Origin of the sequence: Micromonospora chersina (genome assembly GCF_900091475.1) — a bacterium.
GTDB lineage: Bacteria > Actinomycetota > Actinomycetes > Mycobacteriales > Micromonosporaceae > Micromonospora > Micromonospora chersina.
The window spans coordinates 954660-1011404 of sequence record NZ_FMIB01000002.1; the positions used below are offsets into that span (position 1 = coordinate 954660).

52 protein-coding genes and 2 pseudogenes (2 of these 54 running past the window's edge) are annotated in these 56745 nt (G+C 70.0%); 26 read left to right on the forward strand and 28 right to left on the reverse strand.

Translation table 11 applies throughout. The features are described from left to right. On the forward strand, positions 1-1098 hold the 3' portion of the coding sequence (locus GA0070603_RS04375) for an ROK family transcriptional regulator (RefSeq protein WP_091307502.1). It extends 42 nt beyond the left edge of the window; the window shows 1098 of its 1140 coding nt (coding positions 43-1140); its start codon lies off the left edge, out of view; its stop codon occupies positions 1096-1098. A gap of 67 nt (positions 1099-1165) precedes the next feature. Here GA0070603_RS04375 and GA0070603_RS04380 read toward each other — a convergent pair whose 3' ends face one another. After that, on the reverse strand, positions 1166-2602 hold the full coding sequence (locus tag GA0070603_RS04380; protein ID WP_167544483.1) for a pyridoxal phosphate-dependent decarboxylase family protein: 1437 nt from the start codon (positions 2600-2602) through the stop codon (positions 1166-1168). Positions 2603-2825: 223 nt separating this feature from the next. Beyond that, on the reverse strand, positions 2826-3905 hold the full coding sequence (locus GA0070603_RS04385) for an ArsR/SmtB family transcription factor (protein WP_091321524.1): 1080 nt from the start codon (positions 3903-3905) through the stop codon (positions 2826-2828). Positions 3906-4035: 130 nt separating this feature from the next. On the opposite strand from GA0070603_RS04385, the pseudogene GA0070603_RS31875 reads away from it, so the two are divergent. Beyond that, positions 4036-5109 (forward strand): annotated as a pseudogene (locus GA0070603_RS31875) (MFS transporter); the annotation flags it as partial. Between the two features lie 364 nt (positions 5110-5473). Here GA0070603_RS31875 and GA0070603_RS04395 read toward each other — a convergent pair. Together GA0070603_RS04395 and GA0070603_RS04400 are read right to left on the reverse strand one after the other, a co-directional pair. Continuing rightward, positions 5474-6463, reverse strand: a complete 990-nt coding sequence (locus GA0070603_RS04395; protein WP_091307511.1) for a 3-keto-alpha-glucoside-1,2-lyase-like domain-containing protein — start codon at positions 6461-6463, stop codon at positions 5474-5476. Between the two features lie 27 nt (positions 6464-6490). Continuing rightward, entirely contained in the window at positions 6491-6898 is a 408-nt protein-coding gene (locus GA0070603_RS04400; RefSeq protein ID WP_208862800.1) for a winged helix-turn-helix transcriptional regulator, read from the reverse strand. A 28-nt stretch (positions 6899-6926) separates the two neighbouring features. On the opposite strand from GA0070603_RS04400, the gene GA0070603_RS04405 reads away from it, so the two are divergent. Then, on the forward strand, positions 6927-7538 hold the full coding sequence (locus tag GA0070603_RS04405) for a hypothetical protein (RefSeq protein WP_208862801.1): 612 nt from the start codon (positions 6927-6929) through the stop codon (positions 7536-7538). Positions 7539-7621: 83 nt separating this feature from the next. Here GA0070603_RS04405 and GA0070603_RS04410 read toward each other — a convergent pair whose 3' ends face one another. The 7 genes from GA0070603_RS04410 to GA0070603_RS04440 form a co-directional block, all read right to left on the reverse strand. Next, on the reverse strand, positions 7622-9502 hold the full coding sequence (locus GA0070603_RS04410; protein ID WP_091307516.1) for an L-lactate permease: 1881 nt from the start codon (positions 9500-9502) through the stop codon (positions 7622-7624). A 59-nt stretch (positions 9503-9561) separates the two neighbouring features. Next, a complete protein-coding gene (locus GA0070603_RS04415; protein WP_091307519.1) occupies positions 9562-10983 on the reverse strand; it encodes a (Fe-S)-binding protein in 1422 nt (473 codons plus the stop codon). Then, the gene (locus GA0070603_RS04420; RefSeq protein ID WP_091307521.1) at positions 10983-12230 is read right to left on the reverse strand and encodes an FAD-binding oxidoreductase; all 1248 of its coding nucleotides are present in this window, start codon (positions 12228-12230) and stop codon (positions 10983-10985) included. Before GA0070603_RS04420 ends, GA0070603_RS04415 begins: the two co-directional genes overlap by 1 nt. Next, the gene (locus tag GA0070603_RS04425) at positions 12230-13702 is read right to left on the reverse strand and encodes an FAD-linked oxidase C-terminal domain-containing protein (protein WP_091321528.1); all 1473 of its coding nucleotides are present in this window, start codon (positions 13700-13702) and stop codon (positions 12230-12232) included. The genes GA0070603_RS04420 and GA0070603_RS04425 overlap by 1 nt, the downstream gene beginning before the upstream one ends. A gap of 25 nt (positions 13703-13727) precedes the next feature. Then, positions 13728-15311, reverse strand: a complete 1584-nt coding sequence (gene aceB, locus GA0070603_RS04430) for a malate synthase A (protein ID WP_091307524.1) — start codon at positions 15309-15311, stop codon at positions 13728-13730. A 167-nt stretch (positions 15312-15478) separates the two neighbouring features. Next, positions 15479-16102, reverse strand: coding sequence for a dihydrofolate reductase family protein (locus GA0070603_RS04435; RefSeq protein WP_091307527.1), 624 nt, complete (start codon positions 16100-16102; stop codon positions 15479-15481). Beyond that, positions 16099-17013: an alpha/beta hydrolase gene (locus GA0070603_RS04440; protein WP_244282390.1), complete on the reverse strand. Its 915-nt coding sequence runs from the start codon at positions 17011-17013 to the stop codon at positions 16099-16101. Before GA0070603_RS04440 ends, GA0070603_RS04435 begins: the two co-directional genes overlap by 4 nt. 85 nt (positions 17014-17098) lie before the next feature. Between GA0070603_RS04440 and GA0070603_RS04445 the strand changes: the two genes are divergently transcribed. Next, entirely contained in the window at positions 17099-17854 is a 756-nt protein-coding gene (locus GA0070603_RS04445) for a PIG-L deacetylase family protein (RefSeq protein ID WP_091321532.1), read from the forward strand. Between the two features lie 140 nt (positions 17855-17994). On the opposite strand, the gene GA0070603_RS04450 is transcribed toward GA0070603_RS04445, so the two are convergent. From GA0070603_RS04450 to GA0070603_RS04460, 3 genes are all read right to left on the reverse strand, one after another. Then, positions 17995-19200 carry a PH domain-containing protein gene (locus GA0070603_RS04450; RefSeq protein WP_091307529.1) on the reverse strand — a complete coding sequence of 402 codons (1206 nt, stop codon included), beginning with the start codon at positions 19198-19200 and terminating at the stop codon, positions 17995-17997. Positions 19201-19207: 7 nt separating this feature from the next. Beyond that, positions 19208-19534, reverse strand: a complete 327-nt coding sequence (locus GA0070603_RS04455) for a PadR family transcriptional regulator (protein WP_091321534.1) — start codon at positions 19532-19534, stop codon at positions 19208-19210. A 156-nt stretch (positions 19535-19690) separates the two neighbouring features. After that, positions 19691-20338 (reverse strand): maleylpyruvate isomerase family mycothiol-dependent enzyme, encoded by a 648-nt coding sequence (locus GA0070603_RS04460; protein WP_091321536.1) that lies wholly within the window; start codon positions 20336-20338, stop codon positions 19691-19693. Positions 20339-20419: 81 nt separating this feature from the next. On the opposite strand from GA0070603_RS04460, the gene GA0070603_RS04465 reads away from it, so the two are divergent. After that, positions 20420-20869, forward strand: a complete 450-nt coding sequence (locus tag GA0070603_RS04465; protein WP_091307531.1) for a MarR family winged helix-turn-helix transcriptional regulator — start codon at positions 20420-20422, stop codon at positions 20867-20869. A 28-nt stretch (positions 20870-20897) separates the two neighbouring features. Here the strand turns inward: GA0070603_RS04465 and nhaA are convergent, their stop codons facing one another. From nhaA to msrA, 4 genes are all read right to left on the reverse strand, one after another. After that, on the reverse strand, positions 20898-22847 hold the full coding sequence (nhaA, locus tag GA0070603_RS04470; RefSeq protein WP_091321538.1) for a Na+/H+ antiporter NhaA: 1950 nt from the start codon (positions 22845-22847) through the stop codon (positions 20898-20900). 265 nt (positions 22848-23112) lie between these two features. After that, a complete protein-coding gene (locus GA0070603_RS04475; RefSeq protein ID WP_091307533.1) occupies positions 23113-23541 on the reverse strand; it encodes an OsmC family protein in 429 nt (142 codons plus the stop codon). Positions 23542-24086: 545 nt separating this feature from the next. Next, a complete protein-coding gene (locus GA0070603_RS04480; protein ID WP_091307536.1) occupies positions 24087-24743 on the reverse strand; it encodes a TetR/AcrR family transcriptional regulator in 657 nt (218 codons plus the stop codon). A gap of 192 nt (positions 24744-24935) precedes the next feature. Further along, positions 24936-25442 (reverse strand): peptide-methionine (S)-S-oxide reductase MsrA, encoded by a 507-nt coding sequence (gene msrA / locus GA0070603_RS04485; RefSeq protein WP_091307539.1) that lies wholly within the window; start codon positions 25440-25442, stop codon positions 24936-24938. A gap of 497 nt (positions 25443-25939) precedes the next feature. Here msrA and GA0070603_RS04490 point away from each other — a divergent pair, with 497 nt between their 5' ends. From GA0070603_RS04490 to GA0070603_RS04505, 4 genes are all read left to right on the forward strand, one after another. Next, entirely contained in the window at positions 25940-27277 is a 1338-nt protein-coding gene (locus GA0070603_RS04490) for a GNAT family N-acetyltransferase (protein ID WP_167544484.1), read from the forward strand. 178 nt (positions 27278-27455) lie between these two features. Next, positions 27456-28400 (forward strand): NADP-dependent oxidoreductase, encoded by a 945-nt coding sequence (locus GA0070603_RS04495; protein ID WP_091307543.1) that lies wholly within the window; start codon positions 27456-27458, stop codon positions 28398-28400. Positions 28401-28572: 172 nt separating this feature from the next. Beyond that, positions 28573-29754 (forward strand): MFS transporter, encoded by a 1182-nt coding sequence (locus GA0070603_RS04500; RefSeq protein ID WP_208862803.1) that lies wholly within the window; start codon positions 28573-28575, stop codon positions 29752-29754. A gap of 22 nt (positions 29755-29776) precedes the next feature. After that, a complete protein-coding gene (locus GA0070603_RS04505) occupies positions 29777-30145 on the forward strand; it encodes a GNAT family N-acetyltransferase (protein WP_091307548.1) in 369 nt (122 codons plus the stop codon). Between the two features lie 38 nt (positions 30146-30183). Here GA0070603_RS04505 and GA0070603_RS04510 read toward each other — a convergent pair whose 3' ends face one another. After that, positions 30184-30651: a YkgB family protein gene (locus tag GA0070603_RS04510; protein ID WP_091307550.1), complete on the reverse strand. Its 468-nt coding sequence runs from the start codon at positions 30649-30651 to the stop codon at positions 30184-30186. A 241-nt stretch (positions 30652-30892) separates the two neighbouring features. Here GA0070603_RS04510 and GA0070603_RS04515 point away from each other — a divergent pair, with 241 nt between their 5' ends. The 3 genes from GA0070603_RS04515 to GA0070603_RS04525 all read left to right on the forward strand — a co-directional run bounded on the left by GA0070603_RS04515 (position 30893) and on the right by GA0070603_RS04525 (position 34404). Further along, positions 30893-31843: an NADP-dependent oxidoreductase gene (locus GA0070603_RS04515; RefSeq protein WP_208862804.1), complete on the forward strand. Its 951-nt coding sequence runs from the start codon at positions 30893-30895 to the stop codon at positions 31841-31843. Between the two features lie 141 nt (positions 31844-31984). Beyond that, positions 31985-33412 (forward strand): cytochrome ubiquinol oxidase subunit I, encoded by a 1428-nt coding sequence (locus GA0070603_RS04520; protein WP_091307552.1) that lies wholly within the window; start codon positions 31985-31987, stop codon positions 33410-33412. Beyond that, positions 33409-34404: a cytochrome d ubiquinol oxidase subunit II gene (locus GA0070603_RS04525; protein WP_091307554.1), complete on the forward strand. Its 996-nt coding sequence runs from the start codon at positions 33409-33411 to the stop codon at positions 34402-34404. The genes GA0070603_RS04520 and GA0070603_RS04525 overlap by 4 nt, the downstream gene beginning before the upstream one ends. 33 nt (positions 34405-34437) lie before the next feature. Here the strand turns inward: GA0070603_RS04525 and GA0070603_RS04530 are convergent, their stop codons facing one another. Further along, positions 34438-35118, reverse strand: coding sequence for a DUF4396 domain-containing protein (locus tag GA0070603_RS04530; protein ID WP_091307556.1), 681 nt, complete (start codon positions 35116-35118; stop codon positions 34438-34440). A 108-nt stretch (positions 35119-35226) separates the two neighbouring features. After that, a complete protein-coding gene (locus GA0070603_RS04535) occupies positions 35227-35655 on the reverse strand; it encodes a carboxymuconolactone decarboxylase family protein (RefSeq protein ID WP_091321541.1) in 429 nt (142 codons plus the stop codon). A gap of 602 nt (positions 35656-36257) precedes the next feature. On the opposite strand from GA0070603_RS04535, the gene GA0070603_RS04540 reads away from it, so the two are divergent. Both GA0070603_RS04540 and GA0070603_RS04545 read left to right on the forward strand, forming a co-directional pair. Beyond that, on the forward strand, positions 36258-37649 hold the full coding sequence (locus GA0070603_RS04540; protein ID WP_091307558.1) for a glycoside hydrolase family 6 protein: 1392 nt from the start codon (positions 36258-36260) through the stop codon (positions 37647-37649). A 261-nt stretch (positions 37650-37910) separates the two neighbouring features. Next, the gene (locus tag GA0070603_RS04545) at positions 37911-38324 is read left to right on the forward strand and encodes a DUF6069 family protein (RefSeq protein WP_091307560.1); all 414 of its coding nucleotides are present in this window, start codon (positions 37911-37913) and stop codon (positions 38322-38324) included. Between the two features lie 620 nt (positions 38325-38944). Here GA0070603_RS04545 and GA0070603_RS31390 read toward each other — a convergent pair. Beyond that, the gene (locus tag GA0070603_RS31390) at positions 38945-39103 is read right to left on the reverse strand and encodes a hypothetical protein (protein WP_167544485.1); all 159 of its coding nucleotides are present in this window, start codon (positions 39101-39103) and stop codon (positions 38945-38947) included. A gap of 392 nt (positions 39104-39495) precedes the next feature. Here GA0070603_RS31390 and GA0070603_RS04550 point away from each other — a divergent pair. The 3 genes and pseudogenes from GA0070603_RS04550 (at position 39496) to GA0070603_RS04560 (ending at position 42305) form a co-directional block, all read left to right on the forward strand. Beyond that, a pseudogene (locus GA0070603_RS04550) lies at positions 39496-40331 on the forward strand (fructosamine kinase family protein). 305 nt (positions 40332-40636) lie between these two features. Then, positions 40637-41320, forward strand: a complete 684-nt coding sequence (locus tag GA0070603_RS04555) for a DUF1963 domain-containing protein (RefSeq protein ID WP_167544486.1) — start codon at positions 40637-40639, stop codon at positions 41318-41320. 385 nt (positions 41321-41705) lie between these two features. After that, positions 41706-42305, forward strand: a complete 600-nt coding sequence (locus tag GA0070603_RS04560) for a hypothetical protein (protein WP_139131798.1) — start codon at positions 41706-41708, stop codon at positions 42303-42305. Between the two features lie 257 nt (positions 42306-42562). On the opposite strand, the gene GA0070603_RS04565 is transcribed toward GA0070603_RS04560, so the two are convergent. The 5 genes from GA0070603_RS04565 to GA0070603_RS04585 form a co-directional block, all read right to left on the reverse strand. Continuing rightward, complete coding sequence (locus GA0070603_RS04565; protein WP_244282394.1) at positions 42563-43231, reverse strand: HAD family hydrolase; 669 nt, start codon at positions 43229-43231, stop codon at positions 42563-42565. A gap of 328 nt (positions 43232-43559) precedes the next feature. Beyond that, positions 43560-44123 (reverse strand): dihydrofolate reductase family protein, encoded by a 564-nt coding sequence (locus GA0070603_RS04570; RefSeq protein WP_091307569.1) that lies wholly within the window; start codon positions 44121-44123, stop codon positions 43560-43562. 440 nt (positions 44124-44563) lie between these two features. Further along, positions 44564-44935, reverse strand: coding sequence for a hypothetical protein (locus GA0070603_RS04575; protein ID WP_091307571.1), 372 nt, complete (start codon positions 44933-44935; stop codon positions 44564-44566). Between the two features lie 209 nt (positions 44936-45144). Next, on the reverse strand, positions 45145-45363 hold the full coding sequence (locus GA0070603_RS04580; RefSeq protein WP_139131799.1) for a hypothetical protein: 219 nt from the start codon (positions 45361-45363) through the stop codon (positions 45145-45147). A gap of 248 nt (positions 45364-45611) precedes the next feature. After that, a complete protein-coding gene (locus GA0070603_RS04585) occupies positions 45612-46772 on the reverse strand; it encodes an alkaline phosphatase PhoX (protein WP_091307578.1) in 1161 nt (386 codons plus the stop codon). Between the two features lie 270 nt (positions 46773-47042). On the opposite strand from GA0070603_RS04585, the gene GA0070603_RS04590 reads away from it, so the two are divergent. The 7 genes from GA0070603_RS04590 to GA0070603_RS32550 all read left to right on the forward strand — a co-directional run bounded on the left by GA0070603_RS04590 (position 47043) and on the right by GA0070603_RS32550 (position 53758). Further along, positions 47043-47639, forward strand: a complete 597-nt coding sequence (locus GA0070603_RS04590; RefSeq protein WP_091307582.1) for a Clp protease N-terminal domain-containing protein — start codon at positions 47043-47045, stop codon at positions 47637-47639. A gap of 203 nt (positions 47640-47842) precedes the next feature. Continuing rightward, a complete protein-coding gene (locus GA0070603_RS04595; RefSeq protein WP_091307586.1) occupies positions 47843-48232 on the forward strand; it encodes a hypothetical protein in 390 nt (129 codons plus the stop codon). A 125-nt stretch (positions 48233-48357) separates the two neighbouring features. Further along, positions 48358-48690 (forward strand): hypothetical protein, encoded by a 333-nt coding sequence (locus GA0070603_RS04600; protein WP_244282396.1) that lies wholly within the window; start codon positions 48358-48360, stop codon positions 48688-48690. 1 nt (position 48691) lies between these two features. Beyond that, on the forward strand, positions 48692-51124 hold the full coding sequence (locus GA0070603_RS04605; protein WP_139131800.1) for a DUF4132 domain-containing protein: 2433 nt from the start codon (positions 48692-48694) through the stop codon (positions 51122-51124). After that, complete coding sequence (locus GA0070603_RS04610) at positions 51121-52125, forward strand: hypothetical protein (RefSeq protein WP_091307597.1); 1005 nt, start codon at positions 51121-51123, stop codon at positions 52123-52125. Before GA0070603_RS04605 ends, GA0070603_RS04610 begins: the two co-directional genes overlap by 4 nt. Positions 52126-52502: 377 nt before the next feature. Further along, the gene (locus GA0070603_RS04615; RefSeq protein WP_091321543.1) at positions 52503-53231 is read left to right on the forward strand and encodes an ALF repeat-containing protein; all 729 of its coding nucleotides are present in this window, start codon (positions 52503-52505) and stop codon (positions 53229-53231) included. 317 nt (positions 53232-53548) lie between these two features. Next, the gene (locus tag GA0070603_RS32550; protein WP_425270498.1) at positions 53549-53758 is read left to right on the forward strand and encodes a dihydrofolate reductase family protein; all 210 of its coding nucleotides are present in this window, start codon (positions 53549-53551) and stop codon (positions 53756-53758) included. A gap of 62 nt (positions 53759-53820) precedes the next feature. Here GA0070603_RS32550 and GA0070603_RS04625 read toward each other — a convergent pair whose 3' ends face one another. Beyond that, positions 53821-54333 (reverse strand): hypothetical protein, encoded by a 513-nt coding sequence (locus GA0070603_RS04625; RefSeq protein WP_244282398.1) that lies wholly within the window; start codon positions 54331-54333, stop codon positions 53821-53823. A gap of 658 nt (positions 54334-54991) precedes the next feature. Between GA0070603_RS04625 and GA0070603_RS04630 the strand changes: the two genes are divergently transcribed. Then, positions 54992-56023 carry a glycoside hydrolase family 3 N-terminal domain-containing protein gene (locus GA0070603_RS04630; protein WP_208862805.1) on the forward strand — a complete coding sequence of 344 codons (1032 nt, stop codon included), beginning with the start codon at positions 54992-54994 and terminating at the stop codon, positions 56021-56023. Positions 56024-56344: 321 nt separating this feature from the next. Next, a protein-coding gene (locus tag GA0070603_RS04635) for an SCO6745 family protein (RefSeq protein ID WP_091307603.1) crosses the window boundary here: on the forward strand, positions 56345-56745 show its 5' end (the start). 424 nt of this gene lie beyond the right edge of the window; the window shows 401 of its 825 coding nt (coding positions 1-401); it begins with the start codon at positions 56345-56347; its stop codon lies off the right edge, out of view.

Genomic DNA, 56745 nt, shown 5'->3' on the forward strand with positions numbered 1-56745 from the left:
ACCGACGAGCACGTCCTGCGGGCACTGATGCGGCACCGCCGCCTCACGCGAGCCGAACTCGCCGTCGAGATCGGCATCTCCAAGCCCACCGCCGGCGAGAGCGTGCGCCGGCTGACCGAACTCGGGCTGGTGGCCGACACCGGGGAACGCACGCCGGGCGGGCGCGGCCGTGGCCGGGTCGGTTCGTACTATGCGCTCGCGCCGACGGTGGGGGTGGCGCTGGCGGTCACCATCGCCCCGGAAGGCGTGGCGGCGGAGTGCGTGGACGTCTACGCCGACACCGTGGCCCGGGCGGCCCGCCCGATCGACCGGCCCGCCCAACCCCGCCAGGTCTCGTCGGCGTTGCGGGCCGCGGCGGCGGAGGCGGGCGCCGCCGCCGGGCAGCCGGCCCGGTTGGCCGTCGTCGGAGCGGTGGACCCGGTGGACCGTGCCACCGGCCGGCTGGTGCACCTGCCCGACGCGCCCTTCCTGGTCGGCGAGCTGGACCCGGTCGCTGTCCTCGCGCCCCACGTCGAGGGACCGGTCGTGGTCGACAACGACGTGAACTGGGCGGCCCTGGCGGAGCGTGACAGTGTCGGCGCGGAGCAGCTGCGCGACTTCGCCTACCTCTATCTGGGCGACGGCCTCGGATGCGCGATCGTCAACGACGGCCAGGTCCGGCGCGGGCGCACCGGCCTGACCGGTGAGATCGCCCATGTGGTGACCGCCGGGCCGGGCGGCCGGGCGGTCCGGTTCATCGAGCTGTTCGAAGAGCTGGGGCTGCGCCTCAACGGATCCACGGCAATCGACACCGGGCGGCTCCTCGCCAGCTCGGCAGCCACGCAGGAGACCATCGGCACGGCCGTCAGCGGCGTCGTCGCCGCCGTGATCGCGCTCGCCGACCCGCAGGAGGTCGTCGTCGGCGGATCGTGGGGCCCGGCACTGATCGACAGCATCCGTGCGGCGACCGCACTGATGCCGCGACAGGTGTCCGTCCGGCCCGCCGAGTTGACCAGCGAGCCGGTCCTGGCCGGCGTGCGAGCCGAGGCTCTGCGACGCCTGCGGGCATCGGTCACCGCCAGCAGCCGATGGGAACGGACAGCTGATCGACCAACCTGAGTTGCACCGCCCCGTCACCGGCATCGCCAGGTATGCCGTCACGCCGGGTGGGACCCCAGGCTGATCCTCAGGGCGTCTCCTCGATCACCTGCTTGGCGGCGCGGCGTACGTCGTCGAGCAGGACCTCCATGTCCCGGCGGGTGGTGCGGTAGTTGAGCACGCAGCCGCGCAGCGCGAAGCGGCCGTTGATGGTCGCGTTCGACAGGTACGAGCTGCCACCCTGCTGCAACGCCACCATGATCCGTTCGTTGAGACGGTCGAGTTCCTCCTCGTCGGCCTGCCCTCGCGAGCCGGCGCGTGCACTCGGCGGCAGGTAGCGGAAGCAGAAGATGGAGAGCTCGACCGGGGCGAGCAGTTCGAAGTCGGCGCTGGCCTCGACGAGTTCGGCGAGGTGACGGGCGCAGTCGAGGTTGCCCTCGATCGCGTCGCCGACAGCTCGCGAACCGGCGTGCGCCAGCGCCATCCAGACCTTGAGTGCCCGGAATCGCCGGGACAGGTCCGGGCCGTAGTCCCAGAAGGCGAACGCCTCGGCCGGCTCGGTCTGCATCACCCGGGTGTAGTCGGCGTCCAGGCTGAAGGCGGGCCGCGCCGCCTCCGGGTCGCGGTAGATCAGGCAGCCGCAGTCCGCCGGCAGGTAGAGCCACTTGTGCGGGTCGAGGGCGATCGAGTCGGCCTCCGACAGGCCGTCGAAGAGCGGACGGGCCGAGGGAGCCAGCCGCGCGAAGCCGCCGTAGCACGCGTCGACGTGCATCCACAGCCCGTACCTCCGCGCGACCGCCGCGATCTCCGCGAGCGGGTCCACCGCGCCCGTGACGACCGTGCCGGCGTTCGCCACCACGCAGAAGGGTTCCGCTCCGGCGGCCCGGTCCTCCTCGATGGCGCCGACCAGGGCGTCGACGTCCATCCGGAACCGGGCGTCCACCGGGATCTCACGGACGCTCGCCCGCCCGATGCCCAGCAGTGCGGCGGCCTTGTGGATCGAGTGGTGAGTCTCGGTGGAGGCGTAGACGCGCAGTGGCGCGGGGTGGGCGGCCGCGCCGTGGGTGGCGACGGCGTCGCCGCAGTGGCGGTGTCGCGCGGCGGCGAGGGCGGTGAGGTTGGCCATCGAGCCGCCACTGGTGAACAGGCCCCCGGCGCCCGGGTCGCAGCCGAGAGCCTCCTTGATCCAGTCGATGGTCACGTGCTCCAGCTCGGTGGGAGCCGGGGCGGACCGCCAGGCCGTGAGGTTCGGGTTCAGCGCCGACGCGAGGAAGTCGGCGACCGCGGCGACGGCGGTGCCCGGCGCGGAGACGTACCCGAAGAAGCGGGGGTGCCCGTTGTGCCGGCTGCCGGGCACGACCACGTCGCGAAATACCGTGAGCAGGTCGGTGAAGTCACGGCCCTCGACGGGCAGCGGCTCCGCGAGCGCCTTCTTCAGCGCGGCGGCGGAGGTTCGCGGGGCGATGGGCAGGTCCCGGATCGAGTCGTGGTGGGCGACGACCCACTCGACGGCACGCCCACTCATGTCCCGAATCTGCTCGGCGGAGGGGTCCAGGGCGGAGCCGACGCCGCGCCGATCGGGTGAGGTGGATGCCATGACCCGGAGAATAGTGTCGGGCTCTCACCCGCGCTGCCCCTGCCCAGCTCCGTCCAGGGTGGCGGCACGGCCGAGCGCGGCTGGGTCCTGCCGGTGCGCCCGTTGTCGACCGACACGCTCGTCTTCCCGCCCACGTACGCGCTCTGGCTGCTCAGCGCCCGAGGACGTCCACCAGTTGCTGCCCCAGGCCGGCGCAGGCCTCCATGTCCAGGCGGTACGTCACGTAGCGGCCGCGGCGCGCCGAGATCAACAGCCCGGCCGCCTTGAGCACCGCGAGGTGCCTGGACACCTCCGGCGCCGTCACCCGCCAGAAGTCGGCCAGCTCGCCGGTCGTGTGCGGACCTCGGGCGAGCGTGCGGCAGAAACGGAGCCGCAGCGGGTGGGCAAGCGCGGTCAGCCGAGCATCCAGCTCGTCCACCCGCAACACCGGGCGCGGGTCCCAGCCCGGTGCCGGGTACTGCAGCACGGGCAGCCAGCCGGGCGCGTACACGACGGTCAGGTGCGGTGCGCCGTACGCGCTCGGGATGAGCGTCATCCCGCCGCCGCGACCGTCTGCAATCTGGTCCTGCAGCTTGTCGATCGTCAGAATGCCGCGCTCCGTGTCGACCCCGATCGCGTGCGAGATCCGGCCGAGGGCGCCGATACCCTCGCGGGCCAGGTCGACGCGTCGACGGTCGGCTTCCTCGGCGAGCGCTGGGCGGATGCGTCTCCAGACCGTGCCGAAGAAGGCGGACTCGCAGGCCAGCAGAAAGCGTCGTACCCGCTCGCGTTCGGCGGCCGGATCGGCGAGCACCCGCTCGGCCCACGCCGCCTGCCGCGGCCCTCGGGCGCGGGCCGCAGCGAGGGCCCGCTGCCGCACGATCGGGTCACGCAGCGGCGACCACGTTCGCGGCGCCGGTGAGACGGCCCGATGGGCGGCGAGCGCGGCGGCGACCCAGCGCTCGTCGTCCAGGCGGTCGACGTCGTCCAGTTCCTCGCGCAGGCTCGGCCGTGGATCAGGCGGGAACAGGAAGTCGGCCCGGCCGGACTGCCAGAGCAGACCGAATTCCTCGATGTCCGGGGCCAGCTCGGCGGGAAGCGCAGCTGCCATCCTCGCCACCGCCGCGGCGGTGTTCGGATGATGCTGCGGCTCCGCGAGCACGTGCAGCACGGCGCCGAGTTCCGCGAGCGGCGACGGCGTTATCCGGATCCGATCGGCTGGTACGCCGGCGATGTCGACCGAGGTGACCACGGTACTGATCATGACAGGTGTCCGTGCCCGGCCCGACCGGTTGACGTCGTTCGTCAATCGACGAGGCATGGATTGACGACGCCGGCCAACCCGGGTCCCCTCGCAGCCGTACGGCCGGACGATCGGCACCGTGACGACCACCCGTACGACGCTTCGTGAGCTGGCCCGCATCCCGGGCGGCGGCCGCTACGCGCTCAGCGCCACAGTCGAGGCAGCGACCTCCGGGATGCTGCGCCCGTTCATCGTCATCTACGCCGTGCAGATCGGGCTCAGCGCGTGGCAGGCCGGTATGACGCTGACCGTCGGCATGCTGGCCGGCCTCGGCGCCGTCCCGCTCGCCGGGTGGTGGATCGACCGCGGGGCGCGACGGGCCCCCGCCGTCGCCGCGCTACTGGCGCGAGCGGTGGGGTCGCTGCTGCTTGCCGTGGTGCCCGGCATCGCCGGATTCGCGATCGGTGCGGTGCTCATCGGCGTCGGTACGCAGATCGCTCCGCCCACCAGTTCCGCGCTGGTCGCCGCGCTGGCGGGCCGGGCCCAGCGGGCGGCGGCGCTGGCCGCGGGCCGCTCGCTGCGCAACGCCGGCCTGGGCGCCGGCGCCCTGCTCGGCACGGTTCTGGTCGCGGGTGGGCCGGAGGTGCTCCGCTGGCTCGCGCTGGCGACGGCGCTCGGGTGCGCGGTCGGCGCGGCGGTTGTCGCGCGGGTGCCGCTGCCCCGTCAGGATGTTCCAGCCCCCGCCCGGTTAGCGGCAACGAAGCAGGCGCCCGGTGCCGGCCTACGCCCCGTGACGATCCTGGCCCTGGCCGGCATCCCGTACGCGTTCTACGCCGACATCCTCGAGATCGCCCTGCCGCTGCTGCTGGTGCACGGCCTGCACGCTTCTCTGGCGTGGCCCTCGGGGATCTTCCTCGCCAACACCGTCATGGTGATCGCGCTGCAACTGGTCGTGGTGGTGCGCCTCGCGAAGTGGCCGCACCGCACCGTGCTCTTCTGGTCCGGCCTGTTGCTCGGCGCCTCCTACCTCGGCTTCTGGCTCGGCGGAGCGACCGGCGGCGGCCCCGGCACAGCGCTCGTCGCGCTGGTCATCGTGCCCTACACGCTGGGTGAGATTCTGTACACCGGCAGCAGCGTGCCGCTGGTGATCGAATCGGCGCCGCCGCACCTGATGGGGCGCGCGCTCGCCCGCTGGCAGCTCAGCTACGGCCTGGCCCGGGCCGTCGATCCCGTCATCATCACCGGCCTGCTCAGCGTGGGCGCCGCGGCGCTGTGGCTGCCGCTGGCCGCCGCGACCGCGCTGGGCGCGGCCACAGTGCGCCTGGGCACTCGACGGCGTCGTCCGCACCGATCGCCTGGGCGGTCCATGACGCATGCCGTGGCAGATGGTGGGAGCCCGGGCCGTCGATGGTCCCCTGAACAAATGTCTCCGGATGTCACCGGGAGGCCCTGCATCAACCGTTATTGCCGCGACCACCTCCGTTGGGCCAGGGCACAAGCGGTCGGGCCGTCCGGGACGCGGGCGGCCGGGCCGGCGAACCGGTACCCGACCGTCCGCGTTCTGATCGCCGGCGAACCTACAGGTCCAGGGGCTCGATCCAGATGTTGCGGTACTGGACCGGGTTGCTGTGATCCTGCAGGCGGATGGCACCCGCCGCCGGGCCTTCGGGCCGGCTGCTGCCGGTCGGCCCGAGGATCTCGACGTCGTCCTGCACCTTCAGGCCGTTCCAGACCACCGTGACGCGCGGGTTCTCGACCTTCTTGCCGGCCGCGTCGTAGCGGGCCTGCCGGTAGACGATGTCGTACGTCTGCCAGGTCTCGGGCGGCAGCGCCGCGTTCACGTCGGGTGCCTTCTGGTTGTAGATGGCCGCGGCGTCGTTCTTCTGGGGCGGGTCGATGCCGAACGAGTCCAGTATCTGGATCTCGTAGCGGTCCTGCAGGAACACGCCGCTGTTGGCGCGCGCCTGGCCGGTCACGTCCGGCGGGTACAGCGGCAGGTTGAACTCGAGGTGCAGGCGGAAGTCCCCGAAGGCCTGCACCGTGCGCAGGTCACCGTTGCGCACCGTCATGGCGCCGTCGGCGACGGTCCAGGTCGGTTCGCGTCCGTCGGTGTGTTGCCATTCGGTGAGCTCGCGTCCGTTGAACAGCGTGATGCGCTTGCCGTGCGGCCGCACCGCGAGCACGTCGAGGTTCACGTGTCCGGAGTCCGCGGCCTCCTTGCGGTACTCGACCACGTTGCGCCCCTTGTTCAGCGGCACGGTGGTGGTCACCGTGCCCCATTCCTCCCAGGTCACGGTCGAGGGGAAGACCGTCTGCTCGACGCGTTCGCCGTTGACGTACAAACTCAGCTGTTTCTGCCCGGAGTAGGGATTCGGGCCGTTGCTGTAGCGCATCGCCAGGTCGTAGCTGCCGCTCTCGCCGACGTCGACGGAGATCCGGGTCGACGAGCCGTTCTCGGTGAACCCGGCGGCGAAGCCCGCGCCGGAGTAGGCGGCGTGGTCGGTGGCCATACCGACCGCGACCGTTCGGCCCTCTTCGGCCTCGAAGAATGTCTGCGGTTGCACCACGCGGCCCGGGATCTCGTTGCCTCGGGCCTACGCGACCGCGTGCGTGCAGCGCATCGACTCGTCGGGTGTGGCCTGGCCGTGGGTGCGCTGAAGATGCGCCTCGCCCCAGACCCGGACGCCTTCCACGACGGGCAGGACGGTGGTGCCGTAGGAGGTGAGCCGGTAGATGACCGGCGCCGGGACGGGTCCGGTCACGACGCGCTCGACGAGCCCGTCGGCCTCGAGCTCGCGTAGCTGCTCGGCCAGCACCTTGGGCGTGATCGGCGCGCCCAGACGGCGGAGGCCGGCGAAGTGGGACTCGCCGTGGGCCAGCCAGTACAGAAGGGTCAGCTTCCACTTTCCACCGACCGCGGCGAACGCCGCGGCCATCGGGCAGCCGGGCAGAGGATTGGGACGCGACGGTGAGGGGTTACCTGCAGGTGCCTTCTTGTTCACGGGCGCGCTCCGCTCAGATAGTCGGATCATGAACCTTCACACCACGATCACCATGCCGTACAAGCAGATCCTGGTTCCGTGCCTGTCGCTTCTCATGCTGACCGTGACAGCGGCGTCGGGCGACGCGGCGGCGGCTCCCCTCAGGGCTTCGGCGGCTGTCGAGGACGGCCACCGTGACTTCGACTGGGAGATCGGCGCCTGGCACACCACGGTGCGGGTGCTCGCCGATCCGCTCTCGGAATCCGAGGATCAGTGGCTCCACTTCGAGGGTACGAGCGTCGTGCGCCCACTGCTGGACCGGCATGCGAATGTCGTCGAACTCAAGGTCTCGGGGCCCAACGGCCGGGTCGAGGGCCTCAATCTGCGGCTCTATGAGCCCCAGGCGGGGCGCTGGAGTCTGACCTTCGTGAACATCCGCGATGGACTGCTCACCCCGTCCGTGTACGGCGGGTTCCACGACGGTGTCGGCGAGTTCCACGGCGACGACCAGATCGGGGGGCGTGCGATCAAGGTGCGCTTCCTCATCTTCCGGCAGGGCCCGGACAAGGCGAGATTCGAGCAGGCCTTCTCGGACGACGGCGGGGAGACGTGGGAAACGAACTGGATCGCCGTGGACACCCGAATTGAGAATGCCAGCTGAGCTCTTTCCACCTCGGCCCCCGTGGGTACGAGACGGGCCCGGACGCCACGTGATCTGTGGCGCCCGGGCGGCCGGACCTGCGATCAGGGCACCATCCAGCTCAGGACCGGGGAAGCCTGGAGGGCGACCAGCACGCACATGAACAGCAGCAGCACGAGGCTCCAGCCGAACACCTTCCGGAAGATCTCCCCCTCCCGCCCGGCCATGCCGACCGCGCCGGCGGCGATCGCCAGGTTCTGCGGGCTGATCATCTTGCCCAGCACCCCGCCGGACGAGTTGGCCGCGGCCAGCAGCAGCGGGTCCAGTCCGGCCCGGGCCGCCGTCTGCACCTGCAACGCGCCGAACAGCGCGTTGGCGGAGGTGTCCGAGCCGGTCACCGCGACGCCGATCCAGCCGAGGATCGCCGACAGGAAGACGAACGCCCCGCCGGCCGCGGCGAGGAACGCGCCGAGGGTGTTGGTCTGGCCGGACTGGTTCATCACGTACGCCAGGGCGAGCACCGCCATCACGGTGACGATCGCGTAGCGCAGCTCGGCGTAGGTGCGGCCGTAGGCGCGCAGCGCCCGGCCTGCGGAGACCCGCAGCACCAGCGCGGTCAGGAGGCCGGCGAGGATCATCAGGGTGCCCGCGGCGGGCAGCCAGTTGAGGGTGAACGTCATCGAGGACAGCGGCTTGCCGTTGCCGCCCAGGAGGTCCAGCCCCGGCCAGGCGAACTTCACCGTCCACGGCTCCTCCGCCAGAGCCGTCTTCACCGCGCCGAGGTTGGCGATGGAGAAGATCGCAATGATGATCAGGTAGGGCGCGTACGCCCGGGCGATCTCGGCCGGGGTGTCCGCGATCCGCCGGCCGCCCGCCGTGGCGGCGCGCACCTGGTCGGTGGGTCGCGGCTCCAGGTCGTCGTCGCCGCGGTGCCGCCCGGGAGCAGTCTCGTCGATGCGCGGATCACCCGGCGGGGTCTGTCCGCCGGAGCCGCCCAGTGCGGGGGCGGCGGTGCTGGTCGTGTCGGAGCGGGTGCCCGCGGCGGCGCGGACCGCGCCGGGGCCGGCCAGCTCCGCGGCGACTGCCCCGCGGGCGGCCGGCACCGCGGCGGTCTCCGGCTCGCGGCCGAGGTCGGCGGGGGTGACCGGGCGCCAGACGCGGACCAGCAGCACCACGGCGGCGGCCGAGACCAGCGCGGCGACGATGTCGGTGAGCGGCACGGAGATGTAGTTCGCCGCGACGAACTGCGCGAGGCCGAAGCTCACACCGGCGACCAGCGCGGCCGGCCAGGTCTGGCGGATGCCGCGCCGTCCGTCGACCAGGGCCACCAGCATCAGGGGTACGACCACCGCGAGGATCGGGGTCTGCCGGCCGACCATCGCGCCGAGGGTGTCGACGGTGAGCCGGGGGTCGGGGTTGGCGCCACTGCTGACGCTGGCCAGCGTGACGATCGGGGTGGCGAGCGCACCGAAGGCCACCGGCGCGGTGTTGGCCAGCAGCGACACGGAGGCGGCGTGGATCGGGCGGAACCCGAGCGCCATCAGCATCACCACGGTGATCGCCACCGGCGTGCCGAAGCCCGCGAGGGCCTCCAGCAGCGCACCGAAGCAGAACGCGATGATGATCGCCTGGATACGCATGTCCGGGCTGACCCGTTCGAAGGAGCGGCGCAGCACATCGAAGTGTCCGCTCTCGACGGTGAGGTTGTAGACCCAGATCGCGTTGATGACGATCCAGAGGATGGGGAAGAAGCCGAAGGCGGCGCCCTCGGTGGCCGAGAGCACGGCCTGCCCGATCGGCATGGCGTAGACGGCGATGGCCACGATCAGGGCGACCGCGAGGGAGATCACGCCGGCCAACCAGGCCTTGACCTTCATGACGCCGAGCAGGACGAAGAGGGTGAGCAGGGGTAGGACCGCGAAGATGGCCGAGAGCGCGACGGAGTCACCGACGGGATCGGTGACGACTGTGAACTGGTCGAACATGGGTCACCTCGACGCTGTGGGGGGGGGACGGGGGTCAGCGGTGACGGTGGATCCCGCCGTCAGGACGGGGTTCGGTGGTGCAGCAGCTCCTCGGCCCCTCGTCCGCGGATCGAGGCGTCGAGGACCTGGGCGGTGTGTGCCAGCGCGATGTCGCCGCCGGCGCGGGTCACCGAGGCGGCGACCTGCATCAGGCAACCGGGGTTGGCGGTGACGAGCAGCCCCGCCCCGGTGGCCAGTACGGTGCGGGCCTTGCGGTCGCCGAGTTCCGCGGCCGGCCCGGGGTGGAGGAGGTTCCAGATGCCCGCCGACCCGCAGCAGATCTCCGGATCGGCGATCTCGCGCAGCACCAGCCCGGGGATGTCGCGCAGCAGCCGGCGGGGCTGCGCGCGGACGCCCTGGGCGTGGGCCAGGTGGCAGGCGTCGTGGTAGGCGACCGTCACCGGTAGCGGGTGCCGGGTGGCGACCGGGCCGAGCTCGACCAGCACCTCGGAGAGGTCGCGGACCCTGCCGGCGAAGTCGGCGGCGAGCGCGGCGTACCGGGGGTCGTCGCGGAGCAGGTCGCCGTACTCCTTGAGGGTGGAGCCGCAGCCGGCGGCGTTGACCACGAAATAGTCGATGCCGGCGGCGGCGAACGTGTCCACCATCCGGCGGGCGAAGCGGCGCGCCTCCTCCTCCCGTCCGTTGTGCACGCTCAGCGCCCCGCAGCAGCCCTGCCGGTCGGGCAGGATCACCACCTCGCAGCCCTCGGCGGCGAGCACCCGGGCGGTGGCGGCGTTCACCTCGGGAAAGAAGGCGTCCTGCACGCAGCCGGTCAGCATGCCGACCACGGCCCGCCGGGTGCCGACGGCGGCCACCCGCTGCGGCGGGCGGGCGGCCCGGCCGAGCCGGGGTGCGAGGGACTCCACCGTCGCCAGGGTGGGTGCGAGCCGGCGCAGCAGCCCGCTGCGGCGGACCAGCCGGGGCAGGCCGGTGGCCTGGTACGCCCGCAGTGGCCCGCGCAGCAGCCGCAGACGCCTCCGGTACGGGAAGAGCGCGAAGATCGCCGCCCGCAGCGCCCGTTCCCGGGGACTGCGGCGGTGCCGGCGTTCGACCTGCTGCCGGGTGGCCTCGATGAGGCGGTCGTACTGGACGCCGGAGGGGCAGGCGGTCACGCAGGACATGCAGCCGAGGCAGCGGTCGTAGTGGGTGACCATGGAGTCGGTGAGCGGCTCGCCCTCGAGGCCCTGCTTCATGAGGTAGATCCGCCCGCGCGGCGAGTCCATCTCCTCGCCCCAGAGCACATAGGTCGGGCAGGTGGGCAGGCAGAAGCCGCAGTGCACGCAGTCCGCGACCAGCTCGGCGGACGGCGGGTGGTGCTCGTCGAAGGCACCGAGGCCGGGTGGCTGGGCGGCAGCGCCGAGCACGTCCCGGGGACCGCTGGCGGGCCGGCTGCCGCCGGGTGAGGTGACCGGGGTCGGGCCGGGCTGCTGGGGGATGCTCATCAGATCCCTCCCACGAATCGGCCGGGCGCCAGTCGGGAGTCCGGATCGAAGCGCTGCTTGACCCGGCGCATCAGTTCCAGGCCGTGGACCGGTCCCCACAGGTCGACCCGGTCCCGCACGGGCGCGGGTGCGGTGAGCACGACCGTGTGCCCGCCCACGGCGGCGGTGGTCGCCCGGAGCGCGTCCACCAGGCCGGCGACCCGCTCCGGGTGGGATGCGCCGGGCAGGCCGGCGTACAGGACACCGACGCCGGCCGATCCGCGCAGCGACAGCGGCAGGTCGTGCCTGTCGGCCGCCGCGCGGGCATCGCTGAGCAGCCGGGGTACGCCGGACAGCGCGGCGGTCAGCTTCAGTCCGACGTCCCCGTCCCGCCACGGGTAGCGTGCCCAGCCCTCGGGCGGCTGGTCGGCGTCGGTGGCGTCGGCGCCGAGCAGTCGGCGGGCCGCGGCGGTCCGGGCGGCCACCCCGGCCGGGGTGCCCTCCAGCAGCACGGTGACCGTCGCTCGTCCGCCGGCCGGCGCGTCCACCTCCAGCGCGGTGGGGACGAGCTGAGCCGCCCGTACCGTGGCGGCCAGGCGTCCGGCCTCGGCCGGGTCGTCCACGGCGCGGGAGACGTAGGCGACGGTGGCGGGCAGCGGGTGCAGCCGGAACGCGCACTCGGTGATCAGCCCCAGCGTGCCGTACGCGCCGGTGACCAGCTTGCCCAGGTCGTAGCCGGCGACGTTCTTGACCACCTTGCCGCCGGCGTGCGCCACCACCCCGTCCGCACGCACCAGGGTGACCCCGATGAGCAGGTCGCGGACCGTTCCGTAGAGCATCCGGCGCGGGCCGCTGGTGTTGGCGGCGACTGCGCCGCCGACGGTGCCGCCGGGCAGCGGTGCGTCGAGGGCGAGCTGCTGCCCGGCGCCGGCCAGGGTGCCCGGCAGCTCGTCGAGGCGGGTGCCGGCCCGGACCACGGTGATCAGGTCGCCGGCGGCGTGCTCGGCCACTCCGGTCAGGGCGGTGGTGTCGAGGATCAGGTCGAGTCGACGGGGTGGGCTCCCCCAGTCCTGCTTCGTGCCGCCGCCGCGGAACGTGACGGCCAGGTCGAGCGCGGCCGCCGCGCGCAGCAGGGAGGCGGCCTGGCCGGTGTCGCGGGGCGCCGCGACGTAGCGGGCCGGCACCCCGGCGATGCTGTCGTGCTCGCCGGCGGTGCGGACGGCCTCGGCGGCGGTACGGAGCTGGTCGAGGGTCCGATCGGCGGGCATCAGAACACCTCCGCCAGGCCGGCCTCCTGCGCCGGGTGGACCCCCTTGTGTCGGCCCGGCACCTCGCCGCAGAGGCGGGGTGTCGGGAAGACCTTGCCCGGGTTGGCCAGCCCGTCCGGGTCGAACGCGCAGCGCAGCAGCTGCATCGTGTCCAGGTCGTCGTCGGTGAACATGCGGGGCATGTACCTGGCCTTGTCCATACCCACGCCGTGCTCCCCGGTGATCGAGCCGCCGTGGGTGATGCAGAGGTCGAGGATCGCGCCGGAGACCTCCTCGGCGCGGACGGTCTCGCCGTCGACGGCGGCGTCGAAGAGGACCAGCGGGTGCAGGTTGCCGTCGCCGGCGTGGAAGACGTTCGCCACCCGGATGCCGCGCTCGGCGGAGAGCTCGCCGATGCGGCGCAGCACCTCCGGCAGGGCGGTCCGCGGGATCACCCCGTCCTGAACGATGTAGTCGGGGCTGATCCGCCCGACGGCGGCGAACGCGGACTTGCGGCCCTTCCAGAACAGCGCCCGCTCGGCGTCGTCGGCGGCGATCCGGATCTCGAACGCCCGGTTCTCCCGGCACAGGCTCTCCACCTGCGCGAACTGGGCGGCGACCTCCGGTTCCGGCCCGTCCAGCTCGACGATGAGCACCGCCCCGGCGCCGGGCGGGTAACCACAGTGGACCGCCGCCTCGGCCGCCTCGATGGCCAGGGCGTCCATCATCTCCACCGCCGCCGGCACCACTCCGGCCGCGATGATCGCCGAGGTGGCCGCGCCGGCCTGGTCGGTCGTCTGGAACGCGGCGAGCAGGGTGCGCACCGACTCGGGCAGCCGGGTCAGCCGGACGGTCACCTCGGTGGCGATGCCGAGGGTGCCCTCGGAGCCGACGAACGCGCCGAGCAGGTCGTAGCCGGGGGCGTCGGGGGCGCGGCCGCCGAGGCGTACCCGGTCGCCGTCCGGGGTGACCAGCTCGACGCCGAGGACGTGGTTGGTGGTGAAGCCGTACTTGAGGCAGTGGGCGCCGCCCGAGTTCTCCGCGACGTTGCCCCCGATGGAGCAGATCTGCTGGCTGGACGGGTCCGGCGCGTAGTAGTGGCCGTGTGGGGTGGCGGCGCGGGTGATCGCCAGGTTGATGACGCCTGGCTGCACGACCGCCCGCTCGTCGTCGGGGGCGATCTCCAGGATGTCCCGCATCCGGGAGGTGACCACGAGGACGCCGTCGGCGCGGGGCAGGGCGCCGCCGGAGAGCCCGGTGCCGGAGCCGCGGGCCACGAACGGCGTACCGGCGGCGACGCAGGCCCGCACGACGGCGGCGCACTGTTCCGCGTCGGCCGGGAGCGCCACCAGCGCGGGGATCACCTTGTACTGGGCCAGCCCGTCGCACTCGTAGGTGCGTAGCTGCTGCCGGTCGCTGATCACCCGGTCGGCGCCGATGGCGGCCCGCAGGGCGGCGGCGAGAGCGTCGAGGTCCGTCGTGGTCCTGCTCATCGCCGCCTCCACCGTCGGTCGTCGGTCAGGGCATCCGTTCGTACGCGGGGACGGTCAGGAAGTCGGCGAACTCGTCGGCGACGGCGACCTCCATGAACAGCGCTCGCGCGTCGGCGTAGTCACCGGGAGCGCCGGGCAGTTTTGCGATCTCCTCGTCGGCGATCCGTTCGACCAGTTCCCGGGTGACGCGCTCGCCGGTGTCGTCGAGGGTGACGTCGTTGTGCAGCCACTGCCACACCTGGCTGCGGGAGATCTCCGCGGTGGCCGCGTCCTCCATGAGGTTGTGGATGGCCACCGCGCCGGAGCCGCGCAGCCAGGTGGCCAGGTACTGCACGCCGACGCTTACCGCGTTGCGTAGCCCGTCCTCGGTGTGCTGCCCCGGGGTGGAGCGGACGTCGAGCAGTTCGGCGGCGCTCACCCGGACCTCGTCGCGGGTGCGGTCGAGCTGGTTGGGCCGGTCACCGAGAACCCGGTCGAAGACCTCCCGGCAGACCGGCACCAGGTCGGGGTGGGCGACCCAGGAGCCGTCGAAGCCGTCGCCCGCCTCCCGCGTCTTGTCGTCGCGGACCTTCGCCAGCGCCGTCTCGTTGACCTGCGGGTCGCGGCGGCTGGGAATGAACGCGGCCATCCCGCCGATGGCGTGTGCCCCCCGTCGGTGGCAGGTCCGCACCAGCAGTTCGGTGTACGCGCGCATGAACGGCACCGTCATGGTCACCGAGTTCCGGTCGGGCAGCAGGAAGTCGGCGCCCCGGGTGCGGAACTTCTTGATCACGCTGAACATGTAGTCCCACCGGCCGGCGTTCAGCCCGGCGGAGTGCTCGCGCAGCTCGTAGAGGATCTCGTCCATCTCGAACGCGGCCGGGAACGTCTCGATCAGCACGGTGGCGCGGATGGTGCCGCGCGGGATGCCGAGGCGCTCCTGGGCGAGCAGGAAGACGTCGTTCCACAGTCGCGCCTCGAGGTGGCTCTCCATCTTCGGCAGGTAGAAGTAGGGTCCGGCGCCGCGGTCGAGCTGCCGGCGGGCGCAGTGGAGGAAGTAGAGGCCGAAGTCGACAAGGCTGCCGGAGGTGCGCTCGCCGTCGACCAGGATGTGCTTCTCGGTGAGGTGCCAGCCGCGCGGCCGGACCACGATGGTGGCCAGCTCACCGTCGTGCAGGGCGTACTGCTTGCCGTCCGGCGAGGTGAAGTCGAGCTTGCGGTCGATGGCGTCGCGCAGGTTGAGCTGTCCTGCGATGACGTTCTCCCAGAGCGGGGTGTTGGCGTCCTCGTGGTCGGCCAGCCACACCTTCGCCCCGGAGTTGAGCGCGTTGATGGTCATCTTGGCGTCCGTCGGGCCGGTGATCTCCACCCGGCGGTCGACCAGGCCCGGCGCGGGCTCGGCGACCCGCCAGTCGGACTCGCGGATCTCCCGGGTCTCGGGGAGGAAGTCGAACAGCGCGCCTGCGGCGAGCTCGGCCTCGCGCCGCTTGCGCCGGTCGAGCAGGTCACGACGGCGGGAGTCGAAGGCGCGGTGCAGGTCGGCGAGGAAGTTCAACGCCTCGGGGGTGAGGATCTCGTCGTAGCGGGGGTGCATCGGCCCGGTGACCTCGATGCCGGCTGGGTTGGCCATCGACTCGCTCCTCACCGTGAGATGTGTCGCGATCTATCCGGCGGCGCTCCTGCCGACTGTAGTTCTCCCTGCTCATGGCCGCGAGTTGAGCGGCGGCACAGTGGCCGGGAACGGTCGGTCCACTGCGGCGAGCGGCGCCTGACGAACGGCGAGCGGTCGGGTCCGGCTCACCGCACCACGGCGTACCGCACATGAACGGCATACGGTGAGTGGTGGACCGAAACGATTTTGAGGTCGACGTCGCGGTCGAAGCCCTCGAAGAGCCGCTTCCCTCGGCCGAGGACGACCGGGGCGGTGGTGATGCCGAGCTCGTCGACCACTCCCGCCATGAGCGCCTGCCGGATGATGTCGGCGCCCCCGCCGATGGCGACGCCGCCGTCCCCGGCCGCCCGCCGGGCCGCCGCCAGCGCTTCCTCGAACCCGTCGACCATGAGGAAACCGGTGCTCGGGTCGGGCTGGTCCGCGGTCCGGTGGGTGAGCACGACCATGGTGCCGCCGAACGGGTTCCGGCCGCCCCAGGCGCCGGCGCTGTCGTACATGCCGCGGCCGCACAGGCCGGCGCTCGTTCCGTCCAGCAGCGCGTCGAAGTACGCACGGTCGGCGTCGGTCATGCCGGCGCCGGGTTCGCGTTCCGTCTCGTAGGTCCACGGGCCGCCCATCACCCAGTAGTGGAGCCGCTCGCCGCCGATGCCGAGCCCCTGGCCCTCGTGATCGTCGGGACCGGTGACGTAGCCGTCCAGTGACACGGTGGTGCCGGCCTTCACGGGGCCGTGCCGTTCGGTGGTGCTCATGGTTCCTCCTCTGACCAGCGGTGCAGCACGGCGGCCAACTGGGCCAGGGCGACATGGGCGGCGTCGAACAGGGCCAGCTTCCGCGGGAAGTTGTGGATGAGTCCCTGGTACCGGACCGCGGTGACGGGAACGCCGGCCGCCAGCAGCCCGGCGGCGTACCGCTCCCCCTCGGCGGACAACAGGTCGAGCTCGGCGGTGATGACCACGGCCGGCGGCAGGCCGGTGAGGTCGGCCCGCAGCGGGTCCAGGTCCGGCTGCGTACGGTCCACGCCGGCTGGGGCGAACGCGTCCCAGAAGAACGCCATCTCCTCCCGGTCCAGGCCGTACTCGTCCAGCGCCGGGTAGTCGGCCATGGGGTCGATGACGGGGCAGACGAGGAGCTGGCCGGCGAGCTGGATCCCGGCGTCCCGGGCACGCCGGGCGGTCACCGCCGCCAGGTGCCCTCCGGAGGAGTCACCGGCCACGGCAGTCCGGCGTGGGTCGAGGCCGTGCCGGGGCGCTTCCGGCCCGCGCAGCCAGGTCAGCGCGCGCACCATGTCGTCCACCGGCGCCGGGTACGGATGCTCCGGGGCGAGCCGGTAGTCCACGGAGAGCACGGCCCAGCCGGACGCGGCCGCCAGGTGCCGGCACAGCCCGTCGTGGGTGTCCACGCCGCCCATCACCCAGCCTCCGCCGTGCGCGTAGAGGACCACCGGCAGCGCGTCGTCATCCCCGTCGCGGTAGAGGCGGGCGGGCACGCCGCCCGCGTCGACGATCGCCACGGACCGGATCGCCGGGCCACCGCCCACCTCGGCGGGCGTCGCCTGGATCATGCTGAGCCGTGCCGCCGTCAGGTTCGCCCGGGTGAGCGGGACACGCTGCTGGACTTGCATCGCCGCCCGCGCCTGCGGGTGGAGCCGGCTGGGGTCCACCCGGTCAGTATCACCGGCCCGGCGGAGGTCGGTGTTGCCGACACGGCGGTACCGGGCGGAAGAGGTGGCCGTTACGTTCGGGATCGTGGACGAGCTGCTGCCGGCACTGCCGGAGGACTGGGACCGCTGTCTCGCGGTGGTCGCACACCCCGACGACATCGAGTACGGCGCGGCCTCGGCCATCGCCCGCTGGACCGCGCAGGGCAAGCAGGTCACCTATCTCCTGGCCACCCGGGGCGAGGCGGGAATCGACGCGATGCACCCGGACCAGGCGGGGCCGTTGCGCGAGGAGGAGGAGCGCGCCGGGGCCCGCGAGGTCGGCGTACACGTCGTGGAGTTCCTCGACCACCGCGACGGCGTCGTCGAGTACGGTCCGGGCCTGCGCCGCGACATCGTGCGGGCGATCCGCCGGCACCGGCCCGAGGTGATCGTCTCGGGCGCCTTCACCGTCCGCATGGTGGGCGGTATGACGAACCAGGCCGACCACCGGGCGGTGGGACTGGCCACGCTGGACGCCGCCCGCGACGCCGGCAACCGCTGGATCTTCCCGGAACTGGTGGACGAGGGGCTGCCGCCCTGGGGCGGCGTGCGCTACGTCTGCTTCGGCGGCGCCGAACGCCCCACGCACGGCGTGGACGTCACCGGCGAGCCGTTGCGGCGCGGCATCGCCTCGCTGGCCGCGCACGCCGAATACACCCAGGGCCTGGGAGTGGCCGGACCGGAACCCGGGCCGTTCCTGACCTGGGCGGCCCGCCAGGGCGGGCCGGCGCTGGGCGTGGAGGCGGCGGTCCTGTTCGACGTGCATGCCCTCGCCTTCGAGGGCCCGCCACCCCGGCTCTGAGCCCAGCCGGACCTCCGGCGAGCGAATCTGGGGCACGTGTGGGCCACGCGTCGGTGACGAGTTCCTTCAGCCGGTCGACGCCTGCCTGCCGCAGGCGCGGCATGACCAGGGGCGTCCGCACCGCCGGCCGATGCGGCGGCTCACTCAGGAAGATCCGGCGAGGGATCGGGTAGCCGCGGCGACCGTGGCGGGAACAGACGGCGGGTGCGCCGGACGGGCCGGTCGTGGTCGGGAACGGCTTCGTCGAGTCCGGCGGTCAGGTCGGCGAGCTCTTGGCCGTTGGTCCACGGAGGTGGCTCATCAGGATTCGACGGCGGCGGTTCGGCCTGCGACACCTGCTCGCTGGCCGGCTCGTACACGGTGATCGGCTCGTCGGGTGGACGAGACGGCTCAGGTACCGGCTCCGGAACGAAATCGGGATCGAGGCGCTTGATCGCGCTGGTCAGGCGCGCGAGTTCGTTGGACAGCGACGTGATGACAGCGATCGGGTCGATCTCGCTGCTCGGCCAATCCCCGCCCAGGCGCGCCTCCACCGCCTCCGGCTCGTACATCTCCTCGATGATGCGCAGGTAGAGCTCATTCGGATTGGGTAGTTCGACGATCTGGCGGAGCGCGTTGCGGCGGCCCGCCGACTCCAACTCGAAGGTGCCGTAGTTCAGGAGCCGGCCTGCCGGTGTCTGGTTGTATCTCATGTCGACGACCCGCAGCAGCGGCATCATCCCGACCCTGCGGAAGAACAGGCCCTCGGTGACCATCAGACGCTTGTTGGTCACGACGAACCGACCCACGTACCAAGCCAGGACGCGGTGCGCCGTCAGCAGGACGGCGAGCGCCACGACCGCGACAATCGCCCATGTCTGGTACTGAGGCTTGATGCGTTCCGTGACCGCCCACACGCCGAGGACGGCGTAGCTGACGACGATCGCGATTCTCTTGACCGGGTGGATCCAGTGGCGTCGCCATTCGCCCCGGAACCGTTCGGTGGGGAACAGGTATCGGGCCACCGCGCGTGTCGGCTCGTCCTCCAGGGGCAGGATCCGCCGGCTGCCGAGCAGGTCCGCCGGGTCATTCGCGCGCTCCGGCTCGCCGACGACCAGATGACGCAGCCGGGTCAGCAGCGCGGTGCCGAGGAAACCAAGGCCGGTGCCGAGCTTCAACAACTTGCCCGGCCGGTCGTTGATGACGGCGGCGAGTTCCTCGGCGCGGATCTCCGCTCGCTGGAGGTTCTGATACCGAAGGCGCGCCGACCACGTGGCCAGGAGGCGGCCCAGCCACGGTGACACGTCGGTCATCTCGTTGACCACGAGCCCCAACACGATCGCGAGGACGATCTCCAGCGAGCCCATCGACGAATCAGCCAGCCGGCCGCGGCGAGACGGTCCGGCCGAAGCCGGGTGCCGGCTTGGGGCGGAATCGGGGTGCCCGGACCGGCAGGATCGCCTGAGCACGGGCGGCCTCGGCGCCGGTCGGCGTCAGCCGGTAGAAGCGGCGCCGCGGTCGCGTCGGCTGTTCGGCCGTTCGCGGCTCCCACGTTGCGGTAACCCACCCGGCGTCCTCGAGCCGGTCGAGCACCCCGTAGACGGTGGGGCCGGACCGGCGCACCGACCGCATGATCTGCCAGCCGTGAAGCTCCTGATCGCTCTCCCACGCCCCGAGCATCAGCGCGAGCACGTCGAGCATCGCGTTGCTCATCCGCGGAGGGGCCACGCCGCAATCCTACAAAGGACAGCCCGCGCCGTACGGTGTCAGCTTGCCGACTGAGGGCTTGGTTGCCCGATCCCGCCGCGTCCGTCCGCGAGGTGGCGTCGGGAGCATCACGGGGGCGGCGAGGGATCGTTACGTCAGGCCGGGTCGCGGTGTCAGTCGTGCTTCGAGCTCGGCGACTCCCGGACCGGACAGCTGCGGTACGGCGGCAGGCCGGCCGGCGAGCACAAGAAGAAGCGCCGCCATCGGTCCCTCGACCAGCACGCCGTGCCCGGCAGACCAGCGGTGGTCGGTGGCGGCGAGCTTGAGCCCATTCAACCTCCGCTGCGCGTGAAACGGCCATCCCATGGACCAGACCCGGGTCGCGGCGGTGGCCGCCGCCACCGTTGGCATGGGCCGGGGACGGGCCAGCGGTATGGCGATGTCCTGCCCGTGCACGAGGATGTCGAGCAGTGGTTCGAGGTGGGACACGCCGGGTGCCTTCTTCCGTGACCGCACCATGCCACGAAGCAGAACCGCGAACTGATCGACGGGCAACTCGGCTTGCCGTCTGGCGCTGTCCCGGACCATACGGTGGAAGCTGCCGCCCGCCCGCAGCATCCACACGATCGCGGAAAGCGTGCCCGCGTGGGCGAGCGTGAGGTGCGCCGCGACGTCGCGCACCCGCCAGCCGGCGCACAGTGACGGGGTCTCCCACTCCTCCGCGGACAGGGTGTCGAGGAGGTCCGCGAGGCTGAGCCGCTCGTCGTCGATCGTCTGCCAGACTTCGTCGCGGTCCATCTCCACCCCCTGGCAGCCAGCCCACTTGGTACGATGCTCTTACCAATATGGTAAGTCAGACTGTCTAAGTCAAGGGGTCGCATGAGCACGGACCTGCCCGCGGACGAATTGAACCTCGGCCTGCTCTGCTACATCGCCTACCGGGCCATGGAAACCCGCGTGTTCACGGCGCTGGCCGAGGCAGGCTTCGCTGACGTGACGACCGCGCAAGGCCGGGTGTTCGCCCGGATCGGCCCGGAGGGCACCCGGGTGACCGAGCTGGCCGAGCAGGCCCAGATCACCAAGCAGACCGCCGGTTTCCTCGTCGACCAGCTGGAACGGGCGGGCTACGTCCGTCGGGTGCCGGACCCCACCGACGCACGGGCCCGACTGGTGCAGATCGCACCGCGTGGGCTGGCCGCGGTGGCGATCGCGAGGACCGTGGAGGCGGAGGTCGAGGCGGAGTGGACACGACACCTGGGTAAGCAGGGCGCGAACCAGCTGCGGCGAGCACTTACCCGCCTGCGTGAGATCACCGACCCCTACCGTTGACCTCGCCCCCACCGGCCGCTCACGGTGCTCACCTCACGGCCCGCCCGGAAGAAGGTACGACCACCCGTGTGCCGGGGCCGGAGAAGTCGGCGAGCTGGTCTTGGTGACGGGTCGCTGGCGCCTCCCGGCCGAGGTGGGCGCGCGTTCGGGCCATATGTACGGCGGCGGTCAAGGTCGTGATGTCGTAGGCGCCGTAGTGGCGGCGGCCGTTGATGAAGAACGTCGGGGTGCCGGACACTCCGCTGCTGTCGGCCGAGTCGATGTCGCTTTCGACGCGACCGGCGTGGGCGTGACTTGTCAGGTCGTCGTGGAAGCGTTCCTGATCCAGACCGAGGTCACCGGCGTACGTGATCAGATCACTGAGGTGCAGCTTGTCCTGGTGGTCGAGCAGCAGGTCGTGCATCTGCCAGAACTTGCCCTGAGCCGCCGCTGCTTCGGCCGCCTCGGCTGCCAGCCGGGCTTGCGGATGCACGTCTGGCAGAGGCAGGTGACGCCACACGAAACGCAGGTCGGCGTCGCCCAGCAGCTGCCGGACGGCTGGCTCGGCCTTCCCGCAGTACGGACACTGGAAGTCGCCGTACTGCACCAGCGTCACCGACGCACCTGCTGGGCCGCGGACGTGGTCCCGCTTCTCGTCGACGTCCGGGATGAGGTCGGTCAGCTCCGTCATGTCGCCGAAGAGCGCCCGGGCGCGCCTGGCTCTGGGCAACGTGTTCGTGACACGGAACGCGGTCCAGGTCAGCACTGCGGACACGATCGCGGCGCCGAGCACCCCGACCTTGGCCTCGGCCAGTTGGTCGCCGGTGAAGGCCAGGTTCGCGATCAGCAGCGACACCGTGAAGCTGACACCGGCGATCGTGCCGCTGCCGAGCACGCCCGCCCAGCCCACAGCCGGACGGATGCGACCGTGTGAGATCCAGGTGAGCCCGGCCGAGGTGCCGATCACGGCGAGCGGCTTGCCGACGACGTACCCGAGCAGCACGCCCCAGGTGACCGGCGACGCGAACGCCTGGGCCAGGAAGGGACCGTCGATGCTGATGCCAGCGTTGGCCAGGCCGAACAGCGGCACGATGACGTAGCTGGACCAAGGGTGGTAGATGCGCTGAAGGCGGTCGTTGGGCGACAGCGTATTGGCGAGGCCGATCGAAGCCGTACGCGCGAGCTTGGGCGTCGGCTGCTCACGGAACGACCGGAACAGCCCGCTGACGTGCTCGAGCTCAGCCCGGCCGGGAGAATAGGCGAAGGCGGTCAGCCCGATGGCCAGCCCGGCCACCACGGGGTCGACTCCGCTGACCAACAGTGCGCCCCACATGACGATGGCGACCGGCACGTACGCCGAGCCACGCCGGACGCCGGCTGCGCGGATGGCCAGCATGACCGCGAACGCCGCCACGGCCACCACGATGGGCACCATCGTGATGTCCTCGCTGTAGACCAGGGCGATGACGACGAGTGCGATCACGTCGTCGACCACGAACACGGTGAGCAGGAAGATCCGGACCCGGTCGGGCACGCCCCGGCCGAGCAGTGCCAGGAGGCCCAACGCGAGGGCGGTGTCGGTCGACATGGCAACGCCCCAGCCGTGTGCGCCCGGTCCGCCGTGGTTGATCAGCAGGAAGATCAGGACCGGGATCAGCATGCCGATCACGCCGGCCACGGCGGGCAGCACGAACCGTCGCCGGTCTCGTAGGTCGCCGAGGTCGAACTCGCGCCGCGTCTCAAGGCCGACGACCAGGAAGAACAGCGTCATCAAGCCACTGTTGATCCAGGTGTGCAGGTCGCGGGAGAGCTCGAGGTGCCCGAGGCGTATCGACAGTGGGGTACGCCAGACGGCTTCGTAGGAGCCGCTGTCGATGTTGGCCCAGAGCAGTGCGGCGACGATGGCGGCCACGAGCACGCCGGCACTGCCGGACTCGGTCCGCACAAAGGCCCGCAGCGGTGCCGCCAGATTCGGCTTCCGGGCTGTTCGGCCGCTCATCTTCCGTTCGGTCACACGTCACCTTCCGGTGCGCTGGTCGGGCCAGCACGGATAGCCAGGTCACGTGCCACAGTGCGGGACGCGACCGCGTTCCGAGCTTCCGGCGCGAGCTACGAGCTGTCCGTCTGGACCACGGCCGGCACCGCTTGCGAGGTGCCGCACGGTCCAAGCTGTCGCGGTCGAGGGGGAAGACTGTCGCGGCCGGGGGCGGCCGACAGGCGCGTGCTGCTCGACCGTGATCGCCGAGCAGCACACGGGCCTGGTCTCAGCGCGGTCCGACGAACTCGGTCCGCACGCTCCAGGCGAACTGGATCAGCAGGGTCACCGGGGACTTCTCGGCGATGTCATGCATCACCTTCAAGTCGTCGGGATCAGGCTCCTCGCTCAGCGTGATCGTGCGCTGCAGGTAGCGCTCTGCGCCTTCCTGGTCGGGCTCGTGGTAGTCGATCTCGACGGTGATGTCACCGGCGGTGTCGTACTTGTAGTCGACGTACTGCCGGAGCGTCTGGGCAGTGCACGACGCGAGCGCCATCAACAGGTACTCCGTCGGCGTCGGGCCGTCGCCGAGTGCGCCGTTGTGCGGTTCATCGGCGACGAACGTGAACGCGCCGGTGGCCATGTCCGTGCGCCGGCGCTCGGTGGCCGGGAGGACGGCTCGGGCGGATGCGACGACACGATCCTGATTGGTTTCCATCAGTCGCGCCTTCCTGTAGATCCTGGTGGTGACGGCGAGGTATGCGGATCCAGCAGCAGCGAGCCGCAGTCTGAGCGGGGGTTGTGACCGGGCGTATGACCCCACGACCGGGTACCTCCGCAGGCTAACCTTAGTCGGACTGGATAGTCCAACTCACGGTACGCCGCCGGGGCCGCACAGCGCTCGACAACCATCATCTGTCGGCTGTTAAGCTGCGCCGGGAGGCAGCTGAGATTGAGTTTCCTTCCGGCCGGACCCGATCGCCGCCAATCCGAGCTTGGACTTTTTGGTACGGTGTGGCTAGGATCTCGGTGATCGTTCGGGCATCAGGGTGATGATCGTCGTCACCGTGCGCTCCTCGGGCGGGCTTGAATCCGAACAACATGAGGAACACCGATGCTCAGTGATCCGCAGTCGCGGCACGAGGGGGCGCTCAGACGACGCGAGGAACGACGTGATGGCAGCTCTCTCACCGCTCCCCCGACGCAGCCCCGGCCGGCCGGCGCCCGAGCGGTCGACGCTCGTCAGGCGTGAGAACGGCTCGATCAGCGGGTCGGCTCGCCGGACGGCTCCGAGAGGTACGACTTGATGTGGTCCAGCGCCATGTCCAGCGCCACTTCCATGGGCGCGACGTTGTGCGCGGCGTTCGCCAACAGGTAGCCGCCCTGCAGAGCTGCCATCAAGCCCGTGGCCAACTTCTCCGGGTCGGCGTCCTGGCGCAGCGCGCCGCTGTCCCGCATCCGGTGCAGACCATCACTGATCAACTTTTCCCACGCCGCGAACGTCTCCAGCAGCATCGATCGAGCCTGCTCATCTTGATCGGACAGCTCGACCGCCATCGACCCGAGGCCGCACCCGTATCTGCCGTTGTTGAGCGAGTTGGCCTGGACCAACGCGTTGCGCCACCGGACCAGGCCCGAGAAGGACCTCAGTCGTTCGAGCCCTCCGCGCTCGCGCTGAAGCACGAGCGCGCCTCGATATCTGACCAACGCTCGCACGAGCTCCTGCTTGTCGGCGAAGTGATGGTAAAGCTGGGACTTGCTGGTCTGGCTCGCCTCGCGGATGTCGTCGAGGGTTGTCGCGTTCACTCCGCGAACGAACATCAGCCGGTTGGCCGCCTCGAGGATCCGCTCTCGCGTCGCGAGGCCCCGTTGGCTGATCCTCCGCCGGTTCGTCGGCGAGGCCACCTGCTCGTCGCTCATCGGTCAAGTGTATCCAGCGGCCCAGATGACCCCACGGAAAATAGGACCTCGGAGTCCGTTCGGCCGCATGCCGCATTCGCGTCCCGATGAATGATGAACGCGTGCGGGCCAGCTCGGGCGAATCCGCTCATGCTGTCGCGGGCACCTTGGCCCGGGTCGGCGCGCGGACCCCGGGTCCGCGCGCCGGAGGTGTCAGGCCGTCGCCCGCTTCGGGAGCTTCCACCCCGGGCGGGGGAAGTGGCAGGTGTAACCGTCCGGGTAGTTCTGCAGGTAGTTCTGGTGCTCGGGCTCAGCCTCCCAGAAGTCGCCTGCCGGGGTGACCTCGGTGACGACCTTTCCAGGCCACAGGCCCGAGGCGTCGACGTCGGCGATCGTGTCCTCGGCGACCCGCTTCTGCTCGTCACTGGTATAGAAGATCGCCGAGCGGTAGCTGGTGCCGATGTCGTTGCCCTGGCGGTTCTTCGTCGATGGGTCGTGGATCTGGAAGAAGAACTCGAGCAGCGCGCGGAAGTCCGTCTTCTCGGTGTCGTAGACGACCTCGATGGACTCCGCGTGGGTTCCGTGGTTGCGGTAGGTGGCGTTCGGGACGTCGCCGCCGCTGTAGCCCACGCGCGTGGAAACGACGCCGGGCTGGCGGCGGAACAACTCCTCCATCCCCCAGAAGCAGCCGCCGGCGAGGATCGCCCTTTCGGTGGTCACGTCGTCTCCCTACTTGTCGTTGGTGTCACTCCTGAAACAGGGTGCGGTATTCGCCGTACCCGGCGTTCTTCGGGGCCCGCTGATGCACAGCTCCCCCTCCCGCCCTTTAGGCGAAACGCACCTTATGTGCCGGTTGCGGGTCTCCCGACTCATGGTGTTGGACCCAAGGGTCCAATCGTCACGCTTCCCCGAAGTGGCCAGCTGAGCCTCAAATCGTGCCCGTTAGCTGGTCCGGACCCCCGTCAGCGTATCACCGCCTGGCCTTGAAACTGGACTTGACAGACCAGTTTTGACGGAGCTAGGTTCGGGGCGTCCGACTGGGGAGGCCATCCTTCGCGTCCATCGTGAGCGATATGCGCCGCTCGATGCACGCCGCAAGCCGGCGCTGTTCAGACCGACCGGTTGGGTCCGGTAACCGCCCGCATCAGGTGCCGAGACGGCTTCCCGTGCCTGCTGCATCTGCACCACAGAGACAAATGACCGAGGAGACGGTTCCCATGAGAGCGATCGTGGTGACGGACCAGGCAGCGGGAATGGCCGGGATGACGCTGGCGGAGCGGCCTGAGCCGAAACCGGCGTTGAACGACGTCATCGTCCAGGTTCATGCGTCGGGATTCACTCCGGGTGAGCTGACGTGGCCCTCGACCTGGACCGATCGGCTCGGCCGCGACCGGACGCCGTCGATCCCTGGGCACGAGCTGGCCGGAGTGGTCAGCGCTCTCGGGTATGGCACCACGGGACTGTCGGTGGGACAGCGGGTGTTCGGCCTGACGGACTGGAACCGCGACGGCACCCTGGCGGAGTACGCCGCCGTCGAGGCCCGCAACCTCGCGCCGCTGCCCGGCGACGTCGACTTCACGGTGGGTGCGAGCCTGCCGATTTCGGGCCTGACCGCCTGGCAGGGACTGTTCGTACACGGCCGTTTCCAGGCGGGGCAGAGCGTCCTCGTCCATGGTGCTGCCGGTGGAGTCGGCTCGATGGTGACCCAGCTCGCCACAGAGGCGGGTGCCTACGTCATCGGCACCGGACGTGCCGCCGACCGTCAGACCGCGCTCGACTTCGGCGCGCAGGAGTTCGTCGACCTCGACAACGACACCCTGGAAGACGTGGCCGGCGTCGATCTGGTCTTTGACGTGATCGGTGGCGAGATCCAGAAGCGTTCCGCGGGTCTGGTCCGAGCCGGAGGAACGCTGGTGACGATTGCCGGCCCGCCCGAAGCGCGGCCGGCGGACGGCCTCACGGTTGACTTTGTTGTCGAGGCCGATCGCGCGCAACTGGGTGAGGTCGTGCGGCGCATCAGGGATGGCCGGCTGCGGACGAACATCGGCACCGTCGCGGCCCTCGACGACGCCGTCGCCGCCTTCAACCGGACCGAGCGGACCAAGGGAAAAACGATCATCCGCGTTCGCTCGTATCCCGGCGAGGCCGGACAGCCCCGCGAGGAAGGCACCTTCGGCCAGGACCAGTCTGTCCTCGTCGACGAGGCAATCGGCGAGCCCCACGCCCTCGCGCTCGACCTCCACCTCGTCAACGACGAGAAACTGGGCATCTACGGCGCCATCGTCGGGGACCGGGAGGTGGCCGGGCTGACCTACAACGTCGCCGGAGACGACCGGCTCGTGCTGCTGGCCACCTCGGTGATCCCCGAGTTCCGCAGACAGGGCGTCGCCACCGAGCTGATCCGGCAAGTCTTGGACGACGTGCGTGTGCAAGGCAAGACGGTCACCGTCATGTGCCCGATCGTGCGCGGTGTCATCGACCACAACCCCGAGTACGCCGACCTCGTCGACCCCGAGCACCCGGGCGCAGCCCTGGGGCACCCCCGCAGGCACTGAACCCACCTGCTGAAGGCCCTGGGTGGCCCCACCTTTCGAGCACGACGTGACGTAGCCGTTCGGCGTGCAGACGTGCTCGAGCCGTGCAGACGCGACGAATGGCAAGGCCGAGAGGACCCTCGGGTCCATCGGTAAGTGCGCGGACAAGACCAAAACTGTTACTGAGAGAGGTAGTCAGATGAGAGCGATCGTGGTGACGGACCGCGCCGCGGGAACGGCGGGGATGAGGCTGGTGGACCGGCCCGAGCCGGACGCAGCGAGGCTCGCCAGTCTTGAAGGCGCGAACTACGGCGATGTCGTCGTTGCCGTTCACGGGTCGGGATTCACCGGGAATGAGCTGGAGTGGCCGTCGACCTGGGTCGATCGCCTCGGCCGTGACCGCACGCCGTCGATCCCCGGCCATGAGGTGGCCGGGGTGGTCACCGCTCTCAGCTACGGAACGACCGGGTTGTCGGTGGGACAGCGAGTGTTCGGCCTGACGGACTGGACCCGCGACGGCACGCTCGCGGAGTATGTCGTCGTCGAGGCGCGCAACCTCGCGCCGCTGCCCGGCGACGTTGACTTCACGGTGGGCGCCGGCGTCGCGATGGCGGGCCTGACCGCGTGGCAGGGCCTGTTCGAGCACGGCCACCTCCGGCAGGGGCAGAGCGTGCTGGTGCACGGCGCGGCCGGCGCAGTCGGTTCGATGGCGACGCAGCTCGCCCGTCAGGCCGGCGCCTACGTCATCGGCACCGGCCGTGCCAGCGGCCGGAAGGCCGCAGCCGACTTCGGGGCACACGAGTTCGTCGACCTGGACAACGACACCCTGGAAGACGTCGGCGGAGTCGATCTGGTCTTCGATGTCATCGGCGGCGACATCCAGAAGCGGTCCGCGGGTCTGGTCCGAGCTGGAGGAACGCTGGTCACCGTCACCGGGCCACCGGAGGCGCGGCCCGCTGAGGGCCTGGCCGTCGATTTCGTCGTCGTGTCCGACCGCGCCCAGCTGGGTGAGATCGTCCGGCGGGTCCGGGACGGACGCGTGCGGACCAACATCGGCACCGTGGCGGCCCTCGACGACGCCGTCGCCGCTCTCAACCCGACCGAGCGGACCAAGGGAAAGACGGTCATCCGCGTTCGCCCGTGAGGACTAGGCGGCAGCAGTCGAGCCCGCCTGGATCAACGTCAGCTACGGGGGCCTCCAGCAACTCTGGGGCCGGTCCAGACCAAGGAAAAGGCACGTATCGATGCAGCACATGGCACCAGTGACCAACCAGGCTCGCCAGGGCGGGACGCTCCGGCTGGCATTCTTATCTGCGATGGTCTCCCTGGTGGCCGCGTTTGCCGCGTCGGCCGCGCCGATCCCGCTGTTCAACGTCTACCGGGCGGAGGACGGGTTCACCAACGCCGGCATCTCGATGGCCGTTGTCACCACCGCCGTCGGCACGATCGCCGCACTGTTGGTGTTGGGGCGACTGTCCAGTCATCTGGGCCGGCGGCGCACCGCGATCGCCAGCCTCGGCCTGCTCCTGTTGGGCTGTCTGCTGCTGCTGAGCGTGCACGACATCGGCACCCTGCTGGCCGGTCGGCTACTGATGGGGGTCGGTACCGGCTTGGCCAGCAGCAGCCTCACCTCCTACATCGTCGACGCCGCACCCGCCAGGCCGCAGTGGTTGGCCGCCGTCGCCTCCAGCCAGGGACCCATGCTCGGCCTCACCGTCGGTGCCATCGCCTCCGGCGCCCTGGTCCAGTTCGGTCCCTGGCCACGCGACCTCGTCTACCTGGTGTGCGCCGGCGTCCTCGTACTGTCCGCGGCACTCATCGTCATCAGCCCGGAAACCGCAACGCCGACGCCGGGCGCTTGGCGATCACTGTTACCGCAGGTCCGCGTACCGGCCCGGGTCCGGCACCTGCTCCCCGTCGCGGCAGCGGTGTTCCTGGCCACCTGGGCGACCGGGGCCTTCTACCAGGCCTTCGTGCCCGCGCTGGTCGACGATCAGCTCCACACTCACAGCCCGCTCATCTTCGGACTGGTGCTCGCCGCCTACATGGCCCCCAGCGTTCTCGGCGCTCCCCTCGGCGGCCGTTTCACATCCGCGGCGGGCCAACGCACCGGCATGGTCATCTTCCTGGCCGGGTGGATCGGCATCATCACCGCGATCGCCATCGGCACGCTGGTGCTGTTCATCGCCGCAACCATGGTCGCCGGCGCCGGTCAGGGCATCGCCATCAGCGCCGCCACCCGCGGCCTGTTGCACGGCAGCACCCTGGCCGATCGGGCACCGATCTTCAGCGTGATCTACGTCCTCTGCTACAGCGGCGCCGCCTTCCCCAGCCTCATCTCCGGGGAACTCTCGAAAACCTTCGCGCTACCGCAGATCGTCCTCGGATACGGCGCACTCGCCCTCGTCGCCGCCCTGCTCACTGTCCTCGCCGCCCGCAACCCGCACATCGGCACAGCCAGGAACAGCACGGACGAGTATTCCGGCGCAACAGCGTAACCACACTTGGAGGGGTGAGCCGATGAGCAGTGAAGGACAGGCACAGGTAGCCGAGAAGCTGATCGACAGCCGCGCTCATGGCCGCTTTGAGCTCTTCCGCGACGGCGAGCTGGTCGGCTGGCTCTACTACACCCGCCTGAAGCCCAACCGGTACGCCCTCCGGCACACGGAAGTCGAGCCGAGTCATCAACACCAGGGCGTGGCGGGCGCGATGGTGCGGCGAGTACTCGACGAGATCCGCGCCCGCGAGGGCACGATCACCGCAATCTGCCCCTTCGTGGTCGACTACCTCTCGCGAACGACCGCCTATGCCGATCTGATCGACGCCCGACACCCCGGCTACCCCGATCGTGCCGCTGCCGAGTCGGCGCTCAGAAAAGGCCGTAGCTGAGACCCGTACCTGATCCCTACCCGCGTTGCCGAGAGGGATTACCGGCTGCGGGCGGCGCGCAGCGAGTCGGCAGCTGTCAGGAGAGCGGCACCGAGCAGCACCGTGTCCTTCAACACGAATTGCCCCAGCAGGGAAAGGCTCAAGATCCCCTGCCCTTCCTGCCGAGCCTGCGGCGTCGTAACCAGGAAGCTGAGCGTGGTGAGGAACATCCCGACCGCCCCGAAGCTACCGATCGCCGACGCTGTGGGCGCAAGCGGCTTCGCGGCGATCAGAGAGCCGACGGCAATTTCCGTGACCCCGATGAGTCGGTTGAGCTTCTGGGCGCCCAGCTTCCTGCGGAACGGCGCGAACAACGGGCTCGAGGTGACCAACGGCTCGTCATTCTCGACCTCGTATTGCTTGAACTTGAGCGCACCGATCCACAAGATGTTCGTCGCCAGTGCGCAGCGCAGGACCGAGAAGCCTACGGAAGCAAGGTCATCGGCCGAGGCGTGTCGCGTGCCCATCGCTCGCTCCTAGTCGCGGTGTCGACGGTCGAGGTGCTGGGGACCATTACCCGCCTGGACCCGCCACACGCACCGAGGGCGCGGACGACTCAGCGCGCTCGTGAGCCGAAGGGGCAAGGGTTACGGAAGTCCCACAGCCGCGCTGTCGAACCGCCCGATAATGCGGGAGTCAGTCTGCGGTTCGTCCCCAGGGGCGGCCGGCGGGCTGACCGGGATGCCGTCGGGAGGGAGCAGCAGTCGGATGAGCGCGATGCACGCCGTGAGGGCTCACACCAGAGGCGGACCGGAGCAGCTCGTGTACGAGGAAGCGCCACGGCCTGAGCCGGGGCCTGGCGAGGTGCTGGTGGCCGTGAAGGCCGCTTCCATGACACCCACTGAACTCACCTGGCCGCAGACGTGGACGCACAGCTCGGACGGATCAGGGCCCGAGCGTACGCCGATCATCCCGTCCCACGAGTTCTCCGGCGTCGTCGCGGCGTGCGGCGCGGGGGTGGAGAGCCCCATCGAAGGGGAGGCCGTCTACGGGCTGATCCCTTTCACCCGCGATGGCGCGGCCGCCGAGTACGTCACCCTGCCCGCGGCCGTCCTGGCGGCCAAACCCGCCACCGTTGACCACGACCACGCCGCTGCGCTCCCACTGGCCGCGTTGAGTGCCTGGCAGGCGCTGGTGGACCACGCCGACGTGCAGGCCGGCCAGCACGTGCTGGTGCAGGGAGGCGCCGGCGGCGTGGGGATCTACGTGGTGCAACTCGCGGCCGGGCTCGGTGCTCGCGTCAGCGCCACGGCGGCGGCGGCCGACCGCGAATTCGTCAAGGGTCTGGGTGCCGAGCAGGTCATCGACTATGCGCACGAGCGCTTCGAGGATCACGTCAGCGACGTGGACGTGGTCGTTGATCTTGTCGGAGGAGCCACGCAGTCGCGGTCCTGGTCAGTCCTCAAACCAGGCGGTGTGCTGGTCACCCTCGTCACCCCACCGGATGAGCAGGAAGCAGCCCGGCACGGCGTTCGCGGGGTGTACTTCATCGTCGAGCCCGACCAGAACGCGTTGCGTTCCATCGCCGAGCTCGTCGACAACGGCCGGTTGAGGCCGGTGCTGGACCGGGTGCTGCCCCTCACTGAGACGCGCTCCGGCTACGAGGCACTGGAGACCGCCAAGCGCCGCGGCAAGGTCGTCATCCACGTCGCTGACTAGTCACTGCCGCCGGCGCCGCTGCGGGCACCTGCTGCCCGCTGTCCGGCGGGGCAGCGACGCGATTGCCGTCCTTACCCTGCACCTGCCTGATTCTCACCCCATCAGTACGTTTCCGGTGTCCCTGACCGGGTAGCACGGGCCATGCCTGGACTGTCACTGGTGACGGTCGGCGCCAGTCTGGTGCCGGCCGATCCGGCGCAGCTGCTGCCGGCGCGCGAGCAGATGGCCTTCACCCTCGGGTTCCACATCATCCTGGTGCCGTTCGGGGTGGCCTTCACCTTCCTGATGCTGATCGCGAACGCCCGGGGCATCCGTCGAAACGACGAGACCGCGCTGCTGCTGGCCCGCCGCTGGTCGCAGGTGGCGGCAGTGCTGTTCGCCGTCGGCGCGGTGTCCGGAACGGTGCTGTCGTTCGAGCTCGGGCTGCTGTGGCCGCGACTGATGGGCGCCTACGGCGCCGCGTTCGGCATCCCGTTCGCGATCGAGGGCCTGTTCTTCTTCCTGGAGGCGGTCTTCGTCGCCATCTACGTCTTCGGGTGGCAGCGGATGCGGCCATGGCCGCACTTCTGGACCGGCGTGCCGGTGGTGCTGTCCGGGATCGGCGGCACGCTGTCGGTGGTAGCGGCGAACGCGTGGATGAACCAACCAGGCGGATTCACCATGCGCGACGGCACGATCGTGGAGGTCCGCCCGCTGGAGGTGATCTTCAACGGGGCATTCGGGTTCGAGGCCATCCACATGCTGCTGGCCGCGTACATGGTCGCCGGGTTCGTCGTCGCCGGCGTGTACGCCGCCGGGATGCTGCGCGGCCGCCGCGACCGGTACCACCGGCTCGGCCTGACGATACCGCTGACCGTCGCGGCGCTGGTCACCCCGCTGCAGATCTTCGTCGGCGACATCGCCGCGCGCGAGGTCTACCGCAACGAACCGGCGAAGTTCGCGGCGATCGAGGCCGTCCCGACCACCGGCACCCACGTGCCGGAGGTGCTGGGCGGCTACTACGCGAACGGGGAGGTGCACGGCGGCATCAAGATTCCCTCGGGAGCGTCGCTGTTGTCGGGCTACTCGCCGTCCACCCGCATCCAGGGCCTGGACGCCATCCCCGCCGAGGTGCGACCACCGGACCGCCTGGTCGCGATCGTCCACCTCAGCTTCGACGTCATGGTCGGCATCGGCACGGCGCTGCTGGCCCTCTCCGCCTGGTACGCCCTGGCCTGGTGGCGCCGCCGTGACCTGCCGCGCAGCAGATGGTTCCTGCGGGCCACCACGATCAGTGGGATGCTCGCGGTGGTGGCGCTGGAGGCAGGCTGGGTGGTCACCGAGGTCGGCCGGCAGCCATGGACGGTCGTCGGTCATCTCCTCACCCGGGACGCGGTCACGACGTCCGGCAACCTGTGGCTGTTCTTCACCGCCACCGTCGCGCTGTACGTCGCGGTCGGCGCCACCACCGTGTACGTCCTGCGGCTACTGCGCCGCCGCTGGCGCGACCAGGGTGGTGCTACCGAGGCGGACGTGCCCTACGGTCCGGCCCGGGACTCGGAGGCCACGCCGGCGGCAGGTCAAGCATGAGTACGTTCGCTGCCGTCGTGTTGTTCATCGGGGTCACCGCCTACGCCGTGCTCGGGGGCGCGGACTATGGTGCCGGGTTCTGGGATCTCACTGCCGGTGGTGCACGACGAGGGCGGAACTCACGGCACCTGATCGATCAGACGTTGGCGCCGGTGTGGGAGGCCAACCACGTGTGGCTGATCTTCTGCCTGGTGATGCTCTGGACCGGCTTCCCGTCCGCGTTCGCCGCGATCATGACCACGCTCTACATTCCGCTGGGCCTCGCCGCCCTGGGCATCGTGGTTCGCGGCAGCGGGTTCGCGTTCCGGAAGGTGGTGGTGAAGACCGACCAGCAGCGGGCGACCGGGGCGGCGTTCGCCACCTCGTCGGTGATCACGCCGTTCTTTCTCGGTACGGTCGCCGGTGGAATCGCCTCCGGGCGGGTGCCCGCCGACGGACACGGCGATCCGCTGACGAGCTGGGTCAACCCGACGTCGCTGCTCGGTGGGGTGCTCGCGGTCGGGGTGTGCGCGTTCGTCGCCGCGGTGTTCCTCACCGCCGAAGCCCGTACGCGCGCTGACGCGCGCCTTGAGGGTTGGTTTCGCCGTCGGGCCCAGGCCAGCGCCGTGGCGACCGGTGCGGTGGCGCTGGCGGGGATCGGTATCCTCCATGCCGACGCCGGGCGCCTGTTCGACGGGCTGACCGGTCGCGGCCTGCCGTTGGTGCTGGTCTCCGCGGCATGCGGACTGGCCAGCATCGTGCTGCTGCATCGGGCGGTGCCACGGTTGCTGCAGGCGCTCGCCGTCGGCGCGGCTGGCACGGTGGTGGTCGGCTGGGGCGTCGCGCAGTATCCGTACCTGCTGGGCACCCACCTACGCATCGGCGAGGCCGCGGCTCCCAACGCCACCCTGGCATCGCTCACCCTCGTCGCCGCAGCGGCGCTCCTGCTCGTCGTGCCGGCCATGGCGCTGCTGTTCGTTCTGCATCAGCGAGGTCATCTGGACACCACCTGACCGCTTCCGCCGTCGCGCCGGCGCATCACCAACCTACCGCGGCGTGCCCAGCAATTCCGTTTTGACGCCACGACGGATCAGCAACAATGTTGGCGGCCAAGCGGCCAAGAAGCCGATGATCAACCCGACCTGGATGATGAACCAAAACACCGGACTACCAGGCCGAAGGGTTTCGTGGAAATAACGAAAATGCATCAGCGCCAGCCAACCCAGTAGGGCGACCTCGAAGACGGACACGGTCAGCAGGTCGCTCCTGAGAAACTTCTGTATTGCGGCCCACGCCCTTCGACCACCCGCGTGAGCTTCGGCAGAGTATCGAAATGCAACGCCGATGGCCACTGCACCTATGTAGTCGCCGACGACTTCGGGCCACAGCGTGCTGCCGAACATTTCAAGGCCGACGCCGTAGGTGATGGGAGTGGCAATGATGACACCCAAGGTGCAGTGCGTCGCACAATGATAGGTCTGGATTGTCGTCGGAGCATGCCGCGACGCCCTGGGCGGGTTGCCGTAACGGTCCATCCACCGAGGAGACTGGGGCCTACCCCACTTCCGGTAGGACATGACGGCTGCTGGGCCAAGGTAAAGGGCGGTTGCCGGCCAGACCATCTCCATGATCTTGGCCGGCTGACGGTATCCGAGAACAAATTGGTCAACAAGGACAACGACGGTGCTGGCGAACACCACAAAGAGTGAAGCCCACGCAAGCGTCACGAGCCACGTTGGTTGCACCCATCATCTCCGTTCGCTCGCGCCCAGACTCCTCCGGCCGCTTGCTCTGTCGGGCCACAGGCTCCTCCTTCTCGGCAGGATGACAGCAACTCACCCAGGAGGCGCCGTCGTGGGCATGGCGCCCTCGGCGAGCTTGAGTCGCGTCCAGATGTTCATATTGATCACCACGGCCACGATCTCCAGGATCTCGTCCTCCGTGAAGTGCGTGGCCATCCTGTCGTGTGCCTCCTGAACGCGGTTGTTGACGGTGGCGTCGGCGGCTCGGGTCAACGCCTCGGCGTAAGCCAGCGCGGCTCGCTCCTTCTCGGTGAACAGGTGCGTCTCCCACCACGCGGTGAGGGTCTCGACCTTGGACGGCGGGATGCCGGCGGTGCGGGCAGCGGCGTGGTGCACCAGAAGGCAGTAGCTGCAATTGTTGATCTGGGCGACGCGTAACCGCAGAAGCTGGGCCAGGGCCCGCTCCACGTGGAGCGTGGCGGTATGGCCGAAAGCCGCGGCCCCGGCGTTTGCCAGAGCCATGAGTTGCTCGTTTGACGTGGCGTCCAGTCGGACGTTCTGGATCCTGGTATCCAAAAGTTGACCTCCTGCAGGCCACAACGACAACACCAGTGGTGGAGACGTCCGCGTCGACCAGATCATGGACGGCCTCTGCAGCGGCGACGCGGAATGGCCGCACTGGGAGGAACTCGCCTACGTGGCATCCCGCGCCTATGACCGCATCACGGGGCGTGAAGACAGCCTCGATGAAGCGCTGGACGCCCGGGGCCATCGCACGTACTCCGACCCGGAACCAACCGATCAACCCTGGGACAGCGACAGCCCGGCCAGATCGAACAACGTCTGCCGCGCCTCGCGCGCTTGTTCCCCCGCCAGCGCTACATGAGGCCCTGACCAGCGAGTGCCGGCTGGGTAAAAGTGATGGAGCGCATCTCTTCGTCAGGCAGCTCCCAAACCGACGGCAGCCCGTCCCGTCGCACAGCCCCCTGCGCGAGCCTGACGAACTCGGTCCCCGCCTCAACGACGAGTCTTCACATCTTGGCAGCGGCGCGCGCCTCCGCTACCGTCCATGGGAACGCTCCCATGAACTTAGACACATCTATGTGATCAGGAGGAAACACGTCGTGGCTGTCCTCTCCCTCCGGCGCCGTAGATCGGCGACCATCAGTGTGGCGGCGATCGCGGGCATCGCCGCCGCCGGCGTCTGCCTCGCTGTCGGCGGCGCATCCGCCGGCACGGTTTCCGGATCGCTCTACCGCGACCCGAGTTCGGCCGTCGTCCGCTGGGTCGCCGCCAATCCCAGCGACTCGCGTGCCGCCGTCATCCGGGACAAGATCGCGAGTCAGCCGCAGGCCCGCTGGTTCGCCAACTTCAACCCGTCGACCGTGCAGTCCGAGACCTCCGGTTTCGTTGGCGCCGCCAACGCGGCAGGGCAGATCCCGGTGCTTTCGGTGTATGAGATCACCAACCGGGATTGCGGCGGCGCCAGCGCAGGTGGGGCACCGGACCTCAACCAGTACCAGACCTGGGTGTCCAACTTCGCCAGAGGACTCGGCAACCAGACCGTCATCATCATCCTGGAGACCGACTCGCTCGCCCTGCAGACGTGCCTGAGCGGCGGCGAGATCAGCGCACGTAACCAGGCGCTCACGACGGCCACCCAGACCATCAAGTCGGCCAACCCCAATGCCAAGGTGTACCTCGACGGCGGCCACTCCACCTGGAACAGCGCGAGCGAGCAGGCCAACCGGCTCCGGGCGGCCGGCGTGCAGTACGCCGACGGCTTCTTCACCAACGTGTCGAACTTCAACTCCACCTCCGGCGAGGCGAACTTCGGCCGGGCGGTCATCTCCGCCCTCGCCGGCATGGGCATCCCGGGCAAGCGCCAGGTCATCGACACCAGCCGCAACGGGGGCGCCAGCGGGGACTGGTGCGCCGACGACAACACCGACCGGCGGATCGGGATGTACCCCACGACCAACACCGGCGACGCCAACATCGACGCGTACCTTTGGGTGAAGCCGCCGGGTGAGGCGGACGGCTGCCGCTACACGGCCGGCTCGTTCCAGCCCGACCTGGCCTACAGCCTGGCCAACGGTGCGCCCAACCCGCCCACCACCGCGCCGCCGACGACCGCTCCCCCGACCACCGCTCCCCCCACCACGACCCCGCCGACGACCGCGCCGCCGACCACGGCTCCCCCCACCACCACGCCGCCGGCCGGTAACGGCTGCTCCGCGTCGGTGGCGGTCAACCAGTGGTCCGGCGGCTTCACCGCGAGCGTGACGGTCACCGCCGGCTCCGCCGACATCAACGGCTGGACCGTGACCATCACGCTGCCCGGCGGCGCCGCGGTCACCGGTGCTTGGAACGCACAGGCCAGCGGCACCAGCGGGACCGTCCGGTTCACCAACGTGAGCTACAACGGACACGTCGGCGCCCGGCAGTCGACCAACTTCGGCTTCCAGGGCACCGGCACCGGCCCGGGCGCGACAGCCACCTGCGCGGCCGGCTGACCCCAACCGATCTCGCGGCCCGGCGCGGAGGACCAGCCTCCGCGCCGGGCCCGTCCCGGTCCTGCGGTACGGGCCGGACCGGCCGCCGCCGGAATGACGGGTGAGCGAACGTCACCGTATGCGCGGTGACTGCCGCGCCGTACACCGGCGGCGACTGTCTCCGAAAAAAGTTGGGCGTGGTTGTCGATTGGGGTCGGTCCTCTTCGTCGTCCTGGTGAGAGCCCGGCACCGAGCCGGTCCAAACACCCACTGGAGGACACGATGACCACCACCGCGAACACGACCCACGCCACCACGTCGAGCTTCGGTGTGATGATCCGGAGCGGTGTCATCGCTGCGGTCGCGGCGAGCGCCGCCACCATGGCCGTCGCCGCCGCCGGCCACGCGGCAGGGGTCAGCCTCGACGTGAGCGGCGCCCCGATCCCGGTGGCGGGGTTCGGCGTGCTGACCGCTGCCTTTTCCCTGCTCGGCGTCGTCATCGCCGCGCTGCTGCTCCGGTTCGCCCGGCGTCCGCGGCGGACGTTCGTCCGCACCACGGTGGTGCTGACGGTTCTGTCGCTCGTGCCGGACGTGATCGCCGACGCCGGCACGTCCACCAAGGTGCTGCTGATGCTCACCCACCTGGTCGCGGCCGCGATCGTGATCCCCGCTGTCGCCCGCCGCCTCGCCGCCTGACCCGCCCGACCCGCACGCTTTGAGTCCATCATCGGGGCGGGTTGGCGCGCATGGCCGGCTCTCAGAGCCTGTGGCTGACACGAGTGGGACGTGGCTCTTCGCGGGCGGCCGACGCCCGCGAAGAGCCACGCGATGTGTGCTGGTGGCGCCCATGCTGTCCTTCGTGACCATCCCAAGGAACAGGGGCACCGACCGATGGCTTCCTAGGGCCTGCGTGGGTCCTCACGGCGGTGGAGCCATCGCGCGAAAACCTGTTCAATGCGTCCTTGTTGTCGCGCCCGCCGGACCAGCAGCGCGACCGCGAGCGACAGGATCAGGGCAGCCCACCTGGGCAAACCCGCCTTCCAGGCAAGCCATCCAGCAAACACGGCGGCCAGGAGCAGGAGCCACTCGGCCCTGCCCGGGGACAGCCACCGGACCACCCACGCACGAGCCACCCACACACCGAACCACAACTCGCCCTTGGTCGCCTCGGCCAACCAGTAGCAGATGGATCAACGGCCACATGAGCAGTGCCTGTTCATCCCGAGGGAATGATCAACCGTAGATGAGTTGGGCCGGCAGCCGAGGTGAGCTGCCTGAGCAGCCCACCAGCGTCCGTGGACAGGGCGGCCTTGCCGTCAGCGGCGGCCAGATGACCCGCCCGTCATCCGCTCTGCGAATTGCCGCAACTTCGCCTGCGTGCTCGGCTTGGCCGCTTCGCGCCGCCCACGGTCGATCACCTTGCGCCCCTGTGGGCTGTTGAGGAATCCCTTGATCCGTTGGCCGACCGATGTCATCACCTGCCACCTTTCAGTGCTCCGCTACCTCGGTAGTAGGGCCTTGCCTCATCGGCGTCTTACCCGCAGACGCCCGGCCTATCTGCCTCCGTGGTAAGCCGGAGCGGTCAGCTGCCCTGACGAAACCCAGCCGCCGCGTGAATGCCGCCATGCCGCCATGACGGCGACCCGGCCGGAGTAGGGGTAGCCCTCTCCTCGTTGGTCGGCGCGGCTCACGCGATACCGCGCCTTGCAGCGGCACGCCGGGTCGTCTGGCCGTGAACGCGGAGGTTGGTCTCGGGAGGAGGTCAACTGTTGTTCACATAAGTTCCTGCGAACAAGCAGACGGCCAAGGAGAGCCTGTCGTGACGCAGTCGGCACCGTTCCTGCTGGATCTCGTGCAACGCGCCGGAATGCACGACGTCGTCGCAGTAGAGCCGGCGACGGGTGGGGTCGCGGCGCTCGCGGGCATTGGCGCCCGCAGGGACGCGCCGGCGGTGTTCGTCAAGGCCTTCAGCGACGCTCCGGCCGACGACGTCTTCCTCGCCGAGGCCGAAGGGCTGGCCGCCCTGCGCCAGCTCGGCGGCGTGGCCACACCCGACGTGATCCTGGCCGACCGGGAACTGCTGGTGTTGTCCGTACTGCGGCCCAAACCCCGCAGCGAGGCCTTCTGGGAACAGTTCGCGCACACGCTCGCCCACCTGCACACCAGCACCATTCATCCTCGCTTCGGCTGGCACCGAGACAACTGGCTGGGCCGCCGCCCGCAGATCAACACCTGGGATGACAACGGCTTTACGTTCTTCGCACAGCACCGGCTGCTCCGCTGGCTCGGACAGCCCCGCGTCGAGGCCGCACTCGACGGCGAAGACCGGGCGGCACTGGAGCGGCTCTGTCACCGGCTGCCCGACCTGCTGCCCGACCGGCAGGCATGCCTGACGCACGGCGACCTGTGGGCACAGAACATCCTTGCCACCCCGGACGGCAGCCCGCCCTGATCGACCCGGCGGTCTCCTACCTGTGGGCCGAGGTCGACCTCGCCCACGTATGGTCCACCTCTCCCCCGCCCGAGGCGCGGCGGTTCTTCGCCGTCTACGCGGAGCTGACCTCCCTCGACCGCGACTGGCAGACCCGCATGCCGATTCTCCAGTTGCGACAACACCTCGCTGTGCTGGCCCAGTTCGACGACGACTGGGGCGCGGCCGACCAGATCCGCACGACCCTCGACCCATTCCGGACACGCAGCTGACCGGTGGCCCGACGGCGGACCGCCGCTGCCTCCCCCAGGTTGGCGTCGGATTGAGGCGAAGAAATGTGCCCTTCGCGTCGACGGCCCCTGAGCCGGCATCCGCTGGATCAGTCTCACTCGCACCGGCTACGTGTTTCCTTGCCTACGAGCGTCGCCCGGCCAGGCTTCCATCGATTCGTGGTGGCCGGCGCCTCGGCGCCTGCGCGAACCGGCCTTCTGATCTTTGTCGGACCCTTCAGGCACCATGCCCGGCCATGGACGTACGACAGGAGTTTCGGGGCTCGGCTCGGGAACAGGGCGTGCCGGTGGACGAGATCGAGCGCTGGGTGCGGCTGGCCCGACCACAGACGGAGCTGGTTCCCGAGGGCGATGGCCTGCCTGTGGCCGGTCGGTTCGGCGGTCTCGCGGCGTTGCCGGAGGGCGAGGAGTGGCCTCCGGGGCAGTGTCTCGTGTTGACGCTCGACCTCGCCGCGATCCCCTCGCACGGGCACGACCTTGACCTGCCGGCCGACGGGTCGCTGCTGTTCTTCGTCGAGCCGGACTTCACGCCCAACCGCTGCCGGGTCGTTCATGTGCCGGCCGGCACTCCGGTAACCGAGCACCCAGACCCCGGGGTGCCGGTCTTCGGTCCGATTCTGCTGCACGCTCGTGCCGGCTGGAGCCTTCCGGAGAACGAGCACGAGGTGCCGTTCGACCTTCGCTTGGACGACGAGGTCGAGGAAGCGGTCGGCGAGGTGATGTGGGACCTCGAGGACAACGGTTACGAGTTTTCTCTCGGCGGTTACGGCGCCGCCAGCACCGGCGGCGCGGACAACCCCATCCTCAACGCAAACGAGCACACCGTGCTGGCCACCGTCTGGCTGGACGAGAGGCAGGTCAGCGACGCGTTCGGCGAGACGCTGATTGTCGTCAACTTCATGATGAAGCATGCGGATCTGGCCGAGCGCGCCTTCGACCGGGTCTGGCTGATGACTGACTTCAACGGCTGACGCGGTCAGGGCTCCGGCGTGGTCCCGGCTCGGCGTCGACCGCGTCGCGGGCGGTTCGGCGCAGAGCGGCGGCGGTGGCGACACGGCCGTCGAATCGCAGCACCAGCTGCCGGCCGCCCCGGCACTCGGCCCCGGATGGAGGCGTGGACCCTCCAGCAGCACCTCTGGTGAGAACCGAACAAGTCTCTGACGTGGGGCGTACTCGCAGTACATCCGAGCCTGGCGGCGCCACTCCGGAGAGCATGGTGAGACGTTCAGTCAGGCACCGACGGCGCGAATTCGCCATCACCGTCTGCCACTCGGACGGCCAGCTGCTGGAGGCAAGATCGCGGGCCGTAGGCTCTGCACCGCAGACGGCAGCCAGATCGACCTCGGACGTGACGCGATGACGAAGAGCACCAGGGACCTGTTCCGAGCAGGCATCGCTATCGCGCTGCTGGCCACCACGCTGCCCACCGCCGCGTGCACCTCGAAAACCACCGCCCCGCCGACGACGGTGTCTGCAGCCCCGGCGCGACCCTCACCGGTCATCCGTAAGCTGCGCATGCCGGACACGCTGCTCGGCCTGCCCCGGAGCATGGACCGCGAAGCAATCGAGGCCGCCAAACGACACCTCGACACGCTCAAGCGGGAGGTCGACCCCCCGACGAGCGCCGTCGGCTGGGCCTACGGCAACAACGGACCGGACGCCGACATGGTCTTCATCACCGGCGTCTCCGGCACCGTCACCGATCAGCAAGGGCTCATCGAACGTTCCCTTCAGCCGTACCGCATCGAGTCTCACAAGCCCGTCGAACCCGGGGACCTCGGCGGCACGGCGCGCTGCGGCCAGGGCCGCTTCGCCAAGGAGAGCTACCTCGTCGCCTGTGCCTGGGCCGACGACCAGACCGTAGGCATCGTCGCGTTCCTCTCGTCCCGGCCGCAGGCCGACCGCACCGTCCAGTTCCTCGAGGTACGCCGGGCGATGACGGAGACCGCCGCGTAGGCGCCGGCCGGACCGTCAGTGGGGAAACGCACGGGGAACGCGGGCGTCGAGAAGCTTGTCGCGGAACGCTTGGCTGCGCGTGATGACCTGTCGCCTGCCGATGGTGTTCTCGATGCGGTCGAGGTGGAGGCATCGGGCGGGAGTTGTCGAGGTCGACGGTGAAGTTGCTGGCCACCAGGGGGTTGCCGAACAGCTCTCCCCCGCCGGCGCGTGGGGTAAATCGGACTTCGCCGAACGCGCCGGCGGTGGAGGCGGCTTCAAATTCCGGCCAACGTCAGCACGTGATCGAATCCGCGAAGCTGGCCTGGCGAACTCACCATCGGCAGTACCAGGGCCGGTACCCCGGCGGTCACGGAACCGCCGTCGCCGCTGGGATGGTCACCGACCATCAGCGTTCGATCTGGCTGTGCCGCCAGGGCGTCGAGTGCGGTGCGCCAGATCCGTACATCGGGTTTGACGAAGCCGACCTCGTAGGAAAGAACGAATGCATCGATGTATCGGTCAAGCCCGTGCCTCGCAAAGCATTTACGAATGTCCCAGCCGACGTTACTGACCACGCCAAGGCGAATATCGCGGGCACTCAGTGCGGCGAGCGTGGACGACGTGTCCGCGTACGGCTCGAGCGCTTCGGCGTGCGTTTCGTGCAGCGCTCGCGCAAACGGCAAGTCCACCCCACGGATTTGCTGCAGGACAGCCAGAATCGCCCGGTCCCACACCTGTGGGTCCAAGTCCCGGGCGATGTGAGCAGGGTCCGTAGCCGTCGTCCGCAACAACTCAGCGAAATCCGAGGCGATGCGCTGCGCCTCACCGACGGCCACCTCCCGGCCGACCAAGGCCGCCGCGCTGCCGACCCAGCGGTTGGCGTCCCTGGCGAACAGGGTCCAAGCGAAATCGAACAGGACGGTAGTCACGGCTTTCGAAGGCACCAGGTCACCCTAGATCAACGGGACGATTGACGTGGGCCACGATGCTTCTGACTGCGCTCGACGCAGAACAGGTTGCCCTCCGGGTCGGCCCTGGTCACCCAACTGGGGCCGATGGAGCTTGCGGACTGTCCTGTTGAGATCCCCATGACTCTCGAGCACCACCCGTCGATCTCGAGGTGCTCGACCAGACGCCGGTACGCCGCCCGTAGGGTCTGGACGCCGAGCGGCGGCAAGGCCTACACGAGACTGCTGTTACGGTCGCCTCGAAACACAGCGCCACGAAGTCCGTGGGCGCCCCGCAGCCGGGACCGATCCGAGGTTGGGGTACTCAGCGCTTGGTCTCGTACCTGGTCAGGACCACGCCGCCAGGGAACGTCCGGGTCTCCAGCAGGGTCAGGTTCACCCAGTTGTCCAGGGCCGTAAAGAACGGCGTGCCGCCACCTATCAGGACCGGGTGGGTGACGAGCGCGTACTCGTCGATCAGCCCGTCCCGCATGGCCGCCGCGGCGAGCGTGGCACCGGCGATATCCATGGGGCCGCCGTCCTCGGCCTTGAGCCGGGTGATCTCGGTGACCGCGTCGTCGGTGACCAGGCGGGCGTTCCAGTCGACCGTGCTGGTCGTCGAGGAGAACACCACCTTCGGCATGTCCCGCCAGCGGCGGGCGAACTCGACCTCCGCCGGTGTGGCACCCGGCTGCTGATCGGCGGTCGGCCAGTGGGAGCTCATCGCCTCCCACAGTTTGCGCCCGTACAGCGCCACGCCTGTCGCCCCCACCCGGTCGGACCACCACTGGAACAGCTCGCCGCTCGGCACACCCCAGCCGAGGTCGCCGCCGGGCGCGGCGATGTAGCCGTCCAGGCTCAGGCTCATGCCGAAGGTCAGTTTTCGCATCCTGTCAGCCTCCCGTGAGTCGTACTCGGCGTACAGACCAGCACGGCGCGCAAGAATCATCGGTCAGGCCACACCGAGGGCCGGTTCACCACCACGCCCGGACCGTAGCCCCAGGATGGCGAGATGATCTCCGCACTCATCTCTAGACCAACCGTCAAGCGAGACCTGGGACGGATTCGTCAAGCATCAGGTGGGACTCGGCAGTCACAGGCTGCGTCCGAGCCGACCTAGCCGGCATGGACACGGCCCTCCCCGGCGGTCGTCGTCCGGTGTCCCATCGGGATCGCTGTGGCTCATCGCGCGGGACGTCGGTGACCGCGGTTGAGCTGCTCGTCCTGTCGCCTCGGGTCGACCTCCGACCAGTTCAGTCGGCCAGCATGGCTGCACGAGGGCTGCATAACCCAGCCCTTGGACCCTGAGCCCGCGGCCTGTGAAGCGGCCTACAGTTCCTCAGGAGCAGGCCGAAGCAGGCCCAGCTGCGGGTCGAAGCAGACAAGGCCATGTTCAGCAGCAGTTCGCGCAGCACCGGCGGACACCTCCTCACAGCGGCTGTACACCATCGGGAAGTAGATGAAAGGTCCCGATGCCTCCTTGATCAGGGGCCCCGTCGACCATGGGCTCCGCTCATCGTCGTCGTCCTCAGTGAGGTCGATCCACTGCTCAAGGAGGGCTTCGACATAGGCCCGGATACGTGGCGTCGGCGGTGTGTGGCCTCTACCGCTGTACCTCTCGTAAAGCGCCTTGAAGGTGGCCAGCGCCACGGCGTTGTCAGCGGGCCTGTCACCTTCCCAAACCGCCAAGTCGTAACTCATGCGGCGGAGTGTGCCAGCCAGCGACGACAATCGCGGAGCGGGCTCCGCCAGCCACCTCGCTGGCGGAGTTGACTCCTTCGTTCCGAAGGAACACCGGCCGGCGATGAGCTGCGTCAAGAGCAGGGTGAGCTGCCTACACGGTGGACCGGAGTCCATGGGCGTCCGACGCTAGCCGCGTCCGTCGTCACCCAGCTCGGCTGCTCAAGCACCTACGGGGCAAACGGCTGGTACTTGAGAGCTTCTTCGATTACTTCCTCGTCACTCAACCCGGGTTCCGTGAAGAACATCAGGGAGAGGACGTGTGGGCAACACAGGATGCGTTCCAGCTCGTCAACTCGCGCCCCGGCCTCCTCGTCGGGAAGGGCGGGATCGCGCAGTTCACGAACGAGTGCCAGCGCTCTGCTTCGCGCTGGGCCGTCCAGCTCCACAGCCACGGAGAATACGTGACCCGAACTGCCATGCCGTCCGCCATCGAGCCGCCCTTCGGAGAGCGGCCCGCCGCCCGGCCCGCCCCGTCAAGCGCACCTCGACGGCCATGACGTCTACGGCCGGCCGCGAACGGAGGTCGTCTCCTCGGCCGCGTCTGGATGATGCGCGTCGGCGAGGGACGCCCGGCGAAGACCGGGGCCGCCCACCGCCGGGCGGCCCCGTGTCGGTCAGCGCGGCCGGCAGCCGGTCATCGGCGGAACGGCCCGGTGACGCAGTAGGTGATGCCACCGGAGGACGAGCCGGTCGTGCCGCGTTGCGACGAGAAGTACAGTCGGTCCCCGGCCGGTGTGAACGCCGGCCCCGTGATCTCCGAACCGCTCTGTCCGGTGATCCGCAGGAAGACGGAGATCTTGTCGTCCGGCCTGATCATGCAGATCTCCATGTTCCCGCCGTCCTCGGCGACGTACAGGTCACCGGCCGTGGACCCGGTGATGTTGTCGACCCCGGTCAACGGGGCGGTGCCAGGGCTGACCAGGTTGTCGTCGTAGGCGAGCTCGTACGTGCCGGCGGCCAGGTTGACCTGCCACACGCGGTTGTCGCCCTTGGTGGTGAACCAGACGGTGTCGTCCGCGTAGTGGCAGCCCTCGCCACCGTTGAACGTCTTCGCGCCGGACACCTGCTGCCGCGTCGGGGTGGGCGAGCCGTCCGGGTCGGGCACCGTGGCCCAGGTGAACGTGCCGGAGGTGGCCGTACCGGCGCGGAAGACCTGGAGGGTTCCGGCGGAGAGATCGCCCCAGGTGGTCGGCACGAAGCGGTAGAACTTGCCGTCGGTCTCGTCCTCGGTCAGGTAGATGGCCCGGCGGACCGGGTCAGCCGCGGCCGCCTCATGCTTGAACCGGCCCATCGCGGGACGTGCCACGGAGGTCCCGCCGAGCGGGTAGGTCTCGAAGACCCGGCCCAGGGATACCTCCTCGCAGGAGAGCCAGGTGTTCCACGGCGTCTTGCCGCCGGCGCAGTTGTTGTTGGTGCCGGAGAGGATCCGCGACGCCCCGATCACGGCGCCGCTGGAGTTGAAGACGAGGCGTGAGGCACCGCCGCCCGCACCGGCTGACACCTCGGAGTTCGATACGTAGATCCAGCCGGTGCCGTTCGGGAACACGGCGCCGCCGTCCGGGGCGTCGTGCCAGGTGTACGACGTTCCCGGCACCGTCTGGCGGGAGCGCGCGACGATCGAGCTGGCGAAGCCGGCCGGCAACTGGATGCCGTTGGCGTCGGCGGGCTGAAGCCCACCGTAGGGCCCCACTGCGTTCTGCGCCGGGGCTCCGTACGCCGCCGACCATGCCGTGAACGGCAGGGCGACCGCGCCCGCACCGACAACCGTGGCCCGCAACATTGCTCGACGATCCATGGAACCTCCTCGGTAGGTTCCCCAGATCTGACCGTGCAGAGCTTACGCACTTCGAGCGGTGGGATGAACGTCGATGGACGCCTCGGTGTGCGACGTCGTATCGACGACCATCTCGTGCCCGGGTGAGCGGGTCGGAGAAGATCGACGGCATCCCGGTTGCCTGCGGCCGCCAATCGGCGCAGCTCATCGAAGTTCTCCTGCTCTGCCGCTGACTCGACCAGCGGGTCGAGGGCGTCCTGCTGCCCGCCGGGGCGCGTCTACAGTGCACCCGTGGCTCCCCAATTCGACCACTGGACGGACCACGTCGGCGCGGTGTTCACGTCCGCCCTCGGCTCGGCGACGCTGACCGGTCAACCCGTAAGCCCATTCGACCTTGCGGTTGCGCTTCTCGGGTACGAGCACGGCAACGTCGCGCTGTGGCGACGAGAGCAGGGCTTCGACGCCGAAAGGGCGATCGCGACATTGCGCATCACGGCAGGAGACAGCACGCCGTCGTCGGAGGTGCGATTCGGCAAAGATACGAAACAGGTTCTAGCTGCGGCGATCAGACTGGCCGCCGGTGGCGGTGCGGAACACGTCGGCACCGAACACCTCCTCGTCGCGTTGCTCGCGCACGGCCCCACCGCCGTGGTTTCGGCGTTCGAAGAGCAAGGCGTCACGGCGGGAGCCATGGCTCGGTATGTCGCGGGGCTGCATGGTGCGGCTGGGGCCGAAAGACTCATGGTCGCGCCGGGCTGGCGTGCTCGGCGGGCGTGGAAGCGTCTGGAACGTCACTCATCGCCGCGGAAGTCGTGGCGACCGGCCTTGTTCGCTGCCAGCGTCGTCGTCGCGCTTGCGGTCATGTTCGTCGGCTCGAGCATGTTCTGACCCAGGAGCAGGGGGAAGAGCTGCTCGTCGGTGGCAAACGATCTCCTCGTCGGCAGTCGGCAGCCCAGAACGGGAAGCCCTGCACCGCACCGTCGCGGGGCGAACCCGAGTACGCCGACTCATGCCCGGCCGGGGTCGGGCGGTCCATGCTGGGCCGCATGATGTCTGAAGCGGCCGGCACAGGTCGGCGGGGTGGCCCGATCGTGGGATTCCTGGTCCTGCTCTGGGTCTGCGGGCTGATCGCGGCGGTCGTGTGGTGGGTGGGTATCGGCCTGGAGCAGTGGAGTGCCAGCTACGGCGACCAGCCAGGCGAGTTCGAGGACCTCAGACGTCGGGCGAGCGTGGCGCTGCTGGTCGCCGCGTTCGTGGCGACCGCCGGGCCGGCCCTCATCGCGCTCGTCGCGTACCAGTTGCGGCTGGTACGCACCGCTGTCGTTTTCCTGGTGCTGACCGTCGTGATCGCCGTGCCCGCCGTGCCGTTCGCCGTGCTCGCCGGCCGGGACCTCGATCCGGCGCCGGCCGTGACGACGCCCGGCCCGCCGGGGCACTGCGTGGAACACAGCGGCGGGGACACCCGCTGCCCGGGCGGCTGAACGACTGGTTCCGTCGGACCGTCGTGCCATGATGCCGCTCACTTCAAGGCAAGGAGCACGGCGGAATGGCCACGGTGACGGTTCGGGACGAGACAGCGACGGGAAGGGCGATCGATCAGTGGCCGTTGAGCGGTCTGCCGGGACGCATCTCCGCCCGCGAGTTGGTCCGGTTGCGCGTACGTGAGGAGGTGGCGCGGTTCAACGCCGGCCGGGCCGACGTCTTCCGGGGTCTGGTGCGGCCGACCGACGCGGAGGCGACGTTGAACGGCTATCGAGTCGGTCGGGGCCGGCGGCTGGACTGGGAGCGTCAGGCGGACGCGGCGTGTGACGCCTTCGCCCGCAACGGCTTCATGCTGCTGGTCGGTGACCGCCAGGTCGAGGATCTGGACGAGGAGATCGACCTGCTCGCGGATCCCGAGGTGGCCTTCGTGCGGCTAGTTCCCCTGGTGGGTGGCTGACGTGGGTGACTGGACGCGCTTGCTTCCCGCGCTGAGCGCGGCGGATCGTCGGCAGGTGGAGGCGGGGATCGCCGAGGCCGATGCCCAGGTTCGGCCGCTGCTGCGGACGACGACCACCTATTTCTGGGCGTCTTCGGTGACCCGGACGCCGGAGTGGGCCGCCACCGAGTCGTGGCCGGGCGAGCTTCGCCGCCGCGCCGCGCTGGCCGTGCATCTGGAGGCGGCGGCCAGTTCGCGGCCGTCCGGGCTGAACGATGTCGTGCGGAGCCTTGCCGCGGGCGAGCACGACTGGACCAGGGCGGATCTCGTGTGGTGCCTGGAGGCCGCCGGACGGGGCTGGAGCTATCAGGATGGGGCGCACCTGGAGTTGCCGGCGATGATCGCCGCGCGCCTGACTCCCGCGGAGCTGGCGGATCTGGCGCCGGTGCTCTCGGCTCTGTTCGACGAGCTCGTGGCGGACCACTTCACGGCGGCAGGGCCTCGGCGGCGGATCGTAACGCTGATCGGGGAGGCGCTCGACCGCGCCACCGGTCGCCGCGTGCCGTCGTGGTTGCTGCACAACGGCGACGAGTTCGGTCCGCTCGTCCGTGCCGGATTGGGGGACGTCCTCGCCGCGCCGGGTGTGCCCGAACTGCTGGCGCACTGCGCCTCGCTCGACAAGCCCGCGGCACCGGCCACATGGCTGCGCGTCCTCGACCAGCACCTCACGACCGCGACCGCTGGGAAGAAGGCGGTCCGCGCCATCCTGGAGGCGTTCGCCGCCCACCGCGATTCCGTGCACGACGACTCGGACCGCCTCCTCCGTGGCCTGGTGTGGGCACTGTCGCGGGGGTCGGACGAGGCGTCGTCGGACCTGCTGGCGAGGGTCACCGCCGCCGCCTCGGCCGCGCCCCGCCAGGCGTCCGGTTTCCCCCACGCCCAGCGCACCGCGATCGCGGCCGTGCAACTGCTCGCGGAGCGCGACGGTGAGGCGCCGGTGCGGACCCTGGCACGGTTGGCGGTGACCGTGAAGAACAAGGCGGTGCGCAGTCGGGTGCAGTCCGCGCTGGCCCGCCTGGGCGCCCTGCGGGGGTGGTCACTCAGCGAGGTGATGGAACTCGCCGTCGACGACCACGGGCTGGACTCCGCCGGGAACCGGCGGGCCCGGGTCGGCCCGTACGAGGCGACGGTGCGGGTCGTGGGCGAGAAGGCGCGTCTGACCTTCGCTCGCGGTGACGTCGCGCTCAAGGGCGTGCCGGCCGCGCTGAAGGAGACGCACGCTGACGAGCTGAGGCAGCTGCGCGAGCTGGTGAAGGGCATCAACGCGACCCTGACCGCCGAGCGCCAGCGGGTGGAGGCGCTGCTGTCCGAGGAGCGCACCTGGGCGTACGCGGACTGGGTGTCCCGCTTCCTGGACCACCCGATCACCGGGACGTACGGGCGGCGGCTGCTCTGGGAGACGAGCACCGACGGGTGCGGCTGGTCGGCCGGCCTGCCCCGCGACGATGGCGACGGGTGGACGATCGCCGGTCTCGACGGGCGGCCGGCGCGCGGTGACCGGGTCCGGCTGTGGCACCCGATCCGCGCCGGGGTGGACGAGATCCTCGCCTGGCGTGAACGGGTGCTCGCCACCGGCGTGACGCAGCCGTTCAAGCAGGCTTTTCGCGAGGTCTACCTGCTCACGCCGGCCGAGGAGCGGACCAGTTCCTACTCCAACCGGTTCGCCGCGCACATCCTGCGCTACCGCCAGGCGAACGCGCTCATGCGCGCCCGCGGCTGGCAGGCCGGCTATCTCGGCACGTGGGACGGTGGGTATGACAGCGAAGCCACGAAGCTCTTCGGCGGTGGTGCCTGGCGGGCGTCCTTCCACCACCAACTGGTCGACGCCGGCGATCCACGCGACTACGACGTCCACTACTGCTCCACCGACCAGGTGCGCTTCGCCCGACAGGACGGCGCGACCTGGCAACCCGCACCGCTCGCGGACGTACCGCCGCTGGTGTTCACCGAGGCGATGCGGGACGTGGACCTGTTCGTCGGCGTCACCTCGATCGCCACCGACCCGCAGTGGGCAGACCGCGGCGAGGACCGGTTCCGGGACTACTGGCACAGCACCGTGGTCGGAGCGCTGACACCGTCGGCCGAGGTACGCCGGGACGCCCTGGCCCGCCTGCTCCCCCGCATGGCCATCGCCGGCCGGGTCACTCTCGCGGACCGGTACCTGCACGTACGGGGGAACCTGCGCGGCTACCGGATCCACCTTGGCTCCGGCAACATCATGATGGAGCCCAACGACGCCTACCTGTGCATCGTCCCCGCACGCGGGGGCACCGGGCGTCTGCACCTGCCGTTCGAGGACGACCCGATGCTGTCGACGATCCTGTCGAAGGCGATCATGCTCGCCGCCGACGACACGATCACCGACCCCACGGTGCTGCGGCAGCTCGTTTCATGACCGATTGGGCGCGACTGCACGTCAGCTACTCCCAGTACGAGGTGACCACCGTGCCGGGCGCTACCGGCATGACGATCTACACCGTCGGCGACGACCTCCTGCACGTGGTCGGGCCGAATCAGGTCACCGGTTTCTGCGGCATCCACACGGGATCGATCGAGGCGCGCCTACGGGTGCTGTCCGCACCACCGACGAATGTCGACGCCGGTTGGGACGCAATCAGTGAAGCGACCCTCTGGAGCCCCAGCGGCCGGTTGTCGGTCATCGGCCTGATGGGCGGCGTCGCGGACACCCTCGTCGACATCGCCGTCCCGCGTGGGCTGATCCGGATCCGGGTGCACGCCCGCCACCGCCTGCACGAGACGGTGCGCACCGACGACGACCCGCCCGAGCAACACGAGCTGCACGTCTGGGCGGTGAGCGAGCAGACGCCGTACCGCACCGTGCTGGCCGACCCGATGGGACGCGGCTGGGAGCAGAAACCGGCCAAGGCCGCCGAGTGGGCGATGCTGTCCCTGGTGCCGCGCCCGTCGACCCGACCGGCGATCCTGCCTCCGCTTCCGCCCGACCCGTACGAGGACGACACCGGCCTCGCCCGGGTGACGGTGGTCCGTCACCGGCCCGCACCGGTCGACCTGCCGGTGGGCGTGCTGCCCGTCGGTGACCTGGAGGTACGCCTGGAGCGCGTCGACACGGAAACACTCCGGTGGTCGTGGGCGACCGCCGACACACCGATCTTCCCCGACCCGCTGACGACCCTGCCGGACGACGAGCCCACCACCGTACGACTGACGACCCGCCCCGACGGCGTCACGCTGCGGCACGAGGGAGTGCGGGGTCGGCACGCCGTCGCGCTCGGCCTGGTCTGGGACCACCTGCTCGACGGCACCGGGACGTGCCCGTGGGTCGGAACGCTGCGGGGGCAGGCCGCCGACGCCACCGCGCGGGCCGAGAAGTACCGCCGGCTCCGGGCCAACCAGGAAGCCGGCGGGAGCCACTGAACAACCAGCCACGACAATCGCCCCGATCGAGACAGCGTCGATCGAGGGAGTCAGCGCGCTGAGAGCTGCGTGGTCACATGCGCTGACCACCAGTACGCGAACAGCCATGGCATAAGTCAACGGGCACGCGACCGAGGGATTACGAGATCAAGTTGCCCGCTCCCACGAGGTGTGCAGTCGGGGGCCTAGCAGCGGAAGCGCATCTCGACACCTCACACCGCTCCCCCGCTGTCCACCGGCCTCTTGCGGACTGGAAGCGGACCGCCGCCCCCTGATCCGTATCCTCGACGCGGGGCCGGTCACGGACGGGGCAACGACGTGGCGTGAGCGCCGGTAGCATCTCCACGTTTTGGCATGCAACGGGGAGGAAGACCTACATGCGATGGAAGCTACCTGCCGGCGTCCTCATGGCGCTGGCCTTTCTGATTCCGGCGGTACCGGCGACGGCTCAGACCGAGCCGCCCGTGCTGAACGAGGCATGCCAAACGGTTGAGCGCAAGGTGTACACGGACATCCGTGAGCTTGTCACCATCGACCTGGATACCGCCACCAATGTAGAGGTGCGCGTGTTAGCCAACCAGATCCTGGCCGCAGCGAACGCCGACTCGTTGCCCGTTCTGCCTGACGCCATTCAGGAGCACCTGGACGGCACCGCGGATGAGCTGCGCGCATTCCTCAAGGCGGACGTGCAGAACGCCTGGTCAACGGCCCTGCGGGTCACGGTGGTCCGGACCTTGACGGGCGCCGGCGCCAACGTGAAGGCGGCCGCGCAGAAGGCGCTCGACGAGGGGACCGTTGACGCCTATCTGGCTTACCTGAACAACGGCCTGTACGCCGCACGTGCGCTCGACTGCGCGTCTCAGCCCGCACCGACACCGACGGCTCAGCCCGTACCGACACCGAGCGCTACGCCCAGCGCCACGACGACCATCGCACCGGCCCCTGCTCCCTCCGCCAGCCTGGGCGCTCCCGGCGGCGAGGGCGGTGGGCTGCCCGTCACCGGTGCGAACACCGCGGCCGTCGCCGGCATCGGCGGTGCGCTTCTGCTCCTCGGCGGCGCGGGCTACCTGATCGGTCGCCGACGCCGGTCACGTTTCGTGGCATAGCCCGCTCGACGCGCCCGGCTCGACGCCTCGTCGGGCCGGGCGCGATCAGCGCGGTGCTTGGCGAGGCTCGTCCCGGCCCGAAGGCGTGTTGCCGCGGCATTGCGCTAGTACGAATCGACCAGCCCCGTTCGGAAAGGTCTTTATCGAAGCGTTCTCCCCGGTGTGGTCGACCATGACCGCGGAGTTCCCCGGCTACAACGCGATGCCGAAGTACGTCGTGTCGACCACGCTGCAGGAGGAGGACCTCGCTGGGCGAGGTCAGCATCCTCCGATCGCTGGACGACGTCGCCGCGCTCAAGAAGACCGAGGGCGGGCCGATCATCATCAACGGCAGCGCGACCCTGAACCGCAACCTGGCCGACGCCCGCCTGATCGACCGCTACCACCTGCTGGTCTTTCCGGTCCTGCTCGGCGCGGGCAAGCGGCTGTTCAGCGACACCGACCGGGACAAGCAGAACCTCAAGCTCATCGAGAGCGAGTCATACGCCAACGGAATCCAGAAGATGGTCTACGACGCCATTCGCTGAGCAGCCCGTCGGGGTCAGCCCTGTTCAGGGGCCGTCCCCCGGAGGGACCCTCAGGGGGTTGGTCAGGCTGGCGGATCGTCCCGAAAGAGATGCTCCTTCACACCTCGGCCGCGCCAGCGGGTCGCAACAAGCTCGGGACGAGGGCGGATCGGCCTGGGCACCCAACCGTGTTGTCCGGTGTCGGGCGCAGGGCTGTCCCAGTCGGCGATCAGCGCAAAAGGATCCGTCGCGCGTTCAGGCTCATCGTCACACGGCTCCCGGACAACCATCGCTGGATGGAAGCGCGTCTCCTGAGCCGCCCTGCAGTCATCCGTTCGGGAGGCGACCAGGGCGCCGCAGCCTGCGCAAGCCACACACGGGTTCCACCCCACCAAGGACCAGCAGCCCGTGCGAACAAGGTTGTGGACGAAGCGTGTCCCGCGTGTGTCGCCGGGTGAGAGGACGAAGGTGCCGACGACCTGATCACGGCCGTACGCGGCCTCGTCGATGGCATAGGTGCCGGGGTCGAGGAGCGGCGGGTTCACGTGATGGCAGTCCAGGAGCGACCAGTGCGGCTCCGCCGGCAGCTCCACCATCCGGACCGGGACGCTCAACGGGTTCCCGCAGCTCGCACACCGAAAGCCCTCCACCGCGGCAGTGTGACATTCGGGCCAGGCGAAGGCACCCGAGAATGTGAGGGCGCAGGCGCAGAGGCGCTGACCGGCGTGCCGGCTGAACCGCGAGCTGAGCTCCAACGTCCAAGGCTTGTAGGCAAGGGCGTGGGGCGACTGGTCACCGACGAATGTCCGGCACATACTGCTGATAGAGCCGCCGCACGGGGGCCGGTGACACGGGGAGGCACCCCTTACCAGCAGGCGCAGCGCTGCCGATCGCCGCCGGAGGGGATGCACCGTTGATCGTGCCTGGCGGATGAGGTGGGAACACCGCAGACCGGTCACCGTCGACTGATCGTCGGGTCCCGTCAGGCGCACCGGGATCGGTGTGAGCTACCTGGAGGTGGCCGTGTACCCAGCGGCGAAGGTTCGCACCGCTCTGGCGGCCGGGACGCTCGGCCTTGCGATGGTCGCCTGCCAGTCGCCACGCGCCTCCGCGCCCCGGCCGTCCACCCCTGATGCGACTCGCTCAATCCGGTCCGCGCCCAGTGGTTCGGCTGGCGGATGGGCGGCTTCGCCGTCCGCATCGACCGCGCCGCCGTCCACCAGGGTCCAGGGGCCGGCGGGTCCGGTACGGTCCGTGCCCGCGCCGACCAGGTCGGCCGGCCTTACCAGGCGCCAACTGGCCGGGCAGCGGATCATCTACTCCTATCCCGGGTTGACACCACCGGCGAGCCTGCTGAGGATCATCCGCGCCGGTGAGGCCGCCGGGGTGATCTTCTTCGGGGAGAACATCGCCGGCACCGCCCAGATCAGCAATGTGATCGCCCAGTTGCGACGAGCCCAGGCGCAGAGCCCGGTCCACGTGCCGCTGCTGCTGATGGCGGACCAGGAGGGTGGCCTGATCCGGCGGCTGCCGGGGGCGCCCATGCGGTCGGAGAAGCAGATCGGCCAGTCCGCTGATCCGGTGACCGCAGCGGCCGCGGCGGGCACCGGAGCCGGCCGCACCCTTGCCACGGTGGGCATGAACGTGAACCTCGCCCCGGTTCTCGACGTCTACTCCACTGCGGGCAACTTCATCGACCAGTACCAGCGCTCCTACAGCCCGAACCCCGGCACCGTCGCGCCCCTGGGGCGGGCGTTCATCGCCGCCCAGCAGCGCACCGGCGTGGCCGCCACCGCCAAGCACTTCCCCGGACTGGGATGGGCGGCAACGGCCCAGAACACCGACACCGGGCCGGTCACCCTGTCCCAGTCGCTGGCCAGGTTGCGCGGCACCGACGAATTCCCGTACTCGGCCGCCGTCGCCATCGGCGTCGACCTCGTCATGGTGTCCTGGGCCACCTACCCGGCGCTGGACCCGAACCGCCCAGCAGGCCTGTCACCGACCGTGGTCGGGCAAGAGTTGCGCGGCCGCATCGGGTTCACCGGGGTGACCATCACCGACGCCCTGGAAGCCGCTGCGCTGGCGCACTACGGCAGCACCGGCCAGCGTGCGGTCGCCGCCGCGACCGCCGGCATGGACCTGATCCTGTGCTCCGCCCGTGACGTCAGCCAGGGCAAAGCCGCCACCGACGCCCTGGTCAAGGCCCAGGCCGGGGGCCAGCTCGACTCCACCGGCTTCATCGCCGCGGCGGATCGGATCGCCGCCCTGCGGGCCCATCTCCACTGACTTCCCGTGAGGCTTTGCCCGGGATTGGACACCGCGTTGTGCCGCCAACGGTCGCAGGTCGCCGGCCTTATGGGTCACTTCATGTGGGTGGCACCGCTTGTAGCTGTCGGCTACCGGCTTGCCAGGTATCAAAGACCCGGACGGAGCCTCGGATGGCGATGGGCAGCGATCGCGGCGACCGCGCGACTCGCGGCATGAGAGTGAGGCTGATCTGGGCTGGATTGAAGTCGGCCGGAGTTGTCGTATCCGGGCCGCGTCGTTCGTAGCTACGGTGAGAGGCGGTCCACGAAGGCGCCGTCACGACCACAGGAGCTGCCACCGATGACGCACCCACTGGCCAAGGTCCACCGCATGTTCGAGCTGGTCGAGCCGATCGCCACCGTCACCTTCTCCGAGGTGCCGAACGAGGCGTTCCTGGCCTTGGGTATGCGCAACTACTGGGACGGGTACTTCGCGGGCCGGGCCGCGCCGCTGGGTCTGGCGCCGGCCGAGGTGGTGCACGCGGTCTTCTACAACTTCGCCGACGGCGAGGTGGCGCGCCACATCCCGTGGGTCTGGGGGAAGATCACCCCGCAGGAGGCGATCGCGGTGCGCGAGCGGGGCAGCACGGCAGCGCTGCGGCAGAGGATCGGGCAGCTCGCCGACTCCCCCGCTCTGGTGCGGGCCGCCGACCTGGCCACCCGAGCAGCGGTCAGCGCGCCGACCGAGGGCCGCGCGCTGTA

What these genes read in the sequence shown, in the direction of transcription:
- GA0070603_RS04535 (WP_091321541.1), bottom strand. Translation starts at nt 35,655, where the DNA reads ATGGCTCTGGCAAACGCCGGGGCCGCGGCTTTCGGCCATACCGCCACG.
- GA0070603_RS04380 (WP_167544483.1), bottom strand. Translation starts at nt 2,602, where the DNA reads ATGAGTGGGCGTGCCGTCGAGTGGGTCGTCGCCCACCACGACTCGATC.
- GA0070603_RS04545 (WP_091307560.1), top strand. Translation starts at nt 37,911, where the DNA reads ATGACCACCACCGCGAACACGACCCACGCCACCACGTCGAGCTTCGGT.
- GA0070603_RS04460 (WP_091321536.1), bottom strand. Translation starts at nt 20,338, where the DNA reads ATGGACCGCGACGAAGTCTGGCAGACGATCGACGACGAGCGGCTCAGC.
- GA0070603_RS04575 (WP_091307571.1), bottom strand. Translation starts at nt 44,935, where the DNA reads ATGAGTTACGACTTGGCGGTTTGGGAAGGTGACAGGCCCGCTGACAAC.
- GA0070603_RS04510 (WP_091307550.1), bottom strand. Translation starts at nt 30,651, where the DNA reads ATGGGCACGCGACACGCCTCGGCCGATGACCTTGCTTCCGTAGGCTTC.
- nhaA (WP_091321538.1), bottom strand. Translation starts at nt 22,847, where the DNA reads ATGAGCGGCCGAACAGCCCGGAAGCCGAATCTGGCGGCACCGCTGCGG.
- GA0070603_RS04495 (WP_091307543.1), top strand. Translation starts at nt 27,456, where the DNA reads ATGAGAGCGATCGTGGTGACGGACCGCGCCGCGGGAACGGCGGGGATG.
- GA0070603_RS04615 (WP_091321543.1), top strand. Translation starts at nt 52,503, where the DNA reads ATGCGATGGAAGCTACCTGCCGGCGTCCTCATGGCGCTGGCCTTTCTG.
- GA0070603_RS04450 (WP_091307529.1), bottom strand. Translation starts at nt 19,200, where the DNA reads ATGGGCTCGCTGGAGATCGTCCTCGCGATCGTGTTGGGGCTCGTGGTC.
- GA0070603_RS04500 (WP_208862803.1), top strand. Translation starts at nt 28,573, where the DNA reads ATGGTCTCCCTGGTGGCCGCGTTTGCCGCGTCGGCCGCGCCGATCCCG.
- GA0070603_RS04405 (WP_208862801.1), top strand. Translation starts at nt 6,927, where the DNA reads ATGAACCTTCACACCACGATCACCATGCCGTACAAGCAGATCCTGGTT.
- GA0070603_RS04490 (WP_167544484.1), top strand. Translation starts at nt 25,940, where the DNA reads ATGAGAGCGATCGTGGTGACGGACCAGGCAGCGGGAATGGCCGGGATG.
- GA0070603_RS04625 (WP_244282398.1), bottom strand. Translation starts at nt 54,333, where the DNA reads ATGGTGGAGCTGCCGGCGGAGCCGCACTGGTCGCTCCTGGACTGCCAT.
- GA0070603_RS04525 (WP_091307554.1), top strand. Translation starts at nt 33,409, where the DNA reads ATGAGTACGTTCGCTGCCGTCGTGTTGTTCATCGGGGTCACCGCCTAC.
- GA0070603_RS04560 (WP_139131798.1), top strand. Translation starts at nt 41,706, where the DNA reads ATGACGAAGAGCACCAGGGACCTGTTCCGAGCAGGCATCGCTATCGCG.
- GA0070603_RS04610 (WP_091307597.1), top strand. Translation starts at nt 51,121, where the DNA reads ATGACCGATTGGGCGCGACTGCACGTCAGCTACTCCCAGTACGAGGTG.
- GA0070603_RS04520 (WP_091307552.1), top strand. Translation starts at nt 31,985, where the DNA reads ATGCCTGGACTGTCACTGGTGACGGTCGGCGCCAGTCTGGTGCCGGCC.
- GA0070603_RS04415 (WP_091307519.1), bottom strand. Translation starts at nt 10,983, where the DNA reads ATGAGCATCCCCCAGCAGCCCGGCCCGACCCCGGTCACCTCACCCGGC.
- GA0070603_RS04455 (WP_091321534.1), bottom strand. Translation starts at nt 19,534, where the DNA reads ATGCTCGACGTGCTCGCGCTGATGCTCGGGGCGTGGGAGAGCGATCAG.
- GA0070603_RS04475 (WP_091307533.1), bottom strand. Translation starts at nt 23,541, where the DNA reads ATGGAAACCAATCAGGATCGTGTCGTCGCATCCGCCCGAGCCGTCCTC.
- GA0070603_RS04420 (WP_091307521.1), bottom strand. Translation starts at nt 12,230, where the DNA reads ATGCCCGCCGATCGGACCCTCGACCAGCTCCGTACCGCCGCCGAGGCC.
- aceB (WP_091307524.1), bottom strand. Translation starts at nt 15,311, where the DNA reads ATGGCCAACCCAGCCGGCATCGAGGTCACCGGGCCGATGCACCCCCGC.
- GA0070603_RS04410 (WP_091307516.1), bottom strand. Translation starts at nt 9,502, where the DNA reads ATGTTCGACCAGTTCACAGTCGTCACCGATCCCGTCGGTGACTCCGTC.
- GA0070603_RS04505 (WP_091307548.1), top strand. Translation starts at nt 29,777, where the DNA reads ATGAGCAGTGAAGGACAGGCACAGGTAGCCGAGAAGCTGATCGACAGC.
- GA0070603_RS04570 (WP_091307569.1), bottom strand. Translation starts at nt 44,123, where the DNA reads ATGCGAAAACTGACCTTCGGCATGAGCCTGAGCCTGGACGGCTACATC.
- GA0070603_RS31390 (WP_167544485.1), bottom strand. Translation starts at nt 39,103, where the DNA reads ATGACATCGGTCGGCCAACGGATCAAGGGATTCCTCAACAGCCCACAG.
- GA0070603_RS04425 (WP_091321528.1), bottom strand. Translation starts at nt 13,702, where the DNA reads ATGAGCAGGACCACGACGGACCTCGACGCTCTCGCCGCCGCCCTGCGG.
- GA0070603_RS04435 (WP_091307527.1), bottom strand. Translation starts at nt 16,102, where the DNA reads ATGAGCACCACCGAACGGCACGGCCCCGTGAAGGCCGGCACCACCGTG.
- GA0070603_RS04465 (WP_091307531.1), top strand. Translation starts at nt 20,420, where the DNA reads ATGAGCACGGACCTGCCCGCGGACGAATTGAACCTCGGCCTGCTCTGC.
- GA0070603_RS04515 (WP_208862804.1), top strand. Translation starts at nt 30,893, where the DNA reads ATGAGCGCGATGCACGCCGTGAGGGCTCACACCAGAGGCGGACCGGAG.
- GA0070603_RS04480 (WP_091307536.1), bottom strand. Translation starts at nt 24,743, where the DNA reads ATGAGCGACGAGCAGGTGGCCTCGCCGACGAACCGGCGGAGGATCAGC.
- GA0070603_RS04585 (WP_091307578.1), bottom strand. Translation starts at nt 46,772, where the DNA reads ATGGATCGTCGAGCAATGTTGCGGGCCACGGTTGTCGGTGCGGGCGCG.